A 57,671-nucleotide genomic window follows, 5' to 3' on the forward strand; every position below is an offset into this window, starting at 1 on the left:
CTTCATTTTAGGGCAATTAAAGAAGTAGAAGGTAATTTATTTATCATATCAATTGCTAATCCTGCAAGACTTTATAAGATTTATAGGAAGTCTGATAAACCAAAATTAGTGTATGAGGAGGTGAATGAAAAGGTTTTCTACGATTCTATGGATTTTTGGAATGACCAAGAGGGTATTGCTATTGGAGATCCAACAGACAATTGTATGAGTATAATCATCACTAGAGATGGAGGAGAAACGTGGACAAAATTATCATGCGAGGATTTACCAAAAGCAAAAGAAGGAGAAGCTGCTTTTGCCGCAAGTGATACTAATATAGCAATAATTGGAGATCATACATGGGTTGCTACAGGCGGAAAAGCAAGTAGAATACTATATTCATCAGACAAAGGAAAAACTTGGAAAGTATTTGAAACTCCAATTACTCAAGGAAAAGAAACCACAGGCATATATTCTCTAGATTTTTACGATGAACAAAATGGATTCGCCATAGGTGGAGATTACACCAAGCCCAATGATACACTAAACAACAAAATAAGAACTAGCGATGGAGGTGAAACATGGCAAGTAGTGGCTAACGGAAAAGGTCCAGGTTATAGAAGTTGTGTACAGTTTATTCCCAATTCAAATGCTAAAGAATTAGTTGCTACAGGTTTTAAAGGAATCGATTACAGCAATGATGGTGGAGACTCTTGGAGACATTTAAGCGATGAAGGCTTTTATACGATCCGATTTTTAAATGATTCGGTGGCTTATGCAGCAGGAAAGGGTAGGGTAAGTAAATTGACTTTTAGATAATAAAAAAAGGAAGCTATGTTTAGCTTCCTTTTTGTTCATTATTTTTTGTCTGTCTATTCTCTAGAATGTCGCTTTTTATATTCTTCAAACATTTTTTGTTTAAAAGAACGTTCAGCCTGATAGAGCTTTATTATTTTTTTAGCAGGAAGAATTTCAAATAATTGATTTAATAATTTAGATTCTAATGCTACTTTTTGCTTTTCAGCTTTTTCCATATCTAGCAATAAAGACTTTGCTTCACTTTCCGTAAGTTCTTCAATAGGTTGTTCTTTACGTCTGTTCATGGAAGATTCTCTTAGCTTACTTTTTGCATCTTCATTGGCATTGTAAATTGGCCAAAATTTTTGAGCTTCAGTTTCAGTTAAATCTAATTGTTCTGTTATATGGGCAATTTTTAATGCTTTAATTTTTTCTCTATCTGGACGTTGTGCAAATACACTTGCCGAAATAAATAGGGTTAGGATAAATAAGGATATTGTTTTCATAATCTTTAATCTAAAATAAAGTCTTCAGTATCTGCATTTTCTAAATATTCATTTAAAGTATCATCTGAAATAGTGATATCAATAAAGTCTGCTTCTGAGATATTATCAGTTATAAATAAAGTGGCTAAATCGTCGTTTGAATAATCTTCTTGAAATAAATAATTTTCAATACTCGCTGTATCAATAGTATTGATGTTAATTTTATCATCAGTATTAAAAAACAAACTTACAAGCAATACAAAACTTGCAGCTATACCAGCAACATAATAAAATGTGCGTCTAGATTTTAAAGCAATCACTGGTGTTTCAGGTTTAGACTCTATTTTTTGTAAAATAGTTGTCTCAACCGAATCAAAATAATTTTTTGGAACCACAAAACTAGAAGTTTCTGGCGCACTGATCATTTCTATGTCATTTAGACGTTCAAGAATTTGATCGTCAATAGATTCAAAATAATTATCAGGTGTTTTAAAACCAGAACTTTTAATGTTATGTATATTTTCTTTTTTCATCTTTAGTTCCCTTGAAAGTGGAATCTTTTTAGCTTGTATTCTCTTATAAGACTTCAAATTTGTAAAATGGTTTAATCTGAAGTTAAATAGGCTTCTATTTTTTTTGCTGCAATATGATATGATGATTTAAGTGCGCCTTCGGTTAGATCTAATATTACAGCCATATCTTTATATTTTATATCTTCAAAATAACGCATATTAAATACCAACTGTTGCTTTTTTGGTAAGGTTGCTATGGCTTTTTGTAATTTTAATTCAATGTCGTCCCCTTCAAAATAAACATCTGCAGTTAAATTATTAATGGCTCTATCTTGATACTCTTCGTTTGTAATCTGCAATCGTTTTGCATTTTTGTTGAGAAGTGTAATAGATTCATTGGTTGCTATTCTATATAACCACGAGAATAATTTGCTTTCACCTTTAAACTTATCAATACTACGATGGACTTTAATAAATGTATTCTGAAGTACATCATCAGCATCGTTATGATTCAATACAATTTTACGAATATGCCAATACAGACGTTCTTTATAGAGTTGTAATAATTCTCTAAAAGCGGCTTCTTTAGATTTAGGATCTTGTAAACGTGTAATAAATTCCGATTCGTTAATCAAATGATTACTATTTGTATCAATATTAGTGTTGATTTAGTACTATTTAGACTCCTTAAATTACTAAAAGTTTAATAGACCTTTTTTATTAAATTTTACACTTAAATGCTTTTGTTGATTATCAGTGACTTAAAATGTCTTTTTACGATAAAACGCAAAAAAAGACGATAAAAAACATATTTTTCTTGTGTGGTATGTTTATTTATTATATGTTTGTCTCAGCTTAACCTATTTACCGTTATCAGTTCCCCAAATCTGATAACAAAAAAGAAGGATGTATTTAATTATATATCCTTTTTTTGTGTTTTAAATCATTCATAATGATGTTTTTATATGTTATTTGGATGGTTTTTTTTTAAGAAATAGAATTGATTAAAATCAATTAAAACCCTTTTTTAAAGAAGTCCACGTGCTTTAATTTCTAAATACTTATTAATAGTATTAATCGTTAAGTTTTCTGGCGTTGTTAAAATAGATTGAATACCGTGTTTTTGAAGTTCGTTTACGATCAATTTCTTTTCGTACATAAACTTTTCTGCAACCGTTTTCTGAAAAATATCGAAAGTGTTATGCGCTTCAACATTAGTGAGTTTCTGTAATTCTGTGTTTTCAAAAAAGATAACCACTAATAAATGATTCTTTGCAATGGCTTTTAAATAGGGCAATTGGCGATGTAATGCATCTAAAGTTTCAAAATTGGTGTAGAGCAGAAGCAGACCACGTTGTGTAAGGCTTCGTTTTACATCTATATATAATCTTGAAAAATCAGATTCAGAAAAATCAGTATTTACATTATATAAAGTTTCCAGAATTTTATTCATCTGCGACGGTCGTCTTTCGGCAACCACTTTGTTTTCAACTTTACGAGAAAACGTAAACATGCCGGCTTTATCTTGCTTTTTTAAGGCAACATTACTAATGACCAAAGTCGCATTAATAGCATAATCTAAAAGACTTAAACCATCAAAAGGCATTTTCATGGCTCTACCTTTATCAATAACAGAATAAATTGGTTGCGAACGTTCATCTTGAAACTGATTAACCATCAATTGGCTTCGCTTGGCTGTCGCTTTCCAGTTAATGTTTCTTATGTCATCACCATTTACGTAGTCTTTAATCTGCTCAAATTCCATGGTATGTCCAATGCGTCGTATTTTCTTTAAACCATATTCAAACAGTTTGTTAGAAAATGCCAAGAGCATATATTTTCGTAATTGTAAAAACGAAGGGTAATTAGGCACCATCGCATCTTTAGCAAACTGAAAACGTCTCGTAACTAATGCTATTGGTGAGTTGACGTAAATATTTAAGCTGCCAAAGAAATATTCACCACGTTCTAAAGGTCTTAAAGTGTATGTAATTTTCTTCTTATTGTGTTTGCTAAGTTGGGTATTAATTTCAAAATCACGCTTTTGATATTGAAATGGCATTTCGTCAATTAATTGTAAATCGGCAGTAAAATTATAGTCATTTTGAAGAGTAATTTCAATAGGATTGTCATCACCATTACTCAATTTTTCAGGTAAAATTCGCGAAGCACTAATCCCTTTTTGTTTAAATAACAGAATGAAATCAATAATAACTAAACCAATGGCAATGAAAAATAGAATAGTAACAATGCTTAACAAACCAGGATAAATATAGGCAAGGATGAACAGTGCTACCAAAATCATGGCAACAACAAAAAACCGAAAGGTTAAATAGGTATGTTTAAAGAAACGCTTCACTATCTAGGAATCTCAATAGTTTCTAGGATTTGATCTACAACTTTATCTACTGTAAAGGCTTCCATTTCACGTTCTGGTGTTAACACTAATCTGTGTTGTAAAATGGCTTTTGTACAACGTTTTATATCATCTGGCGTTACAAAATCTCTACCGTTTATAGCTGCATTGGCTTTGGCAGCATTTAAAATGGCAATTGAAGCTCTTGGTGAAGCACCTAAGTATAAATTAGCGTTTGTTCTGGTATTATGAACAATAGAAGCAATGTAATTTAAGAGGTTATCTTCAACAACAATTTGTTTAATGAGGTCTTGGTATTTCTTAATCTCTTCTGCAGACAATACAGCTTTAATGTCGTTGAAATCCATTTTATCTTGACGAGAATGATTGTCTACTAAAATCTGAACTTCATCTTCTAAAGAAGGGTAATCTACATTTATTTTGAAAAGAAAACGGTCTAATTGTGCTTCAGGCAAACGATAGGTGCCTTCTTGTTCAATAGGGTTTTGTGTAGCGAATACTAAAAACGGTAATTCCATTTCGTAACGTGTGCCATCCATGGTAATTTGGCGTTCTGCCATAACTTCAAATAAAGCAGCTTGCGTTTTTGCAGGTGCTCTGTTAATCTCATCAATAAGCACAATATTAGAGAAGATTGGTCCTTTTTTATATTCGAATTCACTGTTTTTTACATTAAAAATCGAAGTCCCTAAAATATCACTAGGCATTAAATCTGGTGTGAATTGGATTCTGCTAAAATCGACTGCCATAGTTTTAGCTAGCATTTTTGCAGTCACTGTTTTTGCAACACCAGGAACACCTTCTATAAGCGAATGTCCATTAGTTAATATAGAAATAATAAGAAGCTCAATCATTTCATTTTGGCCAACGATGAACTTAGCAATTTCTCGCTTAATATCTTCAACGCTATTTTGCAAAGGCTGTAAATCAATTCTACTTTGGAAACCTTCGGTAGTTGGTTCGGAAGCTTCTTCTTTTATGTCGTTTAAAGGATTTGTTTCGGTTACATTATTTTCTTCGTTAATATTTTTGTCATCTAAATGCTCTGATGATGGTATATTTTGATCTTCCATAATAACTTATGTTCGTTTAAAATGTTCTATTTTTTTATTCAATTCTATGAGCTCTTGCTCAGTATGATTTGTTTTCGATTTTAAAAAGACAATATAATCTACTAAAGTCTTTGTGTCTTCTTTAGTATTGCTAGATTTGGCGGCAAGCTTATCAATAAAACCTGAATTAAATTGATTGGTTTCTAAATAATAATGCGTTCTAACAAACTCTAAAAAGTATTCAATTTTCTTATTTATAATATTAGTGTAATCACCATATTGGTAATATAATTCGCCAATAGTCTTGGTGAAATCTACAGTGGCATTATCTAATTTTTTAATCACGGGAATAATACGTTGTGTACGTTTTCCTCTAAAAATCACAAATAGAATTAAACCAAACATACTAATGTAAAATGCCCATTTTAAAGCAGTATTTTCTAAAATATAACGCAATGGACTTGTAATGACTTTACGACCACTTTTGTAATTGTTGTCCCAAATAATTTGTTGCTTGGGCATATAAGATAAAACGGTTGCAGCATAATCTTCTTTTTCATCTAAAAGATGGTAATTGGTAAAAGCAAACGGATTGGTGTGCAGAATAAATTGACCGTTGTTATCACCAACTTCTACTTTAATTAAATTGGGATGCGTTTCTTCAATCTCGTCCTCGTTTTTTGTGGTTAAGGTTCCTAAAACGGTTGTTCTTAAAGTGTCTATAGATTCAAAGAAACTGTTTTCAATAACATCTTTGTAAATTCTGTTATTAGCTTGTAAACTTGGACTTGTAAATTTATTGTCTGCCTCTTTTCTATAAATATTAGTGTATTGTCGTTGCACGCTAACATTTAAAGTATCTAAAACATTACCATAAAAATAAGTGCTACTTATAAAAACAGTATTACCATCTTCTACAAATTTCATTAAAGTTTCAGATTCTTCTTTTCCTAAATTAATACGGTCATTAACAAATATAAGGGACTTTGGCTCAGAGAATTCTTCGGCTTTAAGATATTCGTAAATTGATTTTTCAGAGACTAAAACGTCGCCTTCAGAAAACGTATCAAGTTCATTAAAAAGCACAAAGCAACCCAATGGAATCTTATCTGCTGCAGAATAAGAATTTCGCCAGTTTAGTGCTTTTGGTTTAGTGATTTCTGCAATCATCATAAAAACAATCACTGCACCAATGATGTATAGCGCAATTTTAGAACGCTTATCCATGTTGAGTTGTTTTTATAAGTTCATTAAAATCGGCTTTGTTTTTATTAAAGCTTTCTTCATCTATAGGGAATTCGCCATACCAAACATAATCGTATATATAAGACACACGTTTAAATAAGGTTTTGAGTTGGCTATCCTTTATTTCATTTAAATAGTCTGTATTTGTTTTTTCGTAATGCCATTCAATAATCTCTTTATTGGCAAGTGATTTTAATGATTTAAGATAAAGGTAACGTGTGGCTAATCTGTAGTTTTTTTCTTTTAAGGCTTTTGAAATTAAATTTTCAAAATCAATTTGTTCAATATTTTCTTCAACATAACTAAAACCTTCAATGTCTTTATTTTCGGTTTTAAATACAGTGCTTACAGGGTTTTCTAATAAGAACTTTATTAAAAGGTATAATACAATAACACCTAATAATCCGTAAACAATATATTCTAGTGTTTCATAATCAATAAAATCAATATCAAAGCCGAAAACATCTCCTAGCCAATTAAAAAATTTTCTAAGTACACGTTGCATGAGGTTAATCCCTCCTGTGTCGTTTATAGAATAATTAAAATCGCTATCGGAATACTTATCTTTAAAGTTCTCTTTAAAGTAAGTGACATCTAAATCAGAGGAATCTCTTTTAACAACAACATCTTGAGACCACAACAAGGCTGAACCTAATGTTGTCATTAAAAATGTGTTGATATGTTTAAGTTGAGACTTACTCATTAACACCAATTTGATCGATTTTTTGTTGAAGAAACAAGTTGTATTTTACTTCATTTAGATTGTAATACAAAATACCATATGAAATTTGAGACAAGGCTTGTGTGTATATAAATGATAATAAAAATGCAGCAAAACCGAAGGTAAATACTAAGGTAGCAAAAGTGCTTGTAGATAAGTCTACATTGCTTTCAACAGAAAAGTAAACATAAATACCAATAATAACGCTTGGTATAGAAATAACGAGCATGGTAATCATAAAATTAAGAATACCTATAACCAAACCAAATAATACAATACGCCAAAAATTAGACATAGTAAAACTAACGCCTTCAGAAAGTGCTTCTCCAACGCTTTTATTAGTTGAAAATATAGACATAAACGTTAACCCAAAAACGGCAGTTAATGTAAAGTTTAAACCATATTGTGCTAGCATGCCTAGAAAAGGAATAAACGCTAAAACCATAGAAATAATAAAATAAGCAACCACAATAAGACCACCAATTAAGATAAAAACTATAATACTCCCTAGGTTACTTGTAATACTTTTCCAGATGCGTTTAGATTCCACTTCTCCTTCATTTTTAACATAATCTGCGATGTAAGCACTTGAGAAACTAAAGTTAATTAACGAAGTGATAAAAATAATTAAGAAAAGAATTATCGCACCTGCAATAAAATAGCTTTCAGTTGCCACGTTAGAACCCATCCCAAATCTAAAATCTCTACTTGCTAAACCCATAAAGCCAGTGACTAAAAGGTATGAGGAAATCAATGTAAGTATAATACTAATAGCATTATACCTTAGATATAAATTGGTGTAGGCTTTAAAATTATGTTTTAGAAATAAAAAGTAAGTATTAATAATATCTCCAAACGTACTTCTTGTTCTTAATTCAATATACTTTTCGTTCACGTAATTTGGGATTTAGATGAAACTTGTACAAGCTTCGTTTTACTAGCTTTATTCAGTGCAATCGGATAAATAATATAGTAATATACAATTAAAAACAAGGATAAAAAGATAATACCATAAGCAATAAACCAAGGCATTTGCTCTCCATAACGCGTTATAAAACCTTCAATAAAGCCAGCAATTATAAAAAATGGAATAGTACTAACTACAATTTTTAATCCGTCCTTAGCTCCTTTCATAAAAGCAATACGTCTAGAATAGGTTTTAGGAAACAAAAAACTATTTCCCATAACTAAACCTGCACAGCCAGCAATTACAATTACTGAAATTTCAATAGTACCATGTAACCAAACTGTTGAGGTTTTTTCTAAAATTCCGTGATTGTAAAAGAATGTTATAAAAGCACCTAACATAATGCCATTACTAAAAAGGACGTATATAGTACCAACACTAAAAATGGCTCCGCAAGCAAAAGCAATAATAGCCACTCTAATGTTGTTGATGGTAATTCCTAAAAACGATCCAATATTACTTCCGCTTTTATAAACAGCCATGGGTTCTCCTTTTTCTATATTTTCTAAGGTCATGTTTACATAGCCATCACCTAGTATTAGCCTTATAAACGAATCGTCATTTAAAGTAGAAACCACACCAATCAATACTGCTGACATAAAAATTAGAAAGGTGTAAAGTAGTGTTTTTTGATATTGATAAAAGAAAAGAGGAAACTCGTCTCTCCAAAACGAAATAATCTTGTTTTTAGATTCTTTTTTGGTAATATAAATTTTTTGATGCGCTTGCGAAGCCAATGAATTTAGGTACAACAAAGTCTTACTCTCAGGATAATAAGTCTGAGCATAAGACAAATCGTTAGTAAGCTGTATATAGTAAGAAGCTAGGTCATCTGGATTTATTTTTACATTATTATCTAATGCGTTTTCAAAACCAATCCATTTTTCCTTATTTTGCTTCACGAAAGACGCTTCGCGCATAAATCATTTTAAATTAGAAACGAATATACATTTCAATGAGCAAATTAGCAATTAACACGGCACAAAATGTCAACTTAGATTACAAGTTAATTGGTTTGGGTGAACGTATGGTGGCATTCTTAATAGATGGCATCATTATAATTACTTATATGACCATTGTTGAAAGTCTTGTTTCAGTATCAGAGATTTTTGATGCAGATGGCTGGACAAGGCGTGGTTTCTTAGGTTTATTTACTTTACCAGCACTTTTTTATTCGGTAATTTGTCACATTCTTTTTGGTGGACAAACCGTTGGAAAAATGATTATGAAAATTAAAGTGGTTAGTGTAGATGGTACACCAACAGAGTGGTATAATTTCTTTGTACGTTGGATGCTTAGAATTGTAGATTTATGGATTTTTTCACCATCCATAGGTATCTTAAGCATTTTATTATCAGATAAAAAGCAACGTATTGGTGATGCAGCTGCAGGCACTGTGGTTATTAGTGTAAAGAAGAAACACAAAATTACTAGTACAATTCTTGAAGATATTAGCGATGATTACGAGCCTGTTTTTAGTAATGTAACTCAACTAACAGATAAAGATGTTAGGATTATAAAAGATGCATTTACAATTTCTAAAAGAAATAATGACTTTAAAACTTTAACCATTTTGAAGAATAAGATCTGCGATACACTTCAAATTGAATCAAAGCTTTACGATGTTCAGTTTATTGATACCATTCTGAAAGATTATAATTATTACACTCAGAACATGTAAGTAGATAACCTAGTTTGTTAAAAGCAAACTTGTGCAAAATGCTTTTACTGAGCTAAGATTATTACAAATGAAACTTTAATAAACTCATGTTTTTTCAAATAGTAGATATATTAGGAACCATTGCTTTTGCTATTTCTGGTGCTTTAGTTGCCATGAACAAACGTATGGATCCATTTGGTGTTCTTATTATTGCCTTTGTTACAGCTGTTGGTGGTGGTACTTTAAGAGATGTAATGATTGGTGTTGAACCTGTTTCTTGGATGAAAAATATGACCTTTGTATATGTTATTATAGGTTCTGTAGCATTTGCTGTGATTTTTAGAAAACGAATTAATTACCTCCGTAAATCACTCTTTTTATTCGATACAATTGGGATTGCTCTATACACTTTAGTTGGTGTTGAAACAGGGCTAATTGCAGGTTTACACCCTATAATTTGTATTGCATTAGGTACAATGACAGCTTGTTTTGGAGGCGTTTTACGTGATGTCTTATGTAATGAGATTCCTGTGGTTTTTAGAAAAGAAATTTATGCTACAGCCTGCATTTTAGGTGGACTCACTTATTTTATACTTAGAAAATTTTTAAACGATGAAAATTATCTTTTCGTTATAGCTGGTTTAGTTGTAATTATTGTAAGATTGGTTGCAGTGCGTTTTAAAATTAGTTTGCCTAGTTTGTATAAGAAGGAGGATCAATCACCAATTACCTGATTAAATAATTGATGAACTTCTATAATTCAAAAAGCATAATTTCTAAAATGGGAATTATCTCATCTTTTCTGTTTTTCGCTTATACTCCAAATTGATTTAAATGATGGTCTAAATGTTTGTAGAACATATTGTTCCATTCGGTTGAAGATAATTTCCCAAAAGAATGGCTTTCCTTTTGGTTAAAATGATTACTGCCTAATTCTTGAGCCTTTATAATGTATGCCGTTAATCTGTTTTTTTCTAAATTAAAATCTTTATCGCTCGCGATTAAAAATTCAGGAGCAGTACGTCCATTTTTTTTATAAGGCTTTTCACTTACAACTATATTTTTCACAAATGTTTTAAGCATCCATTTTTTAAACCCTTTTGGTTTAGGGTGTTTGTCTTCAAAATCGAGTTCATAAGTTACACTGCAATGTGCTAACATTTGATCTACCGACATTTTTCCCCAATTTGGTGTTGTCGTTGGTTCTAATTTATTGATACGTTTAATAACTTCATCGGTAACCGTTTTATCAAAAATATTCTTCATGGTAGACGTTAATTAGCAAATTTAGTTTTTGTTTAAGGCTAAATATAAGCATTATTCTATGGCTTTAAGTAGGGCACTCTTCAATTTAATTCTAATCACCATCAAAGGCTTTATAAATTTTCACATTTGCCAAGAGTTGTTTTTTTGATTTCAATTTTAGAATTTAATATTTTGCGTTGCGTTAATACAACTTCAGTATAAATAGCCTCTAAATTAATGTACTTATCAAACCTGATCAAGGTTTTGAGTTGTATTAGGCAATAATATATAGAGTAGTGGTTGGTGTTTGTTTTTTAGCTTTTTATAAGGTCCTTGTATTCCTCAAAAAAGGCTTCAAATAAATTCATGTTTACATTGAAGAATTCCATAACATCACGCCAAGTGTTTTTATTATGGATAGATACTTTTTGTTCTAAGGGTAAGTAAATCCGAGAGATTTCTTTTCCGTTATCGAGGAAATGTTCTTCCTCATATATAGCTTCTGGTAAGTATTCACTTTTTAAAATGCCTTTTAAAGATTCTAACTTTTCCCAACAGTTAATACGGTTTTCTAAATCGTCTTCTAAATCTAAAGCGATTAATGCAGAGGTAGTATCAAAATGAAACTTAAATGAGACACCTTTTATTTTAGTATCATATAACAGCCATTTTCGTGGAAAAGATTTTCCAAAGCTCGTCCAAAATTCTTGTCTTAGTAGTCTCGATTCTTCTTTTGAAAACATTTATATAAAATAAGCGATTAATATACCTAAACATATAGCCAATAGTTTAGATAAATTGAATTTATGACCCTCACCAGATTCAAACAAAATGGTTGTTGAAATATGTAAAAAGATACCAATAACAAAAGCATTAATTACATCCACATAATTGACCATAATACTTGAGTGATTTGATATATAAGTACCCAAAGGTGTCATTGCTGCAAAAACAACTAAAAAGCTAACTACTTGAAGTTTGCTATAGTTAGATTGTAATAAAAAGGTAGTAATTAAAATAGCAATAGGAATTTTATGAATTAAAACGCCATAAACCATATCATTATGCTGGTGAATAGGAAAACCTTCTAAAAAACTATGTATGCATAAGCTAATAAAAAGTAACCAGGGAAATTCATTGCCTTCTCTGTGTACATGTACATGGCCATGTTCTGCACCTTTAGAAAAGAATTCTAAAATAATCTGAAGCAGAATACCGCACATAATGTACAAACCTGTGAGTTTGGCATCAATGTGGTGATACACCTCGGGTAATAAATCAAAAAGTGTTAATGCTAATAAAAAAGCACCACTAAAAGATAAAAGCAATTTAGTGTAAATTGATTTTTGATTTTTAGTTAATAAAGCAATGGTAACACCTATAACTACGGCTAATAAGGGTAATAAATAACTAATCATTCAGTAATTACTTAAAAATCATGATTAAGCGTTCAGATGTTTTAGAATGGTATTTATGTAATTTAAAATCACCAAAAACATCTAACAAATAAACTCCTGCTTTTTCAAAAAGCGTTTCAAAATCTTTTAAAGTAAACGCTTTTACACGCTCTTGAAATTCAAAGTGCTCTCCGTCAGCTTCAAAACTAATATCTTTAATAATGTAGCCATCTTTTACAGAACGCTTTTGGTGAAAATCAATGCCTTCAACTGTTTTTACATCTTCTGCGACTAAATTTTCAATGATATAATTCACATTCATAAAATCGATCACTCCAAATCCAAAATCATTTAATTCGGCCTTAAGCGCCTTTATGGTTTCAAGATTACAGTTTTCATCTTCAAAATAACCAAAGCTAGTAAAGAGGTTAAATACGGCATCAAATGTGTCTGGATACGGTTTACTCATATCATGCACATTAAACTTCAATGTAGCATTCTCAAATTGTTTAGCATGATTAATGCTTTTTTCAGACAAATCGACTCCTGTAACATCATAACCCAAAGAATTAAGATAAACGGAATGCCTACCTTTTCCACAAGCCAAATCTAATATTTTTCCGCCTTCAGGAATGTTTAGGTAATTGGTAAGATTGTCCATAAACCCTTGAGCTTCGGTATAATCTCTGTCTTTATACAAAATATGGTAGTATGGTGTGTCAAACCAAGATGCATACCATTGTTTAGTTGATTTAGTCATAATGATAAATGTGCTACAAAAATACTGTATTTTTGCAATGTATATGACGTTACAGATGGAAGAAAATTACAAGATGTTAGCCAAAACATTATTTGGCTTTGAAGATATATTAGCAAAAGAGCTTACACAACTTGGTGCCATGCAAGTGGAAAAAGGGGTTAGAAATGTGAGTTTTGTTGGTGATAAAGGCTTTATGTATAAAGCTAATTTAGGTATTAGGACTGCGATAAAAATATTAAAACCTATCCATTCTTTTAGAGTCACAAAAGAAGATGATCTCTATAAAAATGTAAAGAACATGAAGTGGGAAGATTACTTAAAGCCTACTGGTTCTTTAGCTGTAGATGCTACAGTGCATAATAGTGTTTTTACACATTCGTTATACACGGCATTAAAAACAAAGGATGCCATTGTAGATCGTTTTAGAGATAGAGAAGGTGTGCGTCCAGATGTAGATTTACGTTTTCCAGATTTAAAAATCAATGTACATATAGATAGACAATTGTGTACCATTTCTTTAGATACGTCTGGTGAATCTTTACATAGACGTGGCTATAAAACGGCAACGAATATTGCTCCTATAAATGAAGTTTTAGCTGCTGGTTTAATTATGATGAGCGGTTGGGATGGACAAACAGATTTTATGGACCCAATGTGTGGTAGTGGTACCATGCTTGCAGAAGCGGCAATGATTGCTTGTAATATTCCTCCAAATTTAATGCGAAAAGAATTTGCCTTTGAACGTTGGGAAGATTGGGATGTTGATTTGTTTGAGAAAATAGAAGAATCACTTTTAAAGAAAACGCGCGATTTTCATCATAAAATAATTGGTTACGATAAGTCTCCTTCTGCAGTTACAAAAGCTAAAGAAAATATGAAGAATGCGCATTTAGATGAACTAGTTCATATTCAGCATGAAGATTTCTTTAAAACCCAAAAATCGGGAAATGAGAAGTTGCACATGGTTTTTAATCCACCATATGGAGAACGTTTAGAGAATTTAAATGTTGAAGAATTTTACGGTAACATTGGAACAACGCTAAAGCATGGTTATCCAAATACAAACGTATGGTTAATTACATCTAATCTTGAGGCTCTAAAGTCAGTAGGATTAAGACCATCTAGAAAAATTAAAGTCTTTAATGCTAAACTAGAAGCAAGGTTGGTGAAGTATGAAATGTATGAAGGTAGTAAAAAGGCTAAGAAACAAGGAAACTAGTGTTCTAAAGCTTCTAATTGCAAATTATAATCATACTGTAAATCCTCGTGTAATACACTAATTTTTTTCTTAATAGAAAGCACCTGTCTATCGTATAGATTGCTCAGTGTGGTATTTCTATGTATAGAGGGTTTTAATGTATTCATTTGTTCACAAAAATAGAGTAGAAGCTCTACTTCTGTGGTTTTCTTTAAAGAATAGCGGCTATACACGCGAATTTCTCTTAGGATTTTTCTAATAGTTTTCTTCATATAGAAGTAACTATCTGTATTAATGCCTTTAAAAAGTTCGTCTAAACTTGTTTTTACACTAACGATATAACCATCTTCATCGTGAGATTCAAATAATAAATAGGTGAGTAGAGCTTTATTCTCTTTTTTAAATTTACCTAAGCGTAAACAAAGCTCTAAAAGCTCTTCTTGAGTAAGGTGTTTTAATTCCTTTTTTATGGTAACTATCGATTCAATTTTCATGATGTAAATTTAGAACTTTTAAAACAGAATCCTTGTAAGTCTGGCCAATAGGAATTGTATGTGTGTCTATGGTAATTTGATTGCCAGAAAGACAATTCATTTTATTCAAGTTAATACAAAATGATTTATGAGTACGTAGAAAATTATCAGGTAAGGAGGTCATAAATTTTGAAAATGTACTATGCGTAACAATCGTTTTTTCTGTAGTATGTATTTTAACGTAATCTCCAAAAGCTTCAATATATTGAATATTGGTATAAAAAACCTTGTGTAGTACTTTGTTTTCTTTTAAGATCAGGAAATCATTATCGGTAGTTGTTTTAGTTTTAATAACCTTATTTACAGCCATTAAAAACCTTTCGTAAGCTATTGGTTTTAATAAGTAATCAATAGCATTAACTTCAAAACCAACGACAGCATATTGAGAGTAGGCCGTGGTAAAAATAACTTCAGGCGGATTCTTTAGAGATTTATAAAAGTCTAAGCCTGTTTGCTTGGGCATATTAATATCCAAAAAGAGCAAGTCTATAGTGCTATTTAATTGCAAAAAATTAAAAGCTTCAGCAGTATTACTGCAGGTGGCTTTTAGGTCTAATACGTTAGTTTCATTTATAAAATATTTTAGAACACGTTGCGAAGAGGGTTCGTCGTCTATTATTATACAGCTTATACGTGTTTTATTTTTCATTACTAATAGTTAATAGAACTTTAAAAACTTCGTTTTGTAATTTAGTTTCAAACTGATGCTTGTTTGGGTAGACTAAATTTAAGTTATTTTTTAAATTTTCTAAACCAATACCAGAATGTTTGTCTTGTAATTGATTGCTTGTGTCTAAATTAGTGTTTTCTATCGTAAATTTAAATTGGTGACCTTTTTGCGATAGCTCCATTTTTATAGGCGAATTGATTTTTCCTGCTATAATCCCGTGCTTATAGCTGTTTTCTAGTAAAGGCAAAAGTAACATTGGGTATACTTTGAAATTTTCATCTTCAATTTCAATATTTAACTGTGTAGAAACAGGTAATTCTATACGATGATTTTGAAATGAAATATAATTTTTGAGCAAAGCGATTTCGTCTTTTAAACTCACATGCTTGGTGTCTGAATCGTAAATAACATAGCGTAAAATATCAGAAAGCTGAACAATGGCCTCTGTTATGCCATCTTTTTTTTCTAAAGCTAAAGCATAAATAACATTTAATGAATTAAATAGAAAATGTGGGTTTAATTGGGCTCTTAAAGTTGAAAGTTGTGTTTCTATATGTTGATTTTTAATTTTAAGTAGTTGATTTTGGTTTTTGTTAAAGTAAAACCAATCTTCAGTAAGTTTAAGTGAGCTTGTTGCTACTAAAAAGATTATGAATACTAAATATATATTCTTGTCAGACACATAGGATATAAAAAAATAACTCGGAAATAGTACATCTAAAATAGGCTGTAAAAACCACGAACTGAGCGTGGCAAAGACAACCAGATTTATAATAAATATAACACTGTAAATAAGGTATTTTTCTTGCTTGAGGTAATTAGGTATTAAAACGTAAAAATTAATTAAAACAGGTATTGCTAGTGCTGTTAAGAAAGTTAAAGTATAGGCAAAATCTACACGTATTGGCAATTGGCCTTTTGAAAAAATAAACAGTAAGATTACAAATGCAAACAACCACAGTACACTATTAAAACGTAGTGGTCTGTGGTAATTAGATTTTAATATGGTATTAAAGTTAAGGTTTTGCATTGGCTCTTGTTAGTGCTATTTGATCAGATTCTTTCCACTTATTTTCAATATCAGCGTTGAGATATTTTTTTAAAAAACGATACAGTTCTTCAGAAGTAGCTGTAAGCAATAATGTTTGTTCTGGTCCAATACTTTCGTGCTTTAACCGTATTTTGTTTTCCTTGAAGATATCTTTTATACGTTCCTCACTAAGCCATGAAAACATAACGTTTTTATCAGTAGTAAAATCTAGTTTTGCTACTGAGTGTGTTTTTAATAAGTGCTCTGCAGCTAAACTGTTTATTTCTTCATCTTCAATGTTTATAGGTATAAAATCTAATAAATATTGGTTTTCAATTTTAAAAGGCATGGCTATAAAAACGGCTTCTTTTTCATTTTTGATGTAAGTAACGAGATAGCCATCTTTATAGGTGTCATATACTAATTCGCCGTCTTTAGATGGTTTTTCTCCTTCCTTTTTATCTTCTTCAAACTTTTTTTGGAACGATTCTACTGTCCATTGTCCTTTTTTGTGATCTGTCCATTCACCTAATAAGTCTTGATTAAATTTTAGACTGCTTTTAATATAAAATGGTTGAAGTGATTTTACAATGCAAGAACTAAAAAGTAAAACACTTAAAATTAATAATACTCCTCTTGTTTTCATAAGTTATAAATTTAAAAAGTTTTCTCTAAATTCTTTAAATAATCAATTGTTTACAACAAATTTCGATAAACAATGTGCAAATCATGTCAAACGATTTAAACAAAAAAAAAAGAGGGCAATTGCCCTCTTTATATGGTTTTCGAATTTTGAAATAAATTCGAATTTAATGTATGAGTAAATTATCTCAATTTAGGATAATTATCAGGACTCAATTCATGCATTACGTCATAAATGGCCTCAAAAATATCTTCTACAGATGGTTTAGAAAAATAATCACCATCAGTACCATAAGCTGGTCTGTGTGGTTTAGACGCTAATGTTTTTGGTTGGCTATCCAAATATTCAAAAGCATTTTGCTCATTTAATATTTGATCTAATATATATGCAGATGCTCCTCCTTTTACATCTTCGTCAATAATCATTAACCTATTGGTTTTGGCAATACTTTTAACAATATCATGATTTAAATCAAAAGGTAATAAAGACTGAACATCAATAATTTCTGCATCAATGCCAACTTCTTGCAATTCTTTTGCGGCTTGCTCTACTAAACGTAGGGTAGAACCATAAGAGACTAAAGTAATATCCTCTCCTTCTCTAATCGTTTCTACAACGCCAAGAGGTGTTTTAAAATCACCAATATTGTTAGGTAGTTTTTCTTTAAGTCGGTAACCATTTAAACACTCAACCACTAAAGCAGGTTCATCACTTTCTAATAATGTGTTATAAAAACCAGCAGCTTTGGTCATGTTTCTAGGTACTAAAACATGGATACCTCTAACCAAATTTATAATGCCTCCCATTTGAGAGCCAGAGTGCCAAATACCTTCCAACCTATGGCCACGTGTTCTTACTATTAATGGTGCTTTTTGGCGACCTTTAGTTCTGTATTGAACTGTAGCCAAATCATCACTCATTATTTGAAGCGCATACATAATATAGTCTAAGTATTGAATTTCTGCTATAGGACGTAAACCACGCATTGCCATCCCTATTCCTTGTCCTATTATGGTCGCTTCTCTAATACCTGTGTCTGAAACTCTAAGTTCTCCGTATTTTTCTTGAAGTCCTTCTAAACCTTGGTTTACATCTCCAATATAACCAGCATCTTCTCCAAAAATTAACGCTTCTGGATACTTGCTAAAAATAGCATCAAAATTTTCTCTTAAAACAACACGTCCATCAACTTCCTCTGAGTTAGCATCGTAAGTTGGTTTGATTTCAGTTTGCTTTATAGCATTTAATTGAGACTCGCTATGTAAATGCGAACTGTATTTTGGTTGTATTAAATCAATATAATTTGTGATCCAATTCTGAAGGTTTGTTTTTGCTACAGATGATTCTGATACTACATAACGCAATGCCTTACGAGTTGCAGAAAGTAAATCTCTTCTTAAAGGTTCATCTATTGTTTCTAAATCATTTTTTAACTTTCTAATAAACACACCGTTTGGGCTAGTAGAGGCTAATTGATCTAATAAGTTAATAGCTTCTTTAAATTCAGCGTAAATAGGATTTATAAACGCTGACCAAGCTGCCTTTTTACCTTCTCTAACGGCTTTTTTAATTTCGCGTTCTGCAGCTGTGAGTTCTTCATCGCTAGCAATATTATTTTCAATAATCCACTTACGCATTTGAACATTACAATCGTATTCTGCTTCCCAAGCCAAACGTTCTTTGTTTTTGTAACGCTCATGAGAACCAGAAGTTGAATGACCTTGAGGTTGAGTTAATTCTTGAACATGTATCATTACAGGAATATGCTCTCTTCGAGATACTTTTGCTGCACGTTGGTACGTATCCATTAATTCTGGATAATTCCAACCATCAACTCTAAAGATTTCATAACCTTTATCGTCTTCATTACGTTGAAAGCCTTTTAGTATTTCTGATATATTTTCTTTTGTAGTTTGGTGTCTTGCATGCACTGAGATGCCATAATTATCATCCCAAATACTAATAACCATTGGCACTTGTAATACACCTGCAGCATTTATGGTTTCAAAAAATAAACCTTCACTTGTACTAGCATTTCCAATAGTTCCCCAAGCAATTTCGTTTCCAGAATTAGAGAACTTAGTGGTATCAATACCTTCTACTTGTCTGTATATTTTTGAAGCTTGTGCTAAACCTAAAAGTCTAGGCATTTGCCCAGCTGTTGGTGAAATATCTGCACTTGAATTTTTTTGTTCTGTTAAATTTTTCCAATTGCCATTGGCATCTAAACTGTGGGTTGCAAAATGACCTCCCATTTGGCGACCAGCAGACATTGGTTCTTCTTTTAAGTCTGTATTGGCATACAATCCAGCAAAAAATTGCTCAATAGTTAATTCTCCAATGGCCATCATAAAAGTTTGATCTCTATAGTATCCAGATCTAAAATCGCCATTTTCAAAGGCTTTTGCCCAAGCAATTTGAGGAATTTCTTTTCCGTCTCCAAAAATTCCAAATTTAGCTTTGCCTGTTAAAACTTCTCTACGTCCTAGTAAACTACATTCACGACTAGTCACAGCGAGTTTATAATCGTTTAAGACCTCTGCTTTAAAATCTTCAAATGTAATCTCTGTTTTTGTGTTAAGGTTCGTCTTCATGTAGGCGCATTTTTATGCCTAACAAAAGTACAAAAAATATAAATTTTACACAAGTGAGTTTGGTGTTATAATATTGAATTATTCTTAGTAAAACATCGATAATACTGATAATATTTTAAATAAAAATGAATTTTTAAGTTTTCAATAAGAATTTGCTAATACCATTTTCTTCTAAAAAGACCTAAAAGAACATTAGGGTCTACGGTAAACATAAAGCGAATGCGTTGGTCATAGTTTTTCTCGCCAACTTCCCAGCCAAGATTAGAATACATTGGGAAGTAGATTTCAAAGTAATCTTCTACTAGATTTAAACGAATACCTGAATCATAAACAAATTTGGCATTTTGATATTTGTTTTTTACTAAACCTACATCTCCATAAAACTGAATATACCTCCAAATAGAAGTAGTAAAATTGGCTGTGGTCATCCACTGGTTAGCAAAAGGTGTTTCTAACTTCGATTTAAAACCTCCTTCTGCAATAATTATTTGCTGACTAAATAATCCTGCAGATTCTGAACGCCCTAGATAATTAAAATCGAAAAGGTAATCTGTTGGTCTGTCTAAAGCAAAGCTGAAATAATTAGAGCTAAGATCAGAATTATTTTCTATAAAGAAACCAGCGAAAAATCTGAAATTAATATTTCTATTTTTTTTGGTGAGTTCTCTAAATTCATAATTAAATGATATTTTACTGAATTTATCAGCAATCTGAAGGTCTGTATTAAACTTAGAATAATTAATAACACCAGGATTAGAATGTGTGTATCTTAAATTAAAAACACCGTAGTCTGGTTCATCTATAATTACAGTGGCATCTTTTCCTAATTCTCTTTTAATACTGACGTATCTCGCTAAAATTTGATCTCGTTGATTAGATCTAAAATCGGAATCATCTCTAAAATTAAAAGAGAGTGAAGGTCTTATTTTGGTGAAAAAGGCATCACTAGCAAAGGATTCGTAGCTTGCAGCTAAGCCATATGTAATATCATAAAGTTTTTTATTTTCAATATTGTGCGTGTAATAAACAGATGTGGATCCGGTTAGTGACCTAGATTTTGTAGCATATTGAGGAGAAATACGATAGTTTAAACGTTTTCGAAGAATCGTTTTGTTATACATCTTTGCTCCAAGTGTTAATCCATCATAAATATTATTAAACTCAACGAGTGGCATTAAGAAAAGCTGATTATAATTGGGATCTTCCAAGTCTTTAAATAATCGAATCTGTAATGGCTTGTCTTTTAAGAAAGAGCCTTTTATAGCTTTGAAATTGTCACGTTGATTAAATTCTGGAATCACATTATCATAATCTAAAGAAAATTTTTCTGTGTTGTCCTTAGGTAGCATAATGGTTTTTGTGCCTTTTATGTTTTCTATCCATAAATGGTCTGTAACCGAATCGTTTTGTAGTTTAAAAAGAGAAATAGGCATGGCATTATCTCTTTTATTTTTTATGGTGAGTTGCAAAGAATCACCAATGGTTTTGATAGTTTTAATTTTAAAATCTATTTTCTTTCTCGTATTGACGTAATCGTCAAAAAACCAACGAATGTCTTTATTCGTTTTAGAAGTTAAATAAGACTCAAAATCACTAATGGTTATCGATTTTAACTGGTTATCTTGTAAGAATTCTGTGATTAATATAGGTAATTCAATGTCTTCAGTAAATTGATCTAAGTAGTTAAGACCAACACCAGCTTTGTATTTTACAGCAATGTTAGCATTGAATTTTGTTAGAGAATCTTTTGAGGTCGTTAATGGTTGATCAATATTTTTTCTCGCAACTTCCATAGAGTAAAGAAAATACTGGAAGTTGAATTTTAAATCTGCTGCATGAAACGCTTTAATACCCCAAATATCTGCTAAAGTCCCAATAAGCTTCATATCTGGATAGTATTCTTCAACATATTTAATGAGATAATAAATTTGAAGTCCTTCACTTAGCCAATGTTCTTTTCGTGGATTCAGCAACAGAACATTGTCTATATATTTCTTTAAAGCCGTTTTTACTAATTTTAATTCATATTGAAAATCATTAGGAAACGGACGAAAAAAGGATGGTAATTGATTAAGTCCATAAAGTGGATTTTTTTGATAATCAATAGAAGAAACTAATAATTGTTTGTGCGGATAAGTGCCAAGGTGTTTGGTGAGATATCGAGTGACTCTATCGGTTAGTAATGCTTTTGCTGGTCCTTGTAATCCTTTTTCGTTAATGTTAGAAATTAATATAAAATCGTCGGTCTGTACAAAACTGTATTTGGGTAATTTCTTTAAGGATAAGTAAGTGTCAATACGATCTTTACCGCTGAGAACAGTAGTTTGTGTTTTATCCTCACTATTAGAAGTTGCAGCATTAAAATTGAGTTCTGAAGATACTTTGTAATTTCTAGGATGAGTTATTCTTAGGATGACATCTGACTTAGGTACAAACAAATCATCTAAGTTTTTATTGCTATAATACTGCCATTCGCCATCATAAACGGCAGGTGTAATGTACCAATACTTTAAATCAAAATCATTAGTTTTAGAAATGCCATAACTTGTAAATGTAGCATCTGGTATTAAAAGTTGGTAGTTAAGTTTTAAAGTATAAGAGGTATTGGGTTGCAAAGGCTGTTCTAATGTTACTTTAATAACATCAATATGATCCTTTAAACGTTGGTGTTCTAAAGAGGTATCATTTTCATTTTTTATAGAAGTGATAACGGTAAAACCACGTTGTTCGTTTTTGGCTAAATGGAATTTTGTGCTGAATTCTTCTTCAAAGCGTTTGGCTAATGGAGTAGATTTGGTAGAATAGCTATTATTCCAATCGCTAAGGTATATCTCTTTTAAAACAGTATTAGACTCGTTTTTATAAACAATGCTTTGCTCAACAATAATAGTTTTGGACTCTACGTTCACAGTAGCGTTAATTTCCATTGCGTTTTGAGCCACAATAGTGTAGCCAAAAACCAATATAAGAACTGCTGTGATGAGATTTTTATTCAATTAGATATGATGAATTTTATAGGATTAGTATTCATAGATGTTACGCTTAAAAAATAAAGACCACTGTCTAGATCCGAAACATTAAAATATTGTTTGGAATCAGCGTTTAAAGGAAAAGTTTTTACATTTCGCCCTAAACTATTATAAATGTTCAAACGCTCATTTTGTAATGTAGTAGTATTAACATTAACAATGAGACTGTGATTAATTATCGTAGTTTCTAAGCTAATAATACTTGATGAAATATTGAAATCTTCCACACTTAAAAAAGTGGCATCCGTTTCTAATGATAACGTAACGGGAAGATGATCACTAAAATTGTGTAAATGATTTCGTAATGTATACGAAAATTGTGAGCCTGTGGTTTCACAATCCGAAGAATTAATAGATTTATTCCAACAAGACACCAATCCGTTATTACCATAAACTTGATAAGAATTTGGAACATAAGTTATGTTCGCTGTGTTCATCATGTTTTCAGAAGTTAAAATAAAGTCAAAGCGATCATCAAAACCTCCTGTGGTGCCTCCCATGCCTGTTTGTGTTCTGGTAGATTGTGAAAATACATCAACATAGCTAGAGTTGTTATGCCAGCTGCCAACGCGGTTAGGTGGATCTAAAAACGTAATATTATTGTTCTCACTTAGTAAGGTTTCAAATGCAGATTCACTTGAGGTGTATACATTGAAATCACCTGCTAGTAAAACATTGGTGTCAGATGGTAAGCTATCTAAATATGCTTCTAAGTCCAAAACCATTTCATAACGTTTTTGTGCATTTGTGGTGCCACTCGATGCTTTTAAATGACAAACTATCACAAATAATTCTAAAGGATTGGTTACTTGGTCTACTGTATTTAATTGTAAGTGATAAACATTAAAATCTCTTAAATAAGTGGGTACAATAATTTCTTCTTGGATGGTAAATTTAGTGCTGTCGTAATACAATAAATTTTGCAAATCATTTTGGTCACCAAAAGTATCATCAGACGTGTTAGAAACATAAGTAGCCATTTCAAAATTGCTATGAATAGCCGATTTTGTGGTGTTAAATACATCAATAGCTCCTGAGATATTATTTAATTCACATACTAAAAACAAATCGGGTTTATAGTCATTGAGAATATATGCTAAGTCATTAATTCTATTAGGCACAGCATCTTCTAAAGGATAGTTTAATAAATTATAAAACATCACTTTAACTGTTTCTTGTGCAGAAACAGTTGAAAATGTAAATAGAAGTAACGTGAAAAAACCAAGTATTTTCTTTTTCATAGCAGTGAATTAAAAAAATGGTTTCTCTTAGAAATTTGGACTAAGATCGTATTCTTTATAAAAGTCGTTAAGTATGTCTATAACCTCATCACCAGTATCCACTAAATGTATTAGGTCTAAATCTTTTTCGCTAATATTACCAGCATCAAGCAATGTGGTTTTTACCCAACCCATAAGGCCTCCCCAAAATTCAGTACCTACTAAAATAATTGGAAAAACTTCAATTTTATGAGTTTGTATTAATGTAATGGCTTCAAATAATTCGTCTAAAGTTCCAAAACCTCCTGGCATTACCACAAAACCTTGTGAGTATTTTACAAACATTACTTTACGTACAAAAAAGTAATCAAAGTCTAAACTCTTATCACTATCAATGTATGGATTATCATGTTGCTCAAAAGGCAATTCAATGTTTAAACCTACTGAAGTTCCGCCTGCAATATGTGCTCCTTTATTACCAGCCTCCATAATGCCAGGTCCACCACCAGTAATAACTCCATAACCGTGATCTACAATTTTAGTGGCAACTTCTTCTGCTAATTTATAATATTTTTGACCTGGTTTTGTTCTAGCTGATCCAAAAATAGAAACACAAGGTCCTATTTTACTTAGTTTCTCATAACCACTTACAAACTCTCCCATAATCTTGAAAATTGCCCAAGAGTCATTTGTTTTTATTTCATTCCAGCCTTTATTTTTACTTTCTCTATGCATATCTGATTTTAATAATTTATTATAGCATTATAAAAGCCATACGTTAATATGGCTTTGTCTCATTTTAGACCTTCAAATTTAAGCTAAAATGAGCAGATTATTTGGGTATTAGTGAAAAAATAAGCGTAGAAATTAAAAATCACTACGCTAATTTTTTAGAGGTTTAGGTGGTTACAACGGTTTTCTTCCAGAAATAATGTTATACAATATAACGACTATAGCAATGACTAATAAAATATGAATTAGACTGCTGCTGCTTATTCCTGGGATAATGTTGAGAAGTCCTAATAACCAAACAACGATACAAATTACTGCGACAAGCCAAAGAATACTTTTCATGATTTTAGATTTTTTAATTGTTAGTTAAAACAATTTAGAAAATTAAATCGGAAGATCATTTGCCTTTCATCTTACCCGTTAAGATCTTAATGAAATGAGTTAGCATTCTCTCAGTTTGTAGGAAATTAAACCAATTCCTTCTTTAGAAATTTAGCAGTGTAGCTCTTTTTGTCTTTAATAATTTGCTCTGGTGTGCCTTTAGCGACCACTTGTCCGCCTCCTTTTCCTCCTTCGTAGCCGATATCAATAATATAATCTACAGTTTTAATCACATCGAGATTGTGTTCTATAATTAAAACAGTATTGCCTTTATCAGCTAGTTTGTTTAGGACTTTCATGAGGACTCTAATATCTTCAAAGTGCAAACCTGTAGTAGGTTCATCTAAGATATAAAAAGTGTTTCCGGTATCACGTTTACTTAATTCTGTTGCTAATTTGATACGTTGGGCTTCACCACCAGAAAGTGTGGTAGATTGTTGCCCTAGTGTTATATAGCCTAAGCCAACATCTTTTATAGTCTTCAGCTTTCGGTGAATCTTTGGGATATTTTCAAAGAAATCTACAGCTTCTTCAATCGTCATGTTTAAGACATCACTGATGGATTTGCCTTTATAACGAATCTCTAAGGTTTCTCTATTAAAGCGCTTGCCTTGGCAGGTTTCGCACTCTACGTAAACGTCTGGTAAGAAATTCATTTCAATCACACGCAATCCACCTCCTTGACAGGTTTCACAACGGCCTCCTTTAACATTGAAACTAAAGCGTCCTGGTTTGTAACCACGAATCATAGCTTCGGGGATTTTTGCAAATAAACTTCTAATTTCATCAAAAGTTTTGGTGTAAGTGGCAGGATTACTTCGTGGAGTACGTCCTATTGGTGATTGGTTAATGTCAATCACTTTGTCTAAATGTTCTAACCCTTTGATACTTTTATAAGGCATTGGCACTTTAACTCCATTAAAATAATGGGCGTTAAGAATCGGGTAGAGGGTTTCGTTTATTAAGGTCGATTTACCACTTCCTGAAACGCCAGTAATACCAATCATTTGACCTAAGGGTAATTCTATGTCTACATTCTTTAAATTATTACCTGTACACCCTTTAAGAATTAGTTTTTTACCATTGCCTTTTCTGCGTTCTTTAGGTATTTCAATGGTCTTTTCACCATTAAGATAAGCTGCTGTAAGCGTGTGCTGGTTTAATAATTCTGTTGGTGTACCTTCACTGATTATTTCGCCACCATGTTTACCCGCAAAAGGTCCAATGTCAATGACATGGTCTGCGCGTTCTATCATGTCTTTATCGTGTTCAACGACTATCACAGAATTACCAACATCTCTCAATGAGATTAGTGAATTAATCAACTTTTCGTTATCGCGTTGGTGTAAACCAATACTAGGTTCGTCTAAGATATAAAGCACGCCTACTAGTTGTGATCCAATTTGTGTAGCTAGTCTTATACGTTGTGCTTCACCACCAGAAAGAGATTTAGAACTTCGGTTTAAGTTGAGATAGGTAAGACCTACATCGAGTAGAAACTGTACGCGACTTCTAATTTCTTTGATGATTTCGGCAGAGATTTGTTGTTGCTTGTTTGATAAACGGTCTATTAAACCATCTAACCATTCTCCTAGTTCAATCACATCCATTTTTACTAAGTCTGCAATACTTTTGCCATCGACTTTAAAATAAAGGGACTCTTTACGTAAGCGTGAGCCTTCACAAACAGGACATTCAATATTGTCCATGTATTCTTTAGCCCAGCGTGTTAAGGATGTTGAATCTGAATTGTACTGCGTTTCAATAAAATTAGCGACACCTTCAAAGTCTATTTTATAGTCTCTGGTAACACCTAGTAATTTACTTTCTACAGTGAATTTATCTTTTCCTCCGTAAAGGATGATTTGTTTGGCTTCTTCCGGAATGTCTTTCCAAGGGTCGTTTAAAGAGAACTCAAAGCGTTGTGCTATGGTTTCAAACTGTTTAAAAATCCAGCTTTTCTTTTGTGGTCCATGTGGTGCAAGCGCTCCATTTTTTATAGAAAGGGATTCATCTGGCACTAGTTTATTGGCGTTCACTACATACAATTCCCCAATACCATTACAGTTAGGACAAGCTCCTTTTGGTGAGTTAAAGGAGAAGTTATTAGGTTCTGGGTTAGGGTAAGAGATTCCCGAAGACGGACACATTAAATTCCGGCTAAAGAAACGCGGTTCGTTGGTGTCTTGATCAATCACCATCAATACATCTTCACCATGATACATGGCTGTATTGATGCTTTCCATTAGGCGTTTTTCATCGTTTTCTGTGTTATCAATCTTTAGTCTATCAATAACAATTTCGATATCGTGGGTTTTGTAACGGTCTAGTTTCATGCCCTTTTCGATATCTACAATTTCGCCATCGGTTCTTACTTTAACGAAGCCTTGTTTGGCGATTTGCTCAAATAATTCGCGATAATGTCCTTTACGTGAACGTATAACAGGTGATAATATATTAATACGTTTGCCAGCATAAGATTCTAAAATCAGGTTCTTAATTTGCTCATCGCTATAGCTAACCATTTGCTCTCCAGTTTCGTAACTGTAGGCATCTGCGGCTCTTGCGTACAATAAACGCAGAAAGTCATAAATCTCTGTAATGGTACCTACTGTAGAGCGTGGTGATTTGCTCGTGGTTTTTTGTTCTATAGCAATCACAGGAGAGAGGCCATCGATTTTATCTACATCCGGACGTTCTAAACTGCCTAAGAACTGCCTTGCGTATGCTGAAAAGGTTTCGATATAACGACGTTGCCCTTCTGCGTAAATAGTATCGAAAGCCAAGGACGACTTTCCACTACCAGACAAGCCTGTTATCACCACTAGTTTATCTCTAGGGATGGTAACGTCTATGTTTTTTAGGTTGTGAACGCGTGCTCCTTTTACTTCAATTGAATCGTTGAATTGGCTCATATATGGTTTTATCCTCCTGTTGTTTTTAGCAAAGTTGCAAAGGTACAAATTATGAATCTAATTTTATTGAAGCTTAAAATGATTTGAACTGATTTTGATAGAGTTGGTGGTATTGGGACGGCTTGGTGCGTCGTGGTCTTGTTTTGATGTAGGAAAAAACGCGGGTTCACCCGACTATGACCCGACTATGACCCGGCTTTGATGCGGTTATGACCTGGGTATGGTGTTTGGTTGTTGGTTTTGGGTTTTGGGTTTTAGAGCGGTTCTCGATACATTTTGTCTTTCTTCGTTTCACTTTGAAAGGCAAAACACTCGAACTGACGTTGGTGGTAGGAACTGACGTCGGTTTATATAACTGTTGTCGGTGGTATTTGGTTGGTGGTTATTGGTTCTCGATACATTTATGTATTCTTCGTTTCACTTAGAATACATAAACACTCGAACTGACGTACATGTAAATAACTGACGTGGTTGGTTGGTAGTGTTTGGTTTTATGTTGGTTCTCGATACATTTTGCCTTTCTTCGTTTCACTTTGAAAGGCAAAACACTCGAACTGACGTTGGTGGTAGGAACTGACGTAGGTTTATATAACTGTTGTCGGTGGTTTTTGGTTGTTTGTTTTAGGTTGGTGGTATTTGGTTTTTGGTTGGTTCTCGATACATTTATGTATTCTTCGTTTTACTTAGAATACATAAACACTCGAACTGACGTACATGTAAATAACTGACGTCGGTGGTTGGTTGGTGGTATTTGGTTGGTGGTTTTTGGTTGGTGGTTATTGGTTCTCGATACATTTATGTATTCTTCGTTTTACTTAGAATACATAAACACTCGAACTGACGTACATGTAAATAACTGACGTCGGTGGTTGGTTGGTGGTATTTGGTTGGTGGTTTTTGGTTGGTGGTTATTGGTTCTCGATACATTTATGTATTCTTCGTTTTACTTAGAATACATAAACACTCGAACTGACGTACATGTAAATAACTGACGTCGGTGGTTGGTTGGTGGTATTTGGTTGGTGGTTTTTGGTTGGTGGTTATTGGTTCTCGATACATTTATGTATTCTTCGTTTTACTTAGAATACATAAACACTCGAACTGACGTATATGTAAATAACTGACGTGGATGGTTATTAGATTGAAGTTGTTATTCTTTTGTTTTAAGACTGTCTGATTTTATTTGGTTGATGTCTTGTTGTAGGGTGTTTATTTTGTCTGAGGATTCACTTTCTCTTATGGCATCTTTACGTTTAGAGATGTCTTCTAATTCGTTAGTTATGACGCTGTTGTCTTGTGTGTCGTCATTAAGGTCCTTGGATTTTTTACCCACCTTAACGTTGAAATCATCACTGGTGCCTTCAATAACCACAGGAATCCCAATAAGTCCCAATGGTGGTAATCCAATACGCATTTTAAGACTAAGGTTACCCTCAAAATCGGTTTGCCCTTCGGCTCGTAATCTAAATGGACTCACTTTAAATTTAAAGCGTTCTATGTCTAACACATTATTGTTTACGGTAGAATTAATGGTGATCTCAGAGATTTTAGGATCGTTTAAGGCTTCAAATCCTGATTTTTCAGAGACTTTACCCATCAATTTATACCCCTCAAATTTAACATCGTGTACTTTCAACGTGCCTTTGCCTTTTAATGATGGCATTACTGGTAACATGGTTTCGTCTAATTGGCCTGCTATGTCGTAGTCTATAGACACAATGCCAGATGCTTGCGCTGCGGCAGGTGCCAGTTCTTTAAATAGCTCCATGCTGTTATAGCCTTTTTCAATATTTAATTGTTTGGCCTTTAAATTCAGAGAAAACAGGGCTGCTTTTAATGACGTTGGTTGGTAAAAACCTTCGATTTTAGCTGTGCCATCGACCATGTTTAAGGTGCTGTTTTTTAAGAATAGTCCTTGGTCTTTTAGTCCTAAATCTCCAGAAAGCTTTGTGATGATAAGGGCGTTGTAGTTTAAGCTATCGATGTTTACTTTAAGAGCGAGATCTACATTCTTTGGGATTTGCATCACACCACTTACTACATTTTCTACAGTACGTGTATTGGTGATACTATCTGTTTGCGCGGTTAACTGTTCTTCTTTTGGAAAAAATTCTGTGATATCTATTTTGGGAGCTTTTAGTTGTACATCTCCTTGCAATATGCCTTCAGATAATAAGGTATAATTGAGATAATTTTGAAAATACCCATCCATAACCACATCCGAAGATTGATGATTTACATTGACATTAGTAAAGGCCATTTTATCATTTAAAAACAAAAACTGTCCTTCACTTATCACTACAGGATATTGTAGCATATGGGTTGTAAAGGCTAGGTCTTTTAGGTTTAAAGTCCCACTATTCGCATTTTCACTTTGCGGCTTATTCACTTGTCCTTTTAAATGTGCGTCTGCCGTAAGTTGACCGTTTGTTATGGCAATTGGCAATGCTATCACTTTATTTAGAGCGGTGAAATCTATGGTGCCTTTCCCTTGGATATCGTATTCCGGTTGGTCAAAATTCTTGAAAAAAGCCGTACTGGTAAATTGATTATCGAGAAAGCTAAAGTTTAGGGCGTTAATAGTTAAGGTTGAAGCATCGTATGTTTCGCCTTTGTTTTCTATTATAGCATCTAATTGTATGTCTTTTATAGGTTCTGGATGTCCTGAAGTTTGCAGCGCACCATCGGTTAATTTCAATATGCCGTTGGTTTTAGGTAATTTAGATTTGAAGGGTTGGTACACACCATCACTAGTAATGTCTGCTACTAAAATACCTTTAAAACTAAAGTCTGGTAGATTTAAAGTTTGGTTAAGGATATTCAGGTTGAGATGTGATGTCATGTCTGACTTCACGTATAGGGAATCGGCTTTACCGTTGAGGTATGCGTGACCATGCGTCCGTTCGTCATTCAGTGTAAAATCTAAAGTATCTAGTTTTACATTAAACCGATTGTTAGTGATATTTCCTTTAAACTTTAGGTATAGGTTCTCTAGTGCTTCTGTGGCCTTGTTGTGTTTTACTTTGCCATTTACAATTGAGACCTCGAGATCCATCTTATCTACAGCAGCAGCTTCTGGTACTGTACCGGAGAAACCTGCCAATTCAAATTTAGCATCTAAATCTCCTTTCAATGTGACCTCTTTGGACCATTCGGCATATTTAGGAGGTAAGGCACTCATCACTTTTTCTAAGGAGCCATCTTCTGTTTTAAAGTGTAAATTGTAAGCTACTCCATTTTCAAACACATCGAGTTTGCCATTAAAATTCACTTTCAAATCATTTAAAGAAATGGTATTCTTGTCTAAGGCTACGGATAGGTTTTCGGAATCATAGATAGTGAAGGATTTGGCTTTTATTTTTTTGCCATTTAAATAATCGGTATGGTTAAAGGTGACATCTACACTGGTGATATCTAAGCGCGATCCCAATTCTAATTTGCCATCCACAATGCCACCTCTGCCATTGTAATTAAGACCTTGTGAGCTAATGGTTAAGCCATTGGCATTGTCTATGTAATGGATGGATGCATTGTCTAATTGCAAGCGTCTGAGGTTAAGATTTAAACCCGATGCTGTAGTGTCTTTTGCAACTGCAGTGGTATCCGTTGCTTTGTATACATCGTAATTTGTTCTGCCAAAGGCATCTTTAATGAGATAGATATTACAATCGGTGAGGTAGGTTTGGTTCACTACGACTTTATCTGAAAAGATCAGCTTGAATACATTGACTCCAAATCCTAATTCTTTGGCATTAATTAAGGTGTCTTTTTCAAAGGGTTTTGCACTGGCTAAACTGACGTCTTCAAATGAAAACGTTAATGCAGGGAAATGATTAAAGAATGAAATGTTAGAGTCTTTAAACTGCAGTTTGGTGGTGAGATTACTATTGATGCCTTTTTTTATTTCATTAGAAATGACATCATTAAAGATGGAAGGAATAGCGAATAGGCTTATAATGAGCAATCCTACTGCTGCTAAGGTCCATTTAAGTCCTTTTTTCCATCGGTTTTTATTTGCTTTTCCCATTAACGTGCTACTGACTTAAATGATTAAGCCGTCAAAATTAATCTTATTTTTAATGTGTGGTGTTTTAACTTCGTTAATTGTTTGTTAGTGTTTGGGTTTTTGGTTGGGTTTTAGAGCGGTTCTCGATACATTTTGTCTTTCTTCGTTTCACTTTGAAAGGCAAAACACTCGAACTGACGTCTGTGGTTATTACTGACGTACGTGGTTGGTGATTGGTTTTTGGTTGTTAGTTTTTGGTTTATTGGTTTTAGAGCGGTTCTCGATACATTTTGTCTTTCTTCGTTGCACTTTGAAAGACAAAACACTCGAACTGACGTACATGTTTATTACTGACGTCTGTGGTTGGGATTGACGTATCTGGTTATTGCTGATGTTGGCGGTTATTGCTGATGTTGGTGGGTTGGTGGTTGATTATTAGGTTTACCAATTAGCGAAAGAGATGCCTAGACCAACGGTGTTTTGATAATGGTTATAGTCTATAAGGGTTTCTCCGTAACCTGAGAAGAATTGTGCGTGCAGATTTAGGTTTTGGCTGATGGGATAGAGGTAGTTAAATTGAATGCTGCCATGATTATCCTTTAGTGCAAACGAATTGGTGCCAATAGCATAAAACGTATGTTGCTTGAGTTTGTAAATGGCGGTGACGCTACCTCTACCTATATAACTTGTGATTAATGGGTTTTCGTCTTCGCTGTCTGGTATTCTAATCCAAGGGGTAAGTAATAAGGTGAGGTTTTTGCTTTCCATAGCCAATTTAAATACCACTCTGTTCCAGCTTCGGGATCGTGGTAAGTCTCTACCGTTAGACTGATGATTAAAACTGACACTCGCCATTTTTATATTAAAGCCTGCAAAGGTTAGGTTTAGAGGGTAGGTGAAAATCAGTTCGGGTTCGTAATTGAGTTCTCTAAAGGCCCTTGAAATATCGGTGTTGAAAATCTGCCAATGTGCGACTTGGGTGTAGCCAATCCATAAATCGCCTTCGCCAAATAAAATTGATTCGGCTATTTTGGTTTTAAAACTCAACTGGAATTTGGCTTCTAGGCTGTTGTATTCAATTTCTTCGGTAACGGAATAGTCTGGATTTTCACTGTATGGTAATCTGTTAGGACTATCGGACCATCTAAAGGCGGCAATGTAAATGGGTTTGTAGGCTGTGATTTTAAACGTGCCTTGTTTGTTTTGCTTATCTAAATCCCAAACGGTTGCAATTGATTTGTAACGTGTTGGTTTATCTAAAAGTGTTTGCGCTTTCAAATTAAAACATACTAATAGTAGTAGCCACAAGCTTAGTATTGTTTTTGTCATGTTATAAGAGGTCTTAGAGGTCGCAAAGCTATTTTATAATTTTCAATTTATAGCGATGCATCCTTTTTTTTTAATCCTTGCACCATAGGACACTGCCGTACTCCAGATATTAATTGGTTTTTAACAACTTGTGTGTGGCTGTTTGCCCTTGACTGTTCTGTATGTGTATGACATAAAAACCAGAAGCTAATGTATTTACATCTAAACCTGCAGCTTGGGTTGTGAAGGTTTTAGTCATTACTGTTTTTCCTAAGGTATTTATAATTTGAATGTGATAGGTGTCCGAGGTTTTTAAATCTAGCGTCACGAAGCCGTTGGTAGGATTCGGGTATAAGGTACTCTCAGTTAACTGGTGTGTTGTGGTGCTTAGATTTTCATTTATAGAAAAGTCGGTGACTACCGGAAAATGGTCTGAGGCGTTAATGGTATCAAATTCGCCGAGGTTATATTGTATTAAGCGTTCTAAAGGCATCACTTCGGTTTGTAATACAAAGGATTTTTCAGCTGTTGCGACGTGATCTGAAAAAATGATGTAATCTAATTTGCCCGGAGGAAAGCCTTGGTCATCTGATCTCCAGGTGTAGCCCATTCTTTCATCGGCTTGCAAACAGTTTTGTTCTGTAAGATCTGTATTGTCCCAATCTAAAGGAGCGCCATTGCCATAGGTGGCAGTATCTTGTATGTCTCCTGTTTTTAAGGTAGTTAATTGTTGTGCGTAGCCTACTAAGTTTAAATCTCCAGAATATAAAAACGGAGTATTGGTTTCTAAGGTGATGTTGCCACCAGGTGCTTTGGCATCTAAGATAAACGCTGCGTATTGGTCGGCCTGATCTTGGCGAGCCGCATCCGCATCACAGCAATTTAAGTGCGCATTGGTAAATAGGAGGTTTGTAGGGTAGGAGTCTGGTAAATCGATGAGCACTGGGAATTGCCTTGTAAGGCTTTGCCATTGTTGCAGTATTTCCCATCGTGAGGCGGTAATGAGTCCACCTAGTTTTTCAACATACCAGCCTTGCTGAGTACCTGTAGGTAACCACACATCTAAAAGTGTTTTTACTGTATTTGTTGTGGTATCCCAACATTCCGTAAACCCTATAATATCTGGTTGAATGGTGGTTAGAATACTTCCAAAATGTTGGACTCTATTGGCATCATCTAGTCCATTAAATAAGGTGTTGTAAGCTAGAAGTCTAATATGTGTAGGGTTCGCTTTTGTAAGGTCTATAGGTGTGTACGGTGTTACAGGAGTCTCATCAAAGGTGTAAGACAAGGTGCTTCCAACGTTTGGAATTTTATCTGCATTAGCATCATTTTTTAATACTATTTTTATGGTTGAAGACGTAAACAATGGGTTAATGCCATCTGGTATTTGATGTCTGCCTATGGCGATTTCAAATTCGTTAGACGTTACTGTAGGAGCAGCTCTTAATTTGATACTCGACAAGCTCACTTGTGCATAAGGCTCTACATTATAATGCGCGAATAATTCTTTGAAAATAATCCCTAATTCAGACCCATAACCCTCTTGAATGTCATAGCCTGTACTGGCATTGTTGTCCGTGTCTATGAAGAGTCTTATTTGTTGCGTGATTAAATCGTCCGTTAAATCGAATTCTACATTCGCTTTCATTTTAATGAATAAGTACTCATCATCATTAGTGACTTGGAGCTCTAGCAAATCGATACCATTAAGGGATTCGCTGGTGTCTGTGTAAGTGGTTAAACTCGCGTTCCAATCGTCAAAAAGACCATCAATAGTGATTGCTGCAGACTGTGCCGTTATGGAGTAGGTGTTCAGTACTATTATGATGAAGCACAAAAGCTTAGATATGCGTCTCATTTGTTTTTTTAGTAAAGTTACTATTTTTATAGGTTTCTGCGCTGTTTTTTATGATTTGAATGTTTGTAAAAACTTGTGTCATCCGCATTTTTGCAGCTTCAATTTTATATCGTCTTCTACCGTTCTTTTTTTTCCTATTTTTCAATCCATAGCTCCGAGATTATTGTATCTTTATTCTACTAAAACAACAAAACTAAAACACATGAAAATTATTGGTATAGGCAAAAATTACGTGAATGACCTTTCAGAAATTAGCGCCATAAAAAACGGAGCACAAACTATATTTACGAAGCCAGAATCTACTTTGGTGACCGGTAACGCCAACATTCCATTTCCTAAGGTGACCAATCAATTGGCTTATGAGGTAGAGTTGGTGGCTAAAATAGGAAAGCAAGGCAAAGACATTGCGCTTGCTGATGCTGAATCTTACATTTCTGAAATCGCTGTAGGTATTGACTATACTGCTAAAGATGTGTTAGCGGCTAGTAGAGCAAATAAAGGCCCTTGGGCTTTGGCAAAAGGCTTTGATGGAGCGTCACCAATGTCAGCATTTCTTCCGATCTCAAAGTTTAGTGATTTAAGCAACATCAATTTCGATTTAAAAATTAACGGAGCGCCTACACAAATAGGGCATACCAGTCTTATGATTTATAATTTTGCTGAGATTATTGCTTATGTGTCTTCGTTTATGACCTTAGAGCCAGGTGATCTTATTTTTACAGGTACGCCAGCCAATGGAGCTGGTTTAAATGTTGTGGGAGATCATTTGCAAGCCTCTATTGAAGGAGACTTGTTGCTCGATTTTAAATTGGTGTAAACGCTATAAGTGAAAAAGAATTGGCAGGCTCGCCTTATGTTATTACGTAAGGCGCTAGCTGTACTGCAAGCTTTAGCGTCGCTTATTCGTTACGGTCTATTTTGATGTACGCGCGTATCACCAACACTGCCCAGATGATAATGCACACCGAGACAAAGATGGACAGCGAGAAAATGATTTCATTGGCCTCCATTGATGATCTGTTTTATAAAGATGACTACACCTAAAATAGTTGGTACCCAAAGTCCTATAAAGATGGCATGAAGCTCATCTCCGGTTAAGAACATATATTCCGCAACCACAATAATTAAAGCACATAATGCTAAAATAAAAAGGTTGAGCGCTCCTATTTTTTTTGTAAAATTCATTCGAGGTGGATTCATTAATAGGTTTAAATTTAATAAAATTTTATATTATTTTCTTATAAATGCGCCTTAAAGGAGTTTTATCTTTGTAAAAAAGCCTGTTGTTTATGTCTAAAGCCAAAAAACCAGATCAGATTGTATTTAATGAGCAAACGCAACGTTACGATGCGGCCTTAAAACCGTATGCGACTAATGTGGGTGCGCCAGCGATACAGGTTACGGATAATTCATCTTGGAAAACCCGAAATATCAACAAGGCGAATAAACAAATTAAAGCCAAGTATTTGGAGCTTAAGGCGGAGTACGAAAAAATGATGCTGTCGTTAGAGTACAATACCTTGGTGTATAATTCGCGTTACACGTTTGAGCCGCTTATTGGTGAGACGTATCATTTGTACAATGATAAACACCAGCAACCGTTTCTGTCTATTATAGCGCCATCGGATTGTAATTTTGATCACATTGGTAGCTTTTTACTTAATAGTGAATTGATTTGGGTGAAGGTTGAGGTTTAGTTGAACGGCACAATAGTCTACTTGTTTTTAGGCTATACACTTCATATGTAGCTTATTAAGGTCTTTTTATGGTATTATACAGAGAATTTTAACAGTTGGTCTAATTTAAAACCATGCTGTGCTTATATTTTATAACTTCCTAACAATTCCCTAAGTACCATATCCTTAACGGTACAGAATTAACATAATTCGTTGTTGATGCACGATAGTCATAGTACCCCATTTGGGCACGGTGTACTGTATTATAAATTCAACTTAAAACCAACGACTTATGTCATTAAAGATTTCTACTTGGAATATAAAACACGCCAAAGATTTAATTAAAGATCCACCCACACAAAACAGTCTCAATCGGAGGCAGCGCGTACAAACCACCATACAGCAGATTGATGCCGATATCCTCTTATTGGTAGAAGGGCCAAAAGGCGAAGCTGCTATTCTCGATTTTTGCGCTATAGTCTTACAAAACGCATGGATTCCTATTTTACTCAAAGGAGATAACGACCAAATTGGTGATCGCGACCGTGATTATGGCAATCATATGCGTGGCACCCAATGGTTATGGTATTTGGTAAAGCCTGCTATTGCTGCACGCTGTCGCTTGCAAGATCCGACGGTTTGGCAAGCCTTTATCACAGCCGATCGCTGGCAGGTGAATTATTGGGGTAAAATTATACCTGACGACCATAAGCATTACCGCCATCCGCAGGTACTGATTTACGAACTCGATAATGGGCAAGAGATTGAATGTATTGGAGTACACCTTAAATCTAAAATTAATTTAACCAGTATAAAGCGCGATGCCCAAGGCAATTTAGAAGGCGATTACTTAGAAACCGCACTAAAAGCCAGAGTGAAGTTAGCCACAGAAGCCCGAAACATTCGTCATTATATTACGGCTAAGTTCAACCAATTAGAAGCACCAGGTATGGTGTTGTTGGGAGATTGTAACGATGGGCCTGGGCAAGATTTTTTTGAAAGTCAGTACCTCTTTTTCGATCTCATTCAAAACCTACAAGGAGATGTGCTCTCAGCCGAAAGGTATTTTAACCATGCCCTTTTTGATTATAGCGCTGATTTGCGATGGACCTCTCGCTTTAGAGATCCCATTCTCAACATACCAGCCAGCCAAAACCCTTTGCTTATCGATCATATATTAATGAGTCAACCGCTGTGTAATGGTAGTTTTCCGCTTAAGGTGAACGCTAAATCCGGACTTGTAGAGCATGAGGTTTTTGAGCGTGCCAATGCGGGTTCTAATGCTAGTACGCGGACTAGCGATCATCGGCCTGTGTCTTTGACTTTGAGTGCGGCTGTTGTGGTTTGATTATAATAATACGTCACTTCGAGTGATTTTGGTTTTTTCCAGAATTGTATCGAGAAGCAAGTGTACCACAAAGCTTATAGTGAAGTATTACATATATAACGCACTTTAGCAAAACGATAACAGCTTTATACTCATGAAAAGGTAACGTATGCTGTGATGTTTGCTATTAAAGATGAATTATTAACCAAAACCAACCATGTTATGAAAAAATATTTACGAATCCTATTCTTAGGATCATTTTTAACAGGATATTCTCAAAATGATAATATTCCTTTTGCAATAAAGACATTCTTAAAGAGCGATCCTGGATGGAATCAACCATTCACATCACCTACATCGGATTATACGAAAAATGATGCAATTAAAAACAATTCAGATATAATTAAAGAGCTTTATAAACCTTTAGATGGCGCAAAAAATATGAGGGTATATAATAAGCGTTTAAAAATACTAACGGAAGGTTTCGCAGATGTGTTAAGTAATAACAGATTCGCTTCGCCATTGGTGGCTATGGGTAAAGAATACCTTTATCAAAAAGCAGAGGAATCTGTTGAAAGTAGAGTTAAGAATGAGAAAACTGCATTTAATAATAATATTAAAACTGCTTTTAATTCAAGTGTTACAAGAGAATTAAAGAACAATCCTGATTTAACTTATGAAGAAGCAGTTGATAATTTTTCCAAACAACTTAAGAGCTTTTCTACAAACTTAAATCCAGAGGATTACAGGATTTTATCACCTATTGTTGATCAACAAAGTATAAATTTCATAAAAGAAAATAGAGACTTCTTTGAACAAAAATTTGAAGAACAAAAACTAGATATTGATAATATAATTGCTAAAACTAAAGAAGAGTTGTCTAAAGAATTTGATTCGAAGATGCAGGATTTCAAAATTAGTGTAGATGACTTTGATAAAAAGTTACTTGAAGGTATAAAAGAAAACGCTGTTAGTTTGCAAAAGTTTAATCAAGAAGTTGAAAGTAAGTTTCAAAAATTGGATATGGACGTACAAGAAATGCGTACAGATATAAAGAATAATGAAAAGCAAATTATATTAAATAAAAAACAAATTGAAAGAAATAAAGATGATATAGTTCTTGTTAAAGAGTTGCAAATAGAAAATACTAAATTAATCAGTGAAAACTCATTTAAAATAGGAGTTATCACTGATGTTTTATATGATAATGCAGATACTAAAGGAAAAATTAAGATTCTCGATTTAAATTTCAAAGATGATACAAGTAATCCTGATTATTTAGAAACTAAAAGTACTTTAGAAAATATTAATTCAGTACAAAATATTCAAAGTTATCTAAGTGGTGCGGGCGATATTGTAGAGTTAGCAACTAATTTAGGGCTATCTAAACAAGATGCTGAAAATGCAAATCAAGCTATTGCTATTGGTAATGTAATTGCAAATGGAGCAATGGCTTATTTTACAGGTAATCCTATGGCAGGCATTCAAGCTGTTAACGGTGCCTTTGCTTTATTTGGAGAAGGGCAAGACTCTGACCCACAGTTTGATGCTATTATGGCTGAGTTTGCTCAAATTAATAAAAAGCTTGACGAGATAAATAAGAAGCTAGATGTAATTAATGATAATATTTTGGATTTAAGAAAGTTGAATGTAGACTTATACATAGAAAACCAAAAAAGATTCACGAAAATTGATGCAAAACTGATAACAATTGAAAATAAATTAGACAGGCTTACACAATTAATCTATTCAGATAATGAGGCTATCAAAATAACTAATGCATCACAATATAATCACCTTTGGGAAGCTATAAGAAATGCAACAACTCTTGAGGAGTTAAGAGATTTATACGAAAGTAGTCAAGAGGTAAAGGATATGGTGAAAATAGTATTTATTAATACTAAGAATAAAACTCTAATCAATAAAAAATTCTTACACTTTAATAGTTTTGATAAGAGTAATATATGGCAAGATAAAATTTACGATCCTATGTTGAGTTTGATTAGACAAGTTTATCCAAACATAAATGTCAATAATTTAGAATATTCAATTGTCAGCTTATCAGATAATATAATGATACCTAAATTAGACATTAAATACATTGAGGATAATATTTTCAAGCAAGACTTATCAGATAAGCTCGATATTTTAATATATCCTCAATCTATATTAACTTTAACTGAATTTACAGATTTACTTGAACCTTATTTATATTTCTACAAGTCAGAAATTGGAAATAATTTCAACATACCAAAAGTGATTACTATTAATCCTTCAATTAAGAATGAAAACACAAAAATAAAATTTGAAAATATACTTTTGGAAAATCGTAAAGCCATAGCTCAAACAAATGTAATATCTGGTGCTATTCTTTTGCCTTACTTCAAAAAACATATTTTAGAGAAAGATTTTAATTTGATACATAAAAAATACATTTATAATTTATTAATGTCTCAAAACGAATATCTAAAATTAAACCTTTCTAATTATTTAATTAATACAGAACTAACTTTAACATCTCAAATCGAGAAATTTTATGCTATCCTAAATGAAATAGATTTTGACAAAGCTATAAAATTAGTTGAAGAGGTGAATACTGATTTTAATTTTGAAAATTCTTTTTTTAAGTTAAACTTAGTTGGCGATAAACTCAATTTTAGAACAGTAATTACTATACATCCAATGAATATCAATGGTTTAGATATTACAAAAAATGTAATTAATTTACCTATACCACCTTTTGAATATATAATAGAAGAGAAAATTCTCTATCCAGAATATCTACAAGGTCTATTTGAGAATGAAAACCTACTTGTTAATAAGATAGCTAAATATGATATTATAAATAAAACAAGCAATAAACCAGAATATCAGAACTATATTAATTTAAACTAACCAATATGAAAAATTTCAAAACTATTTTGCTAGCGATAACAGTTTTCGCTCTATTGTCATTTACATTCAATAATTCGTCAAATTTTCAAGAAAACCTAGAAGATATTGGGATTATAAAACAATCCTTACTTAAACCAAATCAATTTAACAAAACTCAAAAAGGTACTTGGGTTTTGCTCAATGGTCAAGAAATCTATAAAGATTCTGAACTCTATAAACTTTTGGATGAAAATTTTGATTTAAATATTTTAACTAAAAAGAATGATAAATATTTTTTACCCAATGCTTCAGGAGCATTTATTAGAGCGAGTAATGTAAACGGAGAGGGTAAAGATCCTGACACCACACGAAAAGTTGGAAGTTTACAATTAGATGGTGTAAAAAAACACAACCACGGAGGTTGGGTAGGTGCAAGAGCAGATGGGAATCCAGATGGATCGACTGATACAAGAGGTGGAGATCAATCACCTGGAGGTAATGATCGTTTCCCGCACAATCCTAAAGTAATTGACAACTTTGGTATAGAAGAAACTAGACCAGTAAATATATCTTTATACACTTATATAAAAATATCGAACTAGATTATTAAATAAATATGGTATAATTCAAAGTAAATCGAGGTATTCCCTCGATTTCTTTGTTTCCACTATATCCTAATAAACATAAAAACGTAAACCGTTTTACGGTTAACCGTATAGATGTTAATAACCTTAAAATTACCTTTATAACTTTTTATTGTTTTTAGTTAGTTCTTTCTTTCCTTTTCATAAATTAGACAAATATTGACAAGTCTAAAAAAACCAATTATGCAATTTGGAGAATATTTAAAGAGCTTGCGTGAAGAACGACAATTACTGCAACGTGAAATTGCATCTATATTACAGATGGATATGGCACTACTTAGTAAAATTGAACGTGGTACACGTAAAGCAAGACGAGAACAAGTAATCGCTTTCGCAGAAGCCTATAACATCGACCCTAAAGAATTAGATAAACGTTGGTTAGTTGACCAAGTAATGGAAATTCTCAAAGACGAAGAGGACCCAAAAGGCATCCTAAAAGTAGCAGAAGAAGAAATAAAATATATTAAAAATAGTAACGCTAATAGCTAATATGACATTAATAGAAAAAGGAGTAGCAAAAGGATTAATTTCCTTTTCAGAAGACGGTAAATACGTACATTACATACATCAAGATAAAAGACGTAACTACACAAATCCAGAAGAACAAGTACAAACAGAATCATTCCTTAAATTGGTTTTGGATTATGGTTATCCAGTAGAACATATAGAACAATTCAAGACGGTTACAATGGCTTCTACAACTAAAGAAGCGGATATAATAGTCTATAATGATGAAGATCATACACAACCACATATTGTTGTTGAATGTAAGAAACCAGAGGTTTCTGAACTTGAATTTATCCAGGCTGTTGAACAAGCAGCAAGCTATGCTTATGCTTTATCAGGTACTATTAAATATCTTTGGGTAACGTCTCGTATAAAGGATGTAAGTTACCAAATTGATAAGGAAAGTAGCGTTAAACAAACGATTCCAGATATTCCAAGATTTGGTATTACCGATATTCAAAAATATAAGTATGCTAAAGGTGGTAAAAAGGAAGATGAAGAGGCAGGCAAAGATGAAGTAAAGCAAAAATACTTCGAACTTCACACCATAGGCGAGGATGAACTAACAAAACGTTTTAAACAAGCGCACAATGCACTTTGGGCAGGTGGAGAACTCAATCCTTCAGAGGCTTTTGATGAACTTGATAAGTTAATTTTTTGTAAGATATGGGATGAACGATTACCTCGTAAAAAAGGAGAACCTTACGATTTTCAGATATTTAATGAGCCTATTCCAAAAAACGCTACTAAAGAACAAAAAGAGAAGATAGAAGAAAAAATATCTATAGACCTTTTCAAACGTATCAAGGCATTATATGCGCAAGGGAAAGTGAAAGATCCAGAAGTATTTAAAGATGATATAAGATTAAATCACACTAAAGTAAGAACGGTAGTAGGCTATTTAGAAAACATTAATTTAAATGAAACAGATTTAGATAGTAAAGGAAAAGCATTTGAAACCTTTATGGGTTCATACTTTCGTGGTGACTTTGGACAATATTTTACACCACGTAACATCGTTAAGTTTATAGTGAACACATTACCTATTACAAATGACAGTAGAGTGTTAGATACTTCTTGTGGTAGTGGTGGTTTCTTATTATATGCATTAGATAAGGTAAGACAACAAGCTGGAGAATATTACAATGAAGGTTCTGTAGAGCATCATAGACATTGGCACGACTTTGCAGAAAAAAACTTATTTGGTATTGAGATAAATGAGCAAATTGCACGTACAGCAAAAATGAATATGATTATTCACGATGATGGCCATACAAATGTAATTGCATCAGATGGTTTACTAAATAGCGATGCTATGATTGCTAAGTCTGGTAATCAAGGATTCAAATACAACTCGTTTGATTTTATTATCACAAACCCACCATTTGGTTCTTCAGTAAAGTTGACCGAAAAAGCATACTTAAAAAACTATAGCTTAGGTAATAAAGATACCTCTTGGTTAGATCTTAAAAACTCAGGAGTAAAAAACAGAGCAAACCAAAGTACAGAAGTTCTATTCTTAGAACAATGTCATCATTTTTTAAATGAAGGTGGTTACCTCGCAGTAGTAATACCAGACGGTATTTTAACAAACAGTAGTTTACAATATGTACGTGATGAAATAGAAGAATGGTATCGCATTATTGCAGTAGTATCTATGCCACAAACAGCATTCGCACATACAGGTGCAGGAGTTAAAAGTTCCGTACTCTTTTTACGAAAATGGACAAAGAAGCAAACCGAAGAAATCAAACTTTTAAAGCGCACTATTCAGGACACTATTATTAAGGATAACGCTTACGCTATAAAGGTTAAAGCCATAAATACAGAGAAACTGAAAACCATTAAAGCGCATACAAGCTTTGTAAACAACACTGGCAAAACTGATAAAAAAGATATCGAGAAAACAGACGAGTTTAAGGATTGGAAAAAAGAAATCACAGCAGAGTATACTCAAAAAGTAAGTGATTTAAAAGACGAGTTGGAAGAAGAATTTATCATACGTAAGCAAAAACAACTCATAGATTACCCAATTTTTATGGCTATTGCAGAAGACATAGGTTATGATGCTACAGGACGACCTACTGGTAATAATGAACTGGATGTGATTGAAGAAGAATTAATAAGGTTTATAAGCCAAATAAACTAATTATTAATATGAACTATAGAGTAAAACAAAATCTCGATAATAGATTGTTTATAGTAAATCATAGTGATTTAGAAAATAGAATTGACCCTTCACCATACCATACGGAAAGGCAAGCGATAATTAATAAGCTTGAAAAGACTGGTAAACTTCATAAACTTAAAAATGTAGTAAATAATGCCAAATCAATTACTTCGGAAATATCGGAAAATGATATTTACATAGGATTAGAAAACATAAAGTCAAATACAGGAGAGTACATACCTACGAAGATCAAAGCTTCGATTAGTAGTGCAGGTATATTTAAGAAAGGACAAATATTATTTCCAAAACTAAGACCTTACTTGAATAAAGTTTATCTAGCAGAATTTGATGGAATATGCTCTACGGAGTTTCACATATTTGACTCAAAATCAAAACTTTCAAACGAATTCCTTGCAATTTACTTACGGTCAGATATAATTGTCAAGCAAACGAAACATTTGATGACTGGTAATACTTTACCTCGCTTACAAACTAATGATATTGATAATCTACCTGTTCCTGATGTATCAAAAGAAATACAGACAAGAATAATAAAAAATTATAACCAATCATTTAAACTAAAGCAAGAAAAAGAAAAACAAGCAAAAGAGCTTTTAGATAGTATTGATAATTACTTGTTTGATAAATTAGGGTTTAATGTCCCATTAGTTGATAGTTCAATTGAAAATAGAATGTTTCAAGTAACATCTAAAGATATAACAGGTAGTCGTTTTGATGCCTTCTATAACCAGCAAGAATATTATCTATTAGAGGAAGCAATCAATTCTGCTCATTATCTAAATGAACCACTTAGAAAAATAATTACCGGATTAAGTAATGGCGTAGAGATACGTTCATATTCAGACACTGGTTTTAGATACCTTAGAGTAAGCGATTTAAGTTCAAACGGTATAGTAGATAAAAATGCCAGATATGTAAATGTATCAGAAGTTCCATCTAAAATTAAATTAGATTATAATGATTTTTTAGTATCGCGTTCAGGCTCATTGGGTTTAGTGTCAGTTGTAGAAGATGAAATTATAAATAGTATTCTTTCATCGCATATTTTCAGAGTTAGTTTAAATACATCATTAATCAATCCATATTATTTACAGGCGTATTTAAGAAGCTACGTTGGTCAACGTTTAATATTTAGGAATAATAATGGTGGTGTTATTCCAGAATTAAATCAAACCGCTTTAAAAAGTATTCAAATCATTTTACCACCTATGGAATTGCAAAATGAGATTGCAAATTACATAATAGATTTAAGAGATAGAGCCAATAATTTAAAAGCCGAAGCTATTCAGGAGCTAAAGAACGCACAACAAGAAATAGAAAAAATAATTTTAGACAACAGAAATTAATTAATATGAAACAAAAAACAATAATAGTATCATCAGGTACAGCGAACATTGGTAAATCAATGACTTTATCACGATTAGGAAAGCAGTTAGTTGTTGCTGGCGCAACAACATCACATACATTTCCTAAAAAAGACTATCACGCTTATTTGCAATACAAAGGCATGAAAATAGGTGTTCAAACCTATGGAGATAGACAAGATTTAGTAAAAGATGGTTTAAATGCCTTTAATGCCAAAAGCTGTGATATTATAGCTATTGCATCAAAAGGTTACGGTGCAACAGTAAAAGCGATAGAATCATTTGCTTTAGCAAATGATTATCGAGTTATCTGGACATCACCATATCGTGTATTGGATGGTTCAATTACCGCAACTGATATAAAAGATTATTCCGCATCTCATCTTAAAATGATGGTTGATGACATTATTTCAAGTAGTCTTTAATGAATCCTTAACTAACAATAGAATGAGATATACTTTAGCAAGAGGAAATTCAGATTTTGGAAATAATTTTGATGAATATGAAGATATGCTTCAAAGGGTAAGTGATAGCGGTGAAGATGTGGATCGCGAAGCTTTTTTTAAAGCCTTACAACAAGATAAACGATTAGGTATGCACTACACACCTAATCAATTCTCGGCATTAATTGCTCACTCTATAACTACCCAACCCAAAACTATTTTAGATCCTTGCTGTGGTTTAGCAAACATATTATATTATTTAGAAAATTCTTTTGATAGTGCTGCAATAATAGGTATTGAAATCAATCAAAATGTTGCATCAATAGCACAGCTTTTGGTTCCGGATAGCAAAATTATTGCGGCCGATACATTCCAATATTCATTTAATGGAAAATATGATTTAATTGTTGGTAACATTCCGTTAGGGATGCGACTTAAAATAAACAACAAAAGTATTTCTTCTGAAGAAGCTTTTACACTTAAAACATTAGAGTTACTCAACGAAAAAGGTGAAGCCTTTTTAATAATGGGTGGCTCACCACTGACAGTTCCAAGAATGCAAGACACACGGGATGTTTTGATTCCACACATTAATAGCATTGTAAAATTACCCACACCAAAAAACTCATTTTCAGGAGTAGGTAGATATTTAATGCATCTGACAAAGACAGAGGTAGATGAAATTAACTTTGGTATCGTTGAAGATTTTAGAAAATTGAAAACAACTATAAACCAAAATACAACACTTTCAATCTCTAAAACAGAAATTAAAGACCGTTTAAACCCAGAGTTTTACATTAGTATCAATTCCAGTAACTATGATTTTTTAGATGAATTTGAAACTAAAAAGCTATCAGAATTGACTAACATACTTCGTGGAGCTTACATCCCAAGAGATGAAAAGAGAGAAACAGGTAAATTCTTATTATTAAAACCGTCAGAAATTAAAGATGGTAAACTGCAAATAAACGAACGCTCTTCATTTGTAGATGAAATAAAAAATCCAAACCATCAACGTTATATTGCCATACTAGGAGACATTGTAATATCAACAATGTTTAATCAAGCTAAAATTTACTGTATTACAGAAAATGATCCGCCAATCATTGTAACAAACAAATTAGTCATTTTAAGAGGTTCAGAAAATGAATATTTAAAGGTCTATTTTGAAACTGAAACTGGTAGAAAGATTTTCAATACACAGGCTAATGATTTATCAACAGGAATGCTAATTCCTAACCTGACGATGTCCAGTTTAAAGGAAATTCAAATCCCTATTTTTCCTATGGATAATTTAAGCCAATTGGGTGATACATCTATTGAGCATTCAACTCAAGAAGAGCTTGAAAATCTGCGAGAGCAAGTACAGTTTTATAAAGAACAGATAGAGCAAAAGGATCAAGCTGCAAAAAAGTATGAAGCATTTGAAGAAATACTTTTAAATCGATTTGATAAGATTGATAATCAACTTGTTCAAGTACATAAAAAATTAGATACCATTCTCGAAGCCATTAAAAACCTTCAAGATGATTTTCTAAAAATCAAAAATACCAATCGTGATGATGAAGAAAAGATATTTAGGTTATTAAAATCATTGGACAGAAGAATTAAAACGGTATTAGACGAGAAAAGAGAAACTATGGAAGAGTACGAGCAGATTACTCAAAGATGGCTAAGCCTTTGGGATGATCTACATCCCACTTCTCAAAAATTCTTGCCTTTAGCAGAATTTCTTTATGATGAATTATGCAATATTAAAGATGCAGATTTCTCACCTTTCATTTTACAATATTGTCGTACACTGGAAAATGAAATATTAATAAAACTCTTTCAAAAATATCATTTAGAAGGATTACAGGGAACAAATGTAAGTGAATTGGTTAGCTTCGATTTGAAGAATAAGACCAAAGCAGCAAAGTTTGCTTCTTATGTGAAGAAAAACAATGCTCACTATCCACTTGGAGATATGCATTGGATATTAAATTTACTAAAACCAACAGGAAGTACTTTTAAGAATAGTTTGCTTTTACAACATTTTAGGGAATTTGTAAGTACTTATTTTCAAGAAGAATTAACCAGTCAAAGTTTTTTAAATCAAGTTCAAACTATTCAACAAAACTACCGCAATAAAGCAGCACACGTAAGTGCTTTAGATTTAAAATCAGCCGAAGAATGTCGTGAACTTTTAAGGGATTGCCTTAACGAATTTCTGGAATTAAAAATTAAATCCACATCATGAGTAAAATAATAACATTCCAACGTAAACTAATAGGCAAAGATGGATAAGGGTAATTACTATAAAATTTTTAATAGTATAACTCTTATATTGTAAATTCCTTAGAGTATATAGTTGAAATATTAAATAAAATTAAAGAATTATAATATTCCATGAATTTATATCAACATTTAAATCAAAACCTAAAAGTTTTAAAAGAAAAACCTTTTAAACTTGAGAAGGACATTCAAAGTGTTTTCGAAAATAACTTAGAGACTATTATGGGCTTGCAGTTAGTTAAGTCAGAATTCTCAATTAAAAACAAACGTATAGATACTTTAGCTTATGATAAACAATCAAAAGCCTTTATAATAATAGAGTATAAGCGAAGTAAAAACATAAGTGTGGTAGACCAAGGGTTTACCTATTTAAGCTTAATGCTTGAAAATAAAGCAGATTTTATTGTTGAATACAATGAAACCTTAAAAGCGTCTTTAAAGCGTACAGATGTAGATTGGAGTCAAACACGCGTGGTTTTTGTATCTACTAGTTTTACGGAGAATCAAAAAACAGCAACGAACTTCAAAGATATTGCTATTGAGTTATGGGAAGTGAAACGCTATGAGAATAACTTAATAAGCGTAAATCAAATAAAGAAAAGTAAATCTGCAGAAAGTATAAAACCTATAACCTCTTCCAATAGAGACTTAGAAGCTGTTACCAGTGAAATTAAAGTATATACGGAAGAAGACCATACCATCAACAAAACAGATGAAATAATAGAATTATATGAAGTTTATAGAGATGCGATAGTAAATCTAGCCGATGATATTGATGTGGTACCTAAAAAAGATTATATAGCCTTCAAAAAAGACTCTAACATAGCCGATATTAGTATTCAGCGCAAAGGTTTAAAGTTTTGGATTAATCTAAAGAAAGGGCTATTAGAAGATCCAAAGGAATTAATGCGTGACGTTTCTAGTATAGGTCATTGGGGAAATGGCGATTATGAAGCAGTTGTAAAAGATACTGAAAACCTAGAATATATAATGAGCTTAATAAAGCAGGCTATTTAGATTTACGTTTTACACAATCTTCAAACAGATCTATTGCTCTTAATCTATTTGTTTCTTTATTAGTATGTTTAAGTAATAGATAGTTAATAGTTTTAATCCAATAGTCTTTTGAACAGGTTTTTGTGTTTTTTGCTTTTTGTTGTTTAATGCCCAAAGCATAGCGTGCCCAAGATAGAATACAAGGTGATAATTGTGTTGTTTTCATTTTATAATAAATTTAGTGATTAGTTTATTTTAAATAAATAAGAATATTCTTAAAATACCAAACTAACTAGCTTAATTTTAATGTTGTTTTTTGTTGTTGAGTGTTGCTTTTGCTATTTGAGCAATTACCAATAGATAGCTTCGTGCCTCGCAATGAAGAAAACAAAAGTAATCGAGTAAACATAAAAAGTCATTATACATAATCAAAAAGAACAAGCAATAAAAATCCCATACACTAAACACCCCTAAGAGCTTCGCTCGGTAGTTTCAAAATAAAATATATTTTATTTCTCATTAATCCTCAAGGGGACAATCCTACCATTAAACTTTTCATTACCATATAAATCAACCTCTTAAATCCAAGTAACTAGAGTATAACGTACTAAATATATCAAAGCCCATCAATCAAAGCCAAAAACAACCAAGCGTTCACCACCAAATTCCGACACAGTCGGAAGCAACGATTTTCAGAAATAAAGAGCCAGAGCTATAGTTAATCTACAAAATCAAGGATTGGAATCCAATTTTAATTAAGACCTTAAAATAACAATGTATCAGCGAATGGTGCTTTAGCGATTTCCTAACAAATCGTTTTGACTTTTTAGTTCGTTTTGTGTCAAGAACTGCAGAGCACATCATGAGTTTCAAAACAATAGAAAACGACGAATACAACTGCGAAGCACATCATGAGAACTTTAGTAAACAATAGAAGAGTACGAATAAAATGAACATGCAATAAAAATCCCGTATAGTAAACACCCCTCAAGTCCCCTCAAGGGGACAATCCTAACAATTCAACATATTTGTTTACAACCAACAACCAACAACTAATCACTACCAACTAAAATCTAAAAGCCAACAAACACGCAACACCCATATTCCCACACAGTCGGAATCAACGATTTTTAGAAATAAAGAGCCAGACCTATAGTTAATCTACAAAATCAAGGATTGGAATCCAATTTTAATAAAGACCCTAAAATAACAATGTATCAGCGATTGGCGCTTTAGCGAAATGCGCAGCATTCACGAAAACCTATTTAAACAATAAGAATGGATGAGTAACTCCTAACAAATCGTTTTGAAATCAAAGATTCACGGAATCAAATGTATTAAAATAGAAGATTGAGTACTTTTTGGTTCGTTTTGTGTCAAGAACTGCAGAGCACATCATGAGTTCCAAAACAATAGAAAACGACGAATACAACTGCGAAGCACATCATGAGAACTTTAGTAAACAATAGAAGAGTACGAATAAAATGAACAGACATAAATAAAAGATTGCAGCGTCCTACGTCCTTGCAATTAAGAAAACAAAAGTAATCGAGTAAACATAAAAAGTCATTATACATAGAAAAATGAACAAGCAATAAAAATCCCGTACAGTAAAACCATACGGGATTATAAACTTAACCTTACTAACAGCTAAAAGCTAGCAGCCAAAAACTACCCAATAGAAGCAATTTTCATACAATGCCCCTGAGCAAGCTCATAAAGCTCACCATTCACTTCTTGGTAAAACACTATCGCAGTAGCAGCATACAACGCTGTCGTTACAGGGATAGGAGCATAAGCAGTCAAATCTACAGTTAAATCTGTAGCAGCACCCACCATACTAGTAACAGCTATTTTATCACTATACATAATACTACCAACACCATTGGGTGTATCCTCTACAGGTTCGTAAGCCTTTAGAGTCGGTTCCCATTCATAATTACTCACATAACCAGCAGCTAACGCTACCTTAAAATGTGTAGCACCTTCAGGAGAACGCACATAGGTATCTGCATTAAAATCGGGTAACGTCCAAGTTACCGTATCACGTGCTGCATTAATGTCTGGTCCTGCAGATGGTGCATTAAATTGGCTGTCAAATGGTTTATTAATATTAAAGTTGAAACCAATAAACGGCTCCGTATTATCAACAACGTTCAAAGTACGCTGTCCACGCAAACCTACTCCAGTATTCATCATACGTCGCATAATACCAGCCACGCGCGAACTTAAGTTAGAGTCACTCACCAAGCGCACAATAGAAGAAAAACTATCTCTAAAACTTTTGCCGCCTTTGTTAGCACCTGCAAACTCTTGCATGTTTTCGCGTGTTCGCTGATACTCTGGTGCATTCATAATACGATTTCTACTCACACGGCTTTTTGTTTTTACAAAATTTTCACCGTTTTTTCTGAAGAAGGTCAAACCATCTAAGGTACCTTCTAGTCTAATAAAAGAATTATTCTTTGCCATAATATTAAGATTTAGGACACGTATAGCTATGGCGTAATTAAGCTATAACACATCTGGTTAGTAAAACCCAAACTCGTTTTGGATCTTGTAAGGTAAAAGTGGGATTATTACAGTTGGCTATAAATCCGGTATTTATAATTAGCAATTCTAGATTTTGCTAAACAACTGTGGGTCAAACATATAAAAAATAAATTAACCGCTAAGTATTTCATTTTAAGGTATTTATAATAAAAAGTGCATTTCGTCGATAATCTTTTAAATTTTAACCTGAATAATCTCACGTTTTTGAAGAATTCTTACCAACTCCCGAATAAGCATTGCATATTTCGTAAAAATAAGAGTAGACCAAAAAATATAAATATAACTAACAGTAATACAGTGTGTTATGTAGTATTATGTAACGTCTTTAAAATAAGAAAATAGAGATATAAATGTACCTCAAAACTAATGAAGTGCTCCTTCGGCTCTCCTTCGGCTCTCCTTCGGCTCTCCTTCGGGTATGAAGCGGGTCTAATGCGGGTCAGAGAAATTGGAAAACAAATTCATCTCAAAGAGTGCTATAAATACAGCTAAGTTTATCCCAATTATAATACAATGTTAAGTAATTGCTAAATCTTTGATTTTTAGTGGTTTTATGTGGTTGGTGGTGATCCAAAAATGGTCTTGGCTGCGTATATTTGGTAACACCAAACGACCTATGTTATGAAAGCATTACAAGATTTAAGAAATAGACTGTTAAGTTTCAAGCCAACTGCGCTAAAAAACGAGCAAAAACATGAAGATACGAACACGAAGCGTGTTTTAAAGCGTTACTTTTCTAATGATGAAGATGACATTTTATTTATATAATGTTGTTGCATTAGTTAATATTGAGCTGTGAACGCTTGCGCATTTAGTTGTAGTCAATAGTATAGATCGTCGTGCTATAGTGTCCTGCCTAAGCATACAACGAAATAGGGCATAGGATTATGTCAAACATAAGACATTGCTGTGCTTATTTTCACTACATGTAACTCGCGTTAGAAAACAACCTCTAATACCAATAGACACTATGGCGAAATCACAAGATGCAAAGCGCAATGTAAAAAAAGAAGCCGCATGGTCACCAAAAGAAAAGAAAGCGGCAAAACTGGCTAAAAAGGCGAGTCGTACATCATACAACATCTCAAACAGATTAAAAAAACCACTTCTATCGGAGTGGTTTTTTAATGTAAACCCATTACCTTTATACCACTAAAAAAAGACCTTGACACCCATGGATATAAAACTCGCAGTACTGATAGATGGAGATAACATTCCATCCGCTTATGTAAAAGAAATGATGGAAGAGGTCGCGAAGTATGGCAATCCCACCATAAAGCGTATTTATGGAGATTGGACCAAGCCTAACTTAAACAAATGGAAAAATTTGTTGTTAGAGAATGCCATTACTCCCATACAGCAATATGGTTATACCACAGGTAAGAATGCTACCGATTCGGCCATGATTATTGATGCTATGGACATTCTCTATTCCGAAAAAGTAGATGGCTTTTGCTTGGTGTCTAGCGATAGTGATTTTACACGGTTGGCAACCCGTTTACGTGAAGCTGGTATGAAGGTCTACGGCATTGGTGAAAAGAAAACACCGAACCCGTTTATTGTAGCTTGTGATAAGTTTATTTACATAGAGATTTTAAAGCACCAAGCGGCAACATCAGAATCTGAAACCACCACTACTACCACTGAAGCGAAAAGCGGTTACGATACCATTACTAAGAAAGAAATTCAGGTTATTGCAGCCACTATAGATGATGTGTCTGATGATGATGGTTGGGCATTTTTAGGAGATGTAGGAAGCTTATTGCAGAAGAAACAGCCTAATTTTGATTCTCGAAATTATGGATTTCAGAAGTTAACACCGTTAATAAAATCGATTCCTGCTTTTGAAATTGAACGTCGTGAAGACTCTAGAGGGCATAAGAAACTGATTTATGTAAAGCTGAAAACAGAACCCTCTAAAGGGAAGAAGCGCTAATTTATTTGTGTTGCTGTGCTTTATCAATTCGAAAAGCACTGGAGTTTCTGTATAAAAAAAAGTGCTCTGAATGTACAGAACACTTTTAGTCTTAATTGAGCATGTGGTTGCTATTTTGTAGTCGCTATCTCGCCAGCGTCTAAGGCTTTATTATAATTGGCTTTTACTTCACTTAAATAGCCAAAGAATTTAGAGCCATCCTTTTTCTTTAAAATTACATAAGTGTCTCCATTTTTTGCCGTTTCTACGGCATCGATAAGCACCGCATTTTCATATACCGATTTGTAACGATCTACCGTACCACGTTTGATTAATATGTTGGGTTTTGGGAATTTGATGTAGCTAAACGTATGTGCATTAGGAGTTTTAATAGTTAATTGGTCTCCGACTTTAGGAGGGTTTTGAGCACTCGAAATAACGTAGGATCCTAAAAGAATAATAGTAAAAAGTAGTTTTTTCATAATATTATTGGTTTAAATTGAGAATATGGCAAAAATAATACAGATGAAAGAATTGAAAAAACGCTTTAATTTATGTTTAACATTTGCACGTACAGGTCATTTTTGTTTATTTTAGTTCTCTTATTAATGATACAAATCAATTAGAACAACAGATGAAATTATTAGGCATAGGATCGAGAATACACCATACAGAATTTGGCAAAGGAGTGGTGACCAACGTGACCTCAAAACACTATTGGGTAACGTTTATAGAGAACGGATTAGAAACTATTGATATAGATTCGGAATTTGAAGTGATAGAAGCCGCAGAAGATGAGGTGGATACCGTGAGTTTTTATGATGTAGAACGCAGTTTGAAGTCCATATTAAAACAATGGTCTGATGTATCTGAAGTGGTTGCCATTGCCGATAAATGGAAAGGAGGTAAACTGGTTATGACACCAGGAGATCCCAATTTGAAGTCGAGTGAATTGCCAATTGATACCTTTTTTCATAAAATCACTATGGTTCGTGACCGTTTGCGTGTGATGGAACAGAAAATCAATTCTAGTAATTTAGAAGAACAAGAGAAAATAGATTTACAGCAGTATATAACGCGTAGTTATGGGAGTTTAACGAGTTTTAACGTGTTGTTTAAGTTGAAGAGTCAGCAGTTTGTTGGGCAACGGTCTAAGTAAAAAGATTGTTTGTATGTTCATTTTTTGCTGGTCTAATTAATGAACGATTTGCGTTTTGATGCAGTGCTTATAATGAGTTTATAGTGCTAGTCCTACAACATCATCGAGTTCAATACCTAGTACTAATAGCTTATGAAAGGTGGGGAATTGTGCTCCGCTTTCTGTAGTGATCCAGTTTTCCCAAGTCGCTTCTAAGCCATCTATGGGTAAAATCTCTACCCACATTTGGAAGCTTTTAGGTTTGCCATCTTGGTCTAAATGCCATAAATATGAATCGCCTGGTGTGCTACCGCCAGAGTTATATGTGACGAGCAATGCTTTCTTATGGTCTTCGGTGGTCACTAATCTGCGTTCTACACCTGCGTCAAATACCTTATAGGGAGCCACTAGCCAAAATGAATCGTTATTAAAATAATCGACAGCTTTTTTTACGTAGTCTTGCTTTTCAATGCCATTGTATTCTTGTTCTAAAACAAACACTTTAGAATGCTGTTGGTTCTCTAGATCTAAGATCACAGTAAAGCTTTCCCAATAGACTTCACAGGTGTTTTTAGATTTATACCACTTGTATTTATGTCTGTTTTTAAAGGTCCATTCTATATAATCGGTATTGAGATAGGCCTCTTCATTTAAAGCAGTCAGCATTTTTGTAGCCAGTTGATCAGCTGCAACGCCTTGCTCACCTGTTGGTAAGTCTTCATTGTATTTGAAGTACATAAAACCAAAGAGCAGGAGCGTTGGTAATGTGAAGAATACAATCACTCCACCTATTATTTTAAGTGTTTTTTTAAGTCTGCTTTTCTTTGCCATGTCTTGTTGTACTTTATAGGTTGCGGATAGTTAGTTTATGATTGCTCTACGCTTTATTGGTTTGAAACTGCTTTTCAATTTCTACTTGTTTCTCTTCAGAAAAAGCCATTAGGTCTTTAAAGAATAGTGTGAAGTCTGTTTCAAAGGCATCATAATGGGCAATGAGTTCCTTGGTGGCTTCATTCATTTTAGATCGACCATTGGTTCTTTTATTCATGCCATTTAAAACCAATTGTATGCCTTCGACTTTAGCATAACTCAGCAACCAATTGCCTTCAATCATTATCGGTGTGAGCTTTTTAAAGCGCGGAGGTAGTATTTCTATATGTTCAGAGAGACTGCTATAAAAATCATCAATATAAGTGGCAAGTGGTACATTGGAATAGGTGGTCCAGTTTTTTGCTAAGAAATGATCGAAGAATATATCTACGATGACTCCACTATAATGACCATAGCCTTCATGCAATCTTTTGGTGCATTGTCTAAATATAGGATGTGCATCTGTAAAAGTGTCGATATGACGATGTAAAATGATGCCTTTTTGAATTTCGGTAGGATATAACTTGTATTTATTACCTCTAATACCATCAGCGACAAAGTTGCCAATAGTAATTAATTTGTTATTTCCTGAAAGATAAATGTGAGCGAGAAAATTCATAAGTCGAAATTACAAATTCATATTGAACCATACTTATTTTTTTATCTAATAATACTGTTCCTTTTACTTAAATATTGAAGTGTATTATGGTTCAGGTTGTTTTTTTCGCTTAAAAGACAAAAGTCAAGATGAGTTAAAGACCAAAATAGGATTAAGATATTATATTTGCTAAAAATTAATATTTATGACTTTAATAAAATCAATTTCAGGAATTAGAGGTACTATTGGAGGACCAGTAGATGAAAACTTAACACCAATAGATGCTGTTAAATTTGCAGCGGCTTACGGTACATGGTTAAAATCTCAACGCAATAAAGACCATTATCTTGTGGTGGTTGGTAGAGATGCTCGTATTTCTGGTGAAATGATTCAGAGTTTAGTGATGCAAACCTTAGTAGGCCTTGGTATTGATGTTATAGATTTAGGTTTGTCAACAACACCAACGGTTGAGATTGCTGTGCCATTAGAACATGCAGATGGTGGTATTATTTTAACCGCAAGTCATAATCCTAAGCAATGGAATGCTTTAAAGCTTTTAAATGCTAAAGGTGAGTTTTTAAATGGTGCAGAAGGACAGAAAATATTAGAGATCGCAGATTCTAATAACATGACTTTTGCAGAAGTTGATGATTTAGGGAAAATAACAGTTAACGATGCGTATATTGATATCCATATCGATGAGGTTTTAGACTTAGAATTGGTGAATGTAAAAGCGATAAAAGACGCTAATTTTAAAGTGGTGGTAGATGGTGTGAATTCTACAGGAGGTATTGCCATTCCGTTATTATTAGAACGCTTAGGTGTTGAAGCTGTAAAGTTGTATTGTGATCCAACAGGTCATTTTCCTCATAACCCAGAACCGTTAAAAGAGCATTTAGGAGATTTAGCAAAAGCTGTTGTAAAGGACCATGCTGATTTTGGTATTGTTGTAGATCCGGATGTTGATCGTTTGGCATTTATGG

The 57,671-nt window shown here is 33.2% G+C and carries 52 protein-coding genes (2 of these 52 only partly in view); 20 read left to right on the forward strand and 32 right to left on the reverse strand.

Translation table 11 applies throughout. The annotated features are described in order from the left end of the window. On the forward strand, window positions 1-798 hold the 3' portion of the coding sequence (locus ACJJVO_RS18355) for a WD40/YVTN/BNR-like repeat-containing protein (RefSeq protein WP_405576774.1). The gene continues 285 nt to the left of window position 1, outside the view; only the last 798 of its 1,083 coding nucleotides appear in the window; its start codon lies beyond the left edge, outside the window; its stop codon occupies window positions 796-798. 53 nt (window positions 799-851) lie between these two features. Here the strand turns inward: ACJJVO_RS18355 and ACJJVO_RS18360 are convergent, their stop codons facing one another. From ACJJVO_RS18360 to ACJJVO_RS18400, 9 genes are all read right to left on the reverse strand, one after another. Then, window positions 852-1,283 carry a sensor of ECF-type sigma factor gene (locus ACJJVO_RS18360; RefSeq protein ID WP_405576775.1) on the reverse strand — a complete coding sequence of 144 codons (432 nt, stop codon included), beginning with the start codon at window positions 1,281-1,283 and terminating at the stop codon, window positions 852-854. Between the two features lie 5 nt (window positions 1,284-1,288). Then, window positions 1,289-1,795: a hypothetical protein gene (locus ACJJVO_RS18365; protein WP_405576777.1), complete on the reverse strand. Its 507-nt coding sequence runs from the start codon at window positions 1,793-1,795 to the stop codon at window positions 1,289-1,291. Window positions 1,796-1,866: 71 nt separating this feature from the next. Then, window positions 1,867-2,409, reverse strand: a complete 543-nt coding sequence (locus ACJJVO_RS18370) for an RNA polymerase sigma factor (RefSeq protein ID WP_405576779.1) — start codon at window positions 2,407-2,409, stop codon at window positions 1,867-1,869. A gap of 392 nt (window positions 2,410-2,801) precedes the next feature. Continuing rightward, the gene (locus ACJJVO_RS18375) at window positions 2,802-4,133 is read right to left on the reverse strand and encodes a DUF58 domain-containing protein (RefSeq protein ID WP_405576781.1); all 1,332 of its coding nucleotides are present in this window, start codon (window positions 4,131-4,133) and stop codon (window positions 2,802-2,804) included. Continuing rightward, window positions 4,133-5,224 carry an AAA family ATPase gene (locus ACJJVO_RS18380; protein WP_405576783.1) on the reverse strand — a complete coding sequence of 364 codons (1,092 nt, stop codon included), beginning with the start codon at window positions 5,222-5,224 and terminating at the stop codon, window positions 4,133-4,135. Before ACJJVO_RS18380 ends, ACJJVO_RS18375 begins: the two co-directional genes overlap by 1 nt. A 6-nt stretch (window positions 5,225-5,230) precedes the next feature. Continuing rightward, entirely contained in the window at window positions 5,231-6,430 is a 1,200-nt protein-coding gene (locus tag ACJJVO_RS18385) for a DUF4350 domain-containing protein (protein ID WP_405576785.1), read from the reverse strand. Next, window positions 6,423-7,151: a DUF4129 domain-containing protein gene (locus ACJJVO_RS18390; RefSeq protein ID WP_405576787.1), complete on the reverse strand. Its 729-nt coding sequence runs from the start codon at window positions 7,149-7,151 to the stop codon at window positions 6,423-6,425. The genes ACJJVO_RS18385 and ACJJVO_RS18390 overlap by 8 nt, the downstream gene beginning before the upstream one ends. Beyond that, window positions 7,144-8,064 (reverse strand): hypothetical protein, encoded by a 921-nt coding sequence (locus ACJJVO_RS18395; protein ID WP_282031779.1) that lies wholly within the window; start codon window positions 8,062-8,064, stop codon window positions 7,144-7,146. Before ACJJVO_RS18395 ends, ACJJVO_RS18390 begins: the two co-directional genes overlap by 8 nt. Next, entirely contained in the window at window positions 8,061-9,056 is a 996-nt protein-coding gene (locus tag ACJJVO_RS18400) for a stage II sporulation protein M (RefSeq protein ID WP_405576789.1), read from the reverse strand. Before ACJJVO_RS18400 ends, ACJJVO_RS18395 begins: the two co-directional genes overlap by 4 nt. Before the next feature lie 35 nt (window positions 9,057-9,091). On the opposite strand from ACJJVO_RS18400, the gene ACJJVO_RS18405 reads away from it, so the two are divergent. Beyond that, window positions 9,092-9,817, forward strand: coding sequence for an RDD family protein (locus ACJJVO_RS18405; protein ID WP_405576791.1), 726 nt, complete (start codon window positions 9,092-9,094; stop codon window positions 9,815-9,817). Window positions 9,818-9,903: 86 nt separating this feature from the next. Next, a complete protein-coding gene (locus ACJJVO_RS18410; protein ID WP_405576793.1) occupies window positions 9,904-10,530 on the forward strand; it encodes a trimeric intracellular cation channel family protein in 627 nt (208 codons plus the stop codon). Window positions 10,531-10,609: 79 nt separating this feature from the next. Here ACJJVO_RS18410 and ACJJVO_RS18415 read toward each other — a convergent pair whose 3' ends face one another. The 4 genes from ACJJVO_RS18415 to ACJJVO_RS18430 form a co-directional block, all read right to left on the reverse strand. Next, window positions 10,610-11,062: a DUF1569 domain-containing protein gene (locus ACJJVO_RS18415; protein WP_405576795.1), complete on the reverse strand. Its 453-nt coding sequence runs from the start codon at window positions 11,060-11,062 to the stop codon at window positions 10,610-10,612. A gap of 293 nt (window positions 11,063-11,355) precedes the next feature. Further along, complete coding sequence (locus ACJJVO_RS18420; protein ID WP_405576797.1) at window positions 11,356-11,784, reverse strand: DUF4268 domain-containing protein; 429 nt, start codon at window positions 11,782-11,784, stop codon at window positions 11,356-11,358. Next, on the reverse strand, window positions 11,785-12,459 hold the full coding sequence (locus tag ACJJVO_RS18425; protein ID WP_405576799.1) for a ZIP family metal transporter: 675 nt from the start codon (window positions 12,457-12,459) through the stop codon (window positions 11,785-11,787). Between the two features lie 7 nt (window positions 12,460-12,466). Continuing rightward, a complete protein-coding gene (locus ACJJVO_RS18430) occupies window positions 12,467-13,198 on the reverse strand; it encodes a class I SAM-dependent methyltransferase (protein ID WP_405576801.1) in 732 nt (243 codons plus the stop codon). 55 nt (window positions 13,199-13,253) lie between these two features. Here ACJJVO_RS18430 and ACJJVO_RS18435 point away from each other — a divergent pair, with 55 nt between their 5' ends. After that, a complete protein-coding gene (locus tag ACJJVO_RS18435) occupies window positions 13,254-14,417 on the forward strand; it encodes a class I SAM-dependent RNA methyltransferase (RefSeq protein ID WP_405576803.1) in 1,164 nt (387 codons plus the stop codon). Here the strand turns inward: ACJJVO_RS18435 and ACJJVO_RS18440 are convergent. From ACJJVO_RS18440 to ACJJVO_RS18500, 13 genes are all read right to left on the reverse strand, one after another. Continuing rightward, complete coding sequence (locus ACJJVO_RS18440) at window positions 14,414-14,890, reverse strand: hypothetical protein (RefSeq protein WP_405576805.1); 477 nt, start codon at window positions 14,888-14,890, stop codon at window positions 14,414-14,416. The genes ACJJVO_RS18435 and ACJJVO_RS18440 overlap by 4 nt on opposite strands. Then, window positions 14,880-15,578, reverse strand: coding sequence for a LytR/AlgR family response regulator transcription factor (locus ACJJVO_RS18445; protein WP_405576807.1), 699 nt, complete (start codon window positions 15,576-15,578; stop codon window positions 14,880-14,882). The genes ACJJVO_RS18440 and ACJJVO_RS18445 overlap by 11 nt, the downstream gene beginning before the upstream one ends. After that, window positions 15,568-16,629, reverse strand: a complete 1,062-nt coding sequence (locus tag ACJJVO_RS18450) for a sensor histidine kinase (protein WP_405576809.1) — start codon at window positions 16,627-16,629, stop codon at window positions 15,568-15,570. The genes ACJJVO_RS18445 and ACJJVO_RS18450 overlap by 11 nt, the downstream gene beginning before the upstream one ends. Further along, the gene (locus tag ACJJVO_RS18455; protein WP_405576811.1) at window positions 16,616-17,275 is read right to left on the reverse strand and encodes a hypothetical protein; all 660 of its coding nucleotides are present in this window, start codon (window positions 17,273-17,275) and stop codon (window positions 16,616-16,618) included. Before ACJJVO_RS18455 ends, ACJJVO_RS18450 begins: the two co-directional genes overlap by 14 nt. Window positions 17,276-17,454: 179 nt before the next feature. Continuing rightward, window positions 17,455-19,866: a thiamine pyrophosphate-dependent enzyme gene (locus ACJJVO_RS18460; protein ID WP_405576813.1), complete on the reverse strand. Its 2,412-nt coding sequence runs from the start codon at window positions 19,864-19,866 to the stop codon at window positions 17,455-17,457. Between the two features lie 155 nt (window positions 19,867-20,021). Next, a complete protein-coding gene (locus tag ACJJVO_RS18465; protein WP_405576815.1) occupies window positions 20,022-22,862 on the reverse strand; it encodes a metalloprotease in 2,841 nt (946 codons plus the stop codon). Further along, window positions 22,859-24,136 carry a T9SS type A sorting domain-containing protein gene (locus tag ACJJVO_RS18470; protein WP_405576819.1) on the reverse strand — a complete coding sequence of 426 codons (1,278 nt, stop codon included), beginning with the start codon at window positions 24,134-24,136 and terminating at the stop codon, window positions 22,859-22,861. Before ACJJVO_RS18470 ends, ACJJVO_RS18465 begins: the two co-directional genes overlap by 4 nt. A gap of 27 nt (window positions 24,137-24,163) precedes the next feature. After that, window positions 24,164-24,850, reverse strand: coding sequence for a TIGR00730 family Rossman fold protein (locus tag ACJJVO_RS18475; protein WP_405576821.1), 687 nt, complete (start codon window positions 24,848-24,850; stop codon window positions 24,164-24,166). A 171-nt stretch (window positions 24,851-25,021) separates the two neighbouring features. Beyond that, window positions 25,022-25,189, reverse strand: a complete 168-nt coding sequence (locus tag ACJJVO_RS18480) for a lmo0937 family membrane protein (protein ID WP_405576822.1) — start codon at window positions 25,187-25,189, stop codon at window positions 25,022-25,024. A gap of 125 nt (window positions 25,190-25,314) precedes the next feature. After that, entirely contained in the window at window positions 25,315-28,143 is a 2,829-nt protein-coding gene (uvrA, locus tag ACJJVO_RS18485) for an excinuclease ABC subunit UvrA (RefSeq protein ID WP_405576824.1), read from the reverse strand. A gap of 1,150 nt (window positions 28,144-29,293) precedes the next feature. After that, window positions 29,294-32,170 carry an AsmA-like C-terminal region-containing protein gene (locus ACJJVO_RS18490; RefSeq protein ID WP_405576826.1) on the reverse strand — a complete coding sequence of 959 codons (2,877 nt, stop codon included), beginning with the start codon at window positions 32,168-32,170 and terminating at the stop codon, window positions 29,294-29,296. 420 nt (window positions 32,171-32,590) lie between these two features. Further along, a complete protein-coding gene (locus tag ACJJVO_RS18495; protein WP_405576828.1) occupies window positions 32,591-33,478 on the reverse strand; it encodes a phospholipase A in 888 nt (295 codons plus the stop codon). Window positions 33,479-33,587: 109 nt separating this feature from the next. After that, window positions 33,588-35,318, reverse strand: coding sequence for a T9SS type A sorting domain-containing protein (locus tag ACJJVO_RS18500; RefSeq protein WP_405576830.1), 1,731 nt, complete (start codon window positions 35,316-35,318; stop codon window positions 33,588-33,590). A gap of 202 nt (window positions 35,319-35,520) precedes the next feature. Between ACJJVO_RS18500 and ACJJVO_RS18505 the strand changes: the two genes are divergently transcribed. After that, a complete protein-coding gene (locus tag ACJJVO_RS18505; RefSeq protein ID WP_405576832.1) occupies window positions 35,521-36,135 on the forward strand; it encodes a fumarylacetoacetate hydrolase family protein in 615 nt (204 codons plus the stop codon). Window positions 36,136-36,314: 179 nt separating this feature from the next. Here ACJJVO_RS18505 and ACJJVO_RS18510 read toward each other — a convergent pair whose 3' ends face one another. Beyond that, entirely contained in the window at window positions 36,315-36,518 is a 204-nt protein-coding gene (locus ACJJVO_RS18510; protein WP_405576834.1) for a hypothetical protein, read from the reverse strand. A gap of 89 nt (window positions 36,519-36,607) precedes the next feature. Between ACJJVO_RS18510 and ACJJVO_RS18515 the strand changes: the two genes are divergently transcribed. From ACJJVO_RS18515 to ACJJVO_RS18560, 10 genes are all read left to right on the forward strand, one after another. Then, window positions 36,608-37,015, forward strand: a complete 408-nt coding sequence (locus ACJJVO_RS18515; protein WP_405576836.1) for a DUF2452 domain-containing protein — start codon at window positions 36,608-36,610, stop codon at window positions 37,013-37,015. A 271-nt stretch (window positions 37,016-37,286) separates the two neighbouring features. Next, window positions 37,287-38,342, forward strand: coding sequence for a hypothetical protein (locus ACJJVO_RS18520; RefSeq protein ID WP_405576838.1), 1,056 nt, complete (start codon window positions 37,287-37,289; stop codon window positions 38,340-38,342). Between the two features lie 201 nt (window positions 38,343-38,543). Further along, a complete protein-coding gene (locus ACJJVO_RS18525) occupies window positions 38,544-41,216 on the forward strand; it encodes a hypothetical protein (protein ID WP_405576840.1) in 2,673 nt (890 codons plus the stop codon). Window positions 41,217-41,221: 5 nt separating this feature from the next. Beyond that, window positions 41,222-41,797: a hypothetical protein gene (locus ACJJVO_RS18530; protein WP_405576842.1), complete on the forward strand. Its 576-nt coding sequence runs from the start codon at window positions 41,222-41,224 to the stop codon at window positions 41,795-41,797. A 225-nt stretch (window positions 41,798-42,022) separates the two neighbouring features. Then, complete coding sequence (locus ACJJVO_RS18535; protein ID WP_405576844.1) at window positions 42,023-42,328, forward strand: helix-turn-helix domain-containing protein; 306 nt, start codon at window positions 42,023-42,025, stop codon at window positions 42,326-42,328. Window position 42,329: 1 nt separating this feature from the next. Then, the gene (locus tag ACJJVO_RS18540; protein WP_405576846.1) at window positions 42,330-44,495 is read left to right on the forward strand and encodes a restriction endonuclease subunit M; all 2,166 of its coding nucleotides are present in this window, start codon (window positions 42,330-42,332) and stop codon (window positions 44,493-44,495) included. Between the two features lie 8 nt (window positions 44,496-44,503). Continuing rightward, window positions 44,504-45,883, forward strand: coding sequence for a restriction endonuclease subunit S (locus ACJJVO_RS18545; RefSeq protein WP_405576848.1), 1,380 nt, complete (start codon window positions 44,504-44,506; stop codon window positions 45,881-45,883). A 5-nt stretch (window positions 45,884-45,888) separates the two neighbouring features. After that, window positions 45,889-46,326 (forward strand): hypothetical protein, encoded by a 438-nt coding sequence (locus tag ACJJVO_RS18550; RefSeq protein WP_405576850.1) that lies wholly within the window; start codon window positions 45,889-45,891, stop codon window positions 46,324-46,326. Next, on the forward strand, window positions 46,301-48,583 hold the full coding sequence (locus tag ACJJVO_RS18555) for an N-6 DNA methylase (RefSeq protein WP_405576852.1): 2,283 nt from the start codon (window positions 46,301-46,303) through the stop codon (window positions 48,581-48,583). The genes ACJJVO_RS18550 and ACJJVO_RS18555 overlap by 26 nt, the downstream gene beginning before the upstream one ends. Before the next feature lie 149 nt (window positions 48,584-48,732). Then, window positions 48,733-49,635 (forward strand): DUF5655 domain-containing protein, encoded by a 903-nt coding sequence (locus tag ACJJVO_RS18560; protein ID WP_405576854.1) that lies wholly within the window; start codon window positions 48,733-48,735, stop codon window positions 49,633-49,635. Here the strand turns inward: ACJJVO_RS18560 and ACJJVO_RS18565 are convergent. Further along, window positions 49,628-49,840, reverse strand: a complete 213-nt coding sequence (locus tag ACJJVO_RS18565; protein WP_405576855.1) for a hypothetical protein — start codon at window positions 49,838-49,840, stop codon at window positions 49,628-49,630. The two genes, ACJJVO_RS18560 and ACJJVO_RS18565, sit on opposite strands and share 8 nt — an antisense overlap. Window positions 49,841-51,285: 1,445 nt before the next feature. Then, window positions 51,286-52,086, reverse strand: coding sequence for a hypothetical protein (locus ACJJVO_RS18570; RefSeq protein WP_405576857.1), 801 nt, complete (start codon window positions 52,084-52,086; stop codon window positions 51,286-51,288). 702 nt (window positions 52,087-52,788) lie between these two features. On the opposite strand from ACJJVO_RS18570, the gene ACJJVO_RS18575 reads away from it, so the two are divergent. The 3 genes from ACJJVO_RS18575 (at window position 52,789) to ACJJVO_RS18585 (ending at window position 54,103) form a co-directional block, all read left to right on the forward strand. After that, on the forward strand, window positions 52,789-52,935 hold the full coding sequence (locus ACJJVO_RS18575; protein ID WP_405576859.1) for a hypothetical protein: 147 nt from the start codon (window positions 52,789-52,791) through the stop codon (window positions 52,933-52,935). Between the two features lie 202 nt (window positions 52,936-53,137). After that, window positions 53,138-53,323, forward strand: a complete 186-nt coding sequence (locus ACJJVO_RS18580; RefSeq protein ID WP_405576861.1) for a hypothetical protein — start codon at window positions 53,138-53,140, stop codon at window positions 53,321-53,323. A gap of 18 nt (window positions 53,324-53,341) precedes the next feature. After that, window positions 53,342-54,103, forward strand: a complete 762-nt coding sequence (locus ACJJVO_RS18585) for an NYN domain-containing protein (RefSeq protein ID WP_405576863.1) — start codon at window positions 53,342-53,344, stop codon at window positions 54,101-54,103. Window positions 54,104-54,213: 110 nt separating this feature from the next. Here ACJJVO_RS18585 and ACJJVO_RS18590 read toward each other — a convergent pair whose 3' ends face one another. Further along, window positions 54,214-54,564 (reverse strand): hypothetical protein, encoded by a 351-nt coding sequence (locus tag ACJJVO_RS18590; protein ID WP_405576865.1) that lies wholly within the window; start codon window positions 54,562-54,564, stop codon window positions 54,214-54,216. Between the two features lie 152 nt (window positions 54,565-54,716). Here ACJJVO_RS18590 and ACJJVO_RS18595 point away from each other — a divergent pair, with 152 nt between their 5' ends. Beyond that, window positions 54,717-55,241 (forward strand): hypothetical protein, encoded by a 525-nt coding sequence (locus tag ACJJVO_RS18595; protein WP_405576867.1) that lies wholly within the window; start codon window positions 54,717-54,719, stop codon window positions 55,239-55,241. Between the two features lie 78 nt (window positions 55,242-55,319). Here the strand turns inward: ACJJVO_RS18595 and ACJJVO_RS18600 are convergent, their stop codons facing one another. After that, window positions 55,320-56,051 (reverse strand): hypothetical protein, encoded by a 732-nt coding sequence (locus ACJJVO_RS18600; protein ID WP_405576869.1) that lies wholly within the window; start codon window positions 56,049-56,051, stop codon window positions 55,320-55,322. Window positions 56,052-56,097: 46 nt separating this feature from the next. Further along, a complete protein-coding gene (locus ACJJVO_RS18605; RefSeq protein WP_405576871.1) occupies window positions 56,098-56,709 on the reverse strand; it encodes an ACP phosphodiesterase in 612 nt (203 codons plus the stop codon). Between the two features lie 184 nt (window positions 56,710-56,893). On the opposite strand from ACJJVO_RS18605, the gene glmM reads away from it, so the two are divergent. Then, window positions 56,894-57,671 carry the 5' portion of a phosphoglucosamine mutase gene (glmM, locus tag ACJJVO_RS18610; protein ID WP_405576873.1) on the forward strand. Its footprint extends 611 nt past the window's final position, so the window shows 778 of its 1,389 coding nt (coding positions 1-778); the start codon lies at window positions 56,894-56,896; the stop codon falls past the right edge of the window.

Origin of the sequence: Winogradskyella sp. Asnod2-B02-A, from assembly GCF_045063645.1 — a bacterium.
Taxonomy (GTDB): Bacteria; Bacteroidota; Bacteroidia; order Flavobacteriales; family Flavobacteriaceae; genus Winogradskyella.

Excerpts from the sequence above, each read along its gene's own strand:
- ACJJVO_RS18360 (WP_405576775.1), bottom strand. The coding sequence starts at position 1,283 with ATGAAAACAATATCCTTATTTATCCTAACCCTATTTATTTCGGCAAGT.
- ACJJVO_RS18365 (WP_405576777.1), bottom strand. The coding sequence starts at position 1,795 with ATGAAAAAAGAAAATATACATAACATTAAAAGTTCTGGTTTTAAAACA.
- ACJJVO_RS18380 (WP_405576783.1), bottom strand. The coding sequence starts at position 5,224 with ATGGAAGATCAAAATATACCATCATCAGAGCATTTAGATGACAAAAAT.
- ACJJVO_RS18385 (WP_405576785.1), bottom strand. The coding sequence starts at position 6,430 with ATGGATAAGCGTTCTAAAATTGCGCTATACATCATTGGTGCAGTGATT.
- ACJJVO_RS18390 (WP_405576787.1), bottom strand. The coding sequence starts at position 7,151 with ATGAGTAAGTCTCAACTTAAACATATCAACACATTTTTAATGACAACA.
- ACJJVO_RS18400 (WP_405576789.1), bottom strand. The coding sequence starts at position 9,056 with ATGCGCGAAGCGTCTTTCGTGAAGCAAAATAAGGAAAAATGGATTGGT.
- ACJJVO_RS18405 (WP_405576791.1), top strand. The coding sequence starts at position 9,092 with ATGAGCAAATTAGCAATTAACACGGCACAAAATGTCAACTTAGATTAC.
- ACJJVO_RS18410 (WP_405576793.1), top strand. The coding sequence starts at position 9,904 with ATGTTTTTTCAAATAGTAGATATATTAGGAACCATTGCTTTTGCTATT.
- ACJJVO_RS18415 (WP_405576795.1), bottom strand. The coding sequence starts at position 11,062 with ATGAAGAATATTTTTGATAAAACGGTTACCGATGAAGTTATTAAACGT.
- ACJJVO_RS18420 (WP_405576797.1), bottom strand. The coding sequence starts at position 11,784 with ATGTTTTCAAAAGAAGAATCGAGACTACTAAGACAAGAATTTTGGACG.
- ACJJVO_RS18425 (WP_405576799.1), bottom strand. The coding sequence starts at position 12,459 with ATGATTAGTTATTTATTACCCTTATTAGCCGTAGTTATAGGTGTTACC.
- ACJJVO_RS18430 (WP_405576801.1), bottom strand. The coding sequence starts at position 13,198 with ATGACTAAATCAACTAAACAATGGTATGCATCTTGGTTTGACACACCA.
- ACJJVO_RS18435 (WP_405576803.1), top strand. The coding sequence starts at position 13,254 with ATGGAAGAAAATTACAAGATGTTAGCCAAAACATTATTTGGCTTTGAA.
- ACJJVO_RS18440 (WP_405576805.1), bottom strand. The coding sequence starts at position 14,890 with ATGAAAATTGAATCGATAGTTACCATAAAAAAGGAATTAAAACACCTT.
- ACJJVO_RS18445 (WP_405576807.1), bottom strand. The coding sequence starts at position 15,578 with ATGAAAAATAAAACACGTATAAGCTGTATAATAATAGACGACGAACCC.
- ACJJVO_RS18450 (WP_405576809.1), bottom strand. The coding sequence starts at position 16,629 with ATGCAAAACCTTAACTTTAATACCATATTAAAATCTAATTACCACAGA.
- ACJJVO_RS18455 (WP_405576811.1), bottom strand. The coding sequence starts at position 17,275 with ATGAAAACAAGAGGAGTATTATTAATTTTAAGTGTTTTACTTTTTAGT.
- ACJJVO_RS18460 (WP_405576813.1), bottom strand. The coding sequence starts at position 19,866 with ATGAAGACGAACCTTAACACAAAAACAGAGATTACATTTGAAGATTTT.
- ACJJVO_RS18470 (WP_405576819.1), bottom strand. The coding sequence starts at position 24,136 with ATGAAAAAGAAAATACTTGGTTTTTTCACGTTACTTCTATTTACATTT.
- ACJJVO_RS18475 (WP_405576821.1), bottom strand. The coding sequence starts at position 24,850 with ATGCATAGAGAAAGTAAAAATAAAGGCTGGAATGAAATAAAAACAAAT.
- ACJJVO_RS18480 (WP_405576822.1), bottom strand. The coding sequence starts at position 25,189 with ATGAAAAGTATTCTTTGGCTTGTCGCAGTAATTTGTATCGTTGTTTGG.
- uvrA (WP_405576824.1), bottom strand. The coding sequence starts at position 28,143 with ATGAGCCAATTCAACGATTCAATTGAAGTAAAAGGAGCACGCGTTCAC.
- ACJJVO_RS18490 (WP_405576826.1), bottom strand. The coding sequence starts at position 32,170 with ATGGGAAAAGCAAATAAAAACCGATGGAAAAAAGGACTTAAATGGACC.
- ACJJVO_RS18495 (WP_405576828.1), bottom strand. The coding sequence starts at position 33,478 with ATGACAAAAACAATACTAAGCTTGTGGCTACTACTATTAGTATGTTTT.
- ACJJVO_RS18500 (WP_405576830.1), bottom strand. The coding sequence starts at position 35,318 with ATGAGACGCATATCTAAGCTTTTGTGCTTCATCATAATAGTACTGAAC.
- ACJJVO_RS18505 (WP_405576832.1), top strand. The coding sequence starts at position 35,521 with ATGAAAATTATTGGTATAGGCAAAAATTACGTGAATGACCTTTCAGAA.
- ACJJVO_RS18510 (WP_405576834.1), bottom strand. The coding sequence starts at position 36,518 with ATGAATCCACCTCGAATGAATTTTACAAAAAAAATAGGAGCGCTCAAC.
- ACJJVO_RS18515 (WP_405576836.1), top strand. The coding sequence starts at position 36,608 with ATGTCTAAAGCCAAAAAACCAGATCAGATTGTATTTAATGAGCAAACG.
- ACJJVO_RS18520 (WP_405576838.1), top strand. The coding sequence starts at position 37,287 with ATGTCATTAAAGATTTCTACTTGGAATATAAAACACGCCAAAGATTTA.
- ACJJVO_RS18525 (WP_405576840.1), top strand. The coding sequence starts at position 38,544 with ATGAAAAAATATTTACGAATCCTATTCTTAGGATCATTTTTAACAGGA.
- ACJJVO_RS18530 (WP_405576842.1), top strand. The coding sequence starts at position 41,222 with ATGAAAAATTTCAAAACTATTTTGCTAGCGATAACAGTTTTCGCTCTA.
- ACJJVO_RS18535 (WP_405576844.1), top strand. The coding sequence starts at position 42,023 with ATGCAATTTGGAGAATATTTAAAGAGCTTGCGTGAAGAACGACAATTA.
- ACJJVO_RS18540 (WP_405576846.1), top strand. The coding sequence starts at position 42,330 with ATGACATTAATAGAAAAAGGAGTAGCAAAAGGATTAATTTCCTTTTCA.
- ACJJVO_RS18545 (WP_405576848.1), top strand. The coding sequence starts at position 44,504 with ATGAACTATAGAGTAAAACAAAATCTCGATAATAGATTGTTTATAGTA.
- ACJJVO_RS18550 (WP_405576850.1), top strand. The coding sequence starts at position 45,889 with ATGAAACAAAAAACAATAATAGTATCATCAGGTACAGCGAACATTGGT.
- ACJJVO_RS18555 (WP_405576852.1), top strand. The coding sequence starts at position 46,301 with ATGACATTATTTCAAGTAGTCTTTAATGAATCCTTAACTAACAATAGA.
- ACJJVO_RS18560 (WP_405576854.1), top strand. The coding sequence starts at position 48,733 with ATGAATTTATATCAACATTTAAATCAAAACCTAAAAGTTTTAAAAGAA.
- ACJJVO_RS18565 (WP_405576855.1), bottom strand. The coding sequence starts at position 49,840 with ATGAAAACAACACAATTATCACCTTGTATTCTATCTTGGGCACGCTAT.
- ACJJVO_RS18570 (WP_405576857.1), bottom strand. The coding sequence starts at position 52,086 with ATGGCAAAGAATAATTCTTTTATTAGACTAGAAGGTACCTTAGATGGT.
- ACJJVO_RS18575 (WP_405576859.1), top strand. The coding sequence starts at position 52,789 with ATGAAAGCATTACAAGATTTAAGAAATAGACTGTTAAGTTTCAAGCCA.
- ACJJVO_RS18580 (WP_405576861.1), top strand. The coding sequence starts at position 53,138 with ATGGCGAAATCACAAGATGCAAAGCGCAATGTAAAAAAAGAAGCCGCA.
- ACJJVO_RS18585 (WP_405576863.1), top strand. The coding sequence starts at position 53,342 with ATGGATATAAAACTCGCAGTACTGATAGATGGAGATAACATTCCATCC.
- ACJJVO_RS18590 (WP_405576865.1), bottom strand. The coding sequence starts at position 54,564 with ATGAAAAAACTACTTTTTACTATTATTCTTTTAGGATCCTACGTTATT.
- ACJJVO_RS18595 (WP_405576867.1), top strand. The coding sequence starts at position 54,717 with ATGAAATTATTAGGCATAGGATCGAGAATACACCATACAGAATTTGGC.
- ACJJVO_RS18600 (WP_405576869.1), bottom strand. The coding sequence starts at position 56,051 with ATGGCAAAGAAAAGCAGACTTAAAAAAACACTTAAAATAATAGGTGGA.
- ACJJVO_RS18605 (WP_405576871.1), bottom strand. The coding sequence starts at position 56,709 with ATGAATTTTCTCGCTCACATTTATCTTTCAGGAAATAACAAATTAATT.